Origin of the sequence: Pseudomonas sp. NPDC089758, assembly GCF_044748705.1 — a bacterium.
In the GTDB taxonomy this organism is placed as follows: Bacteria; Pseudomonadota; Gammaproteobacteria; order Pseudomonadales; family Pseudomonadaceae; genus Aquipseudomonas; species Aquipseudomonas putida_X.
The window spans coordinates 1-57,671 of record NZ_JBIVGN010000002.1; the positions used below are offsets into that span (position 1 = coordinate 1).

The 57,671-nt window shown below is 63.2% G+C and carries 46 protein-coding genes and 11 tRNA genes (1 of these 57 running past the window's edge); 13 read left to right on the top strand and 44 right to left on the bottom strand.

Annotation, left to right across the window (positions count from 1 at the left end; translation table 11 throughout):
* Positions 1-247: 247 nt before the first annotated feature.
* The 6 genes from pepN to ACIPZH_RS02745 are packed head-to-tail and all read right to left on the bottom strand — an operon-like array spanning position 248 to position 6,756.
* Entirely contained in the window at positions 248-2,905 is a 2,658-nt protein-coding gene (gene pepN, locus ACIPZH_RS02720) for an aminopeptidase N (protein ID WP_400635011.1), read from the bottom strand.
* 13 nt (positions 2,906-2,918) lie between these two features.
* The gene (locus ACIPZH_RS02725) at positions 2,919-3,749 is read right to left on the bottom strand and encodes a DUF2797 domain-containing protein (RefSeq protein ID WP_400627004.1); all 831 of its coding nucleotides are present in this window, start codon (positions 3,747-3,749) and stop codon (positions 2,919-2,921) included.
* A complete protein-coding gene (locus ACIPZH_RS02730) occupies positions 3,746-4,006 on the bottom strand; it encodes a YeaC family protein (RefSeq protein ID WP_241803082.1) in 261 nt (86 codons plus the stop codon). The genes ACIPZH_RS02725 and ACIPZH_RS02730 overlap by 4 nt, the downstream gene beginning before the upstream one ends.
* Positions 4,007-4,019: 13 nt before the next feature.
* Positions 4,020-4,898 (bottom strand): rhomboid family intramembrane serine protease, encoded by an 879-nt coding sequence (locus ACIPZH_RS02735; RefSeq protein ID WP_400635013.1) that lies wholly within the window; start codon positions 4,896-4,898, stop codon positions 4,020-4,022.
* Positions 4,895-5,869, bottom strand: a complete 975-nt coding sequence (locus ACIPZH_RS02740) for a metallophosphoesterase (protein WP_241803398.1) — start codon at positions 5,867-5,869, stop codon at positions 4,895-4,897. Before ACIPZH_RS02740 ends, ACIPZH_RS02735 begins: the two co-directional genes overlap by 4 nt.
* A complete protein-coding gene (locus ACIPZH_RS02745; protein WP_241803080.1) occupies positions 5,866-6,756 on the bottom strand; it encodes an NAD(+) kinase in 891 nt (296 codons plus the stop codon). The genes ACIPZH_RS02740 and ACIPZH_RS02745 overlap by 4 nt, the downstream gene beginning before the upstream one ends.
* Before the next feature lie 43 nt (positions 6,757-6,799).
* On the opposite strand from ACIPZH_RS02745, the gene ACIPZH_RS02750 reads away from it, so the two are divergent.
* A complete protein-coding gene (locus ACIPZH_RS02750; RefSeq protein WP_400627242.1) occupies positions 6,800-7,783 on the top strand; it encodes a DUF1853 family protein in 984 nt (327 codons plus the stop codon).
* 126 nt (positions 7,784-7,909) lie between these two features.
* A complete protein-coding gene (locus ACIPZH_RS02755) occupies positions 7,910-8,455 on the top strand; it encodes a cytochrome b (protein WP_241803079.1) in 546 nt (181 codons plus the stop codon).
* Here ACIPZH_RS02755 and ACIPZH_RS02760 read toward each other — a convergent pair.
* Together ACIPZH_RS02760 and ACIPZH_RS02765 are read right to left on the bottom strand one after the other, a co-directional pair.
* Complete coding sequence (locus tag ACIPZH_RS02760; RefSeq protein ID WP_400635014.1) at positions 8,446-9,345, bottom strand: 1-aminocyclopropane-1-carboxylate deaminase/D-cysteine desulfhydrase; 900 nt, start codon at positions 9,343-9,345, stop codon at positions 8,446-8,448. The two genes, ACIPZH_RS02755 and ACIPZH_RS02760, sit on opposite strands and share 10 nt — an antisense overlap.
* Before the next feature lie 71 nt (positions 9,346-9,416).
* Positions 9,417-11,453 carry an FAD-dependent oxidoreductase gene (locus ACIPZH_RS02765; protein ID WP_400635016.1) on the bottom strand — a complete coding sequence of 679 codons (2,037 nt, stop codon included), beginning with the start codon at positions 11,451-11,453 and terminating at the stop codon, positions 9,417-9,419.
* A gap of 262 nt (positions 11,454-11,715) precedes the next feature.
* On the opposite strand from ACIPZH_RS02765, the gene ACIPZH_RS02770 reads away from it, so the two are divergent.
* From ACIPZH_RS02770 to ACIPZH_RS02785, 4 genes are all read left to right on the top strand, one after another.
* Positions 11,716-13,170, top strand: a complete 1,455-nt coding sequence (locus ACIPZH_RS02770; protein WP_241803076.1) for a TrkH family potassium uptake protein — start codon at positions 11,716-11,718, stop codon at positions 13,168-13,170.
* A gap of 102 nt (positions 13,171-13,272) precedes the next feature.
* A complete protein-coding gene (locus ACIPZH_RS02775; RefSeq protein ID WP_400635018.1) occupies positions 13,273-14,223 on the top strand; it encodes a TAXI family TRAP transporter solute-binding subunit in 951 nt (316 codons plus the stop codon).
* 30 nt (positions 14,224-14,253) lie between these two features.
* On the top strand, positions 14,254-16,281 hold the full coding sequence (locus ACIPZH_RS02780) for a TRAP transporter permease (protein ID WP_400635019.1): 2,028 nt from the start codon (positions 14,254-14,256) through the stop codon (positions 16,279-16,281).
* Entirely contained in the window at positions 16,278-16,694 is a 417-nt protein-coding gene (locus tag ACIPZH_RS02785) for a DUF1850 domain-containing protein (protein WP_241803073.1), read from the top strand. The genes ACIPZH_RS02780 and ACIPZH_RS02785 overlap by 4 nt, the downstream gene beginning before the upstream one ends.
* Positions 16,695-16,723: 29 nt before the next feature.
* On the opposite strand, the gene ACIPZH_RS02790 is transcribed toward ACIPZH_RS02785, so the two are convergent.
* Positions 16,724-18,697 carry a choline BCCT transporter BetT gene (locus ACIPZH_RS02790; RefSeq protein WP_241803072.1) on the bottom strand — a complete coding sequence of 658 codons (1,974 nt, stop codon included), beginning with the start codon at positions 18,695-18,697 and terminating at the stop codon, positions 16,724-16,726.
* 299 nt (positions 18,698-18,996) lie between these two features.
* Between ACIPZH_RS02790 and ACIPZH_RS02795 the strand changes: the two genes are divergently transcribed.
* The 3 genes from ACIPZH_RS02795 to ACIPZH_RS02805 all read left to right on the top strand — a co-directional run bounded on the left by ACIPZH_RS02795 (position 18,997) and on the right by ACIPZH_RS02805 (position 22,628).
* A complete protein-coding gene (locus ACIPZH_RS02795) occupies positions 18,997-20,313 on the top strand; it encodes a chloride channel protein (protein ID WP_400635021.1) in 1,317 nt (438 codons plus the stop codon).
* A 106-nt stretch (positions 20,314-20,419) separates the two neighbouring features.
* Entirely contained in the window at positions 20,420-21,538 is a 1,119-nt protein-coding gene (locus ACIPZH_RS02800; protein ID WP_267822138.1) for a nitrilase-related carbon-nitrogen hydrolase, read from the top strand.
* 4 nt (positions 21,539-21,542) lie between these two features.
* Positions 21,543-22,628, top strand: coding sequence for an AraC family transcriptional regulator (locus tag ACIPZH_RS02805; protein WP_241803069.1), 1,086 nt, complete (start codon positions 21,543-21,545; stop codon positions 22,626-22,628).
* A 219-nt stretch (positions 22,629-22,847) separates the two neighbouring features.
* On the opposite strand, the gene ACIPZH_RS02810 is transcribed toward ACIPZH_RS02805, so the two are convergent.
* The 21 genes from ACIPZH_RS02810 to leuC all read right to left on the bottom strand — a co-directional run bounded on the left by ACIPZH_RS02810 (position 22,848) and on the right by leuC (position 42,973).
* On the bottom strand, positions 22,848-23,735 hold the full coding sequence (locus ACIPZH_RS02810; protein ID WP_400635023.1) for a DUF2242 domain-containing protein: 888 nt from the start codon (positions 23,733-23,735) through the stop codon (positions 22,848-22,850).
* Between the two features lie 189 nt (positions 23,736-23,924).
* Positions 23,925-24,001, bottom strand: a tRNA-Asp gene (locus ACIPZH_RS02815).
* A gap of 137 nt (positions 24,002-24,138) precedes the next feature.
* Positions 24,139-24,215 (bottom strand) — tRNA-Asp (locus tag ACIPZH_RS02820).
* 99 nt (positions 24,216-24,314) lie between these two features.
* A tRNA-Asp gene (locus ACIPZH_RS02825) sits at positions 24,315-24,391 on the bottom strand.
* An 80-nt stretch (positions 24,392-24,471) separates the two neighbouring features.
* A tRNA-Val gene (locus tag ACIPZH_RS02830) sits at positions 24,472-24,547 on the bottom strand.
* Positions 24,548-24,884: 337 nt separating this feature from the next.
* The gene (locus ACIPZH_RS02835) at positions 24,885-25,658 is read right to left on the bottom strand and encodes an SDR family oxidoreductase (protein ID WP_241803067.1); all 774 of its coding nucleotides are present in this window, start codon (positions 25,656-25,658) and stop codon (positions 24,885-24,887) included.
* Positions 25,655-26,866 carry an O-succinylhomoserine sulfhydrylase gene (locus tag ACIPZH_RS02840; RefSeq protein ID WP_241803066.1) on the bottom strand — a complete coding sequence of 404 codons (1,212 nt, stop codon included), beginning with the start codon at positions 26,864-26,866 and terminating at the stop codon, positions 25,655-25,657. Before ACIPZH_RS02840 ends, ACIPZH_RS02835 begins: the two co-directional genes overlap by 4 nt.
* A 16-nt stretch (positions 26,867-26,882) precedes the next feature.
* Positions 26,883-28,388 (bottom strand): amidophosphoribosyltransferase, encoded by a 1,506-nt coding sequence (gene purF, locus ACIPZH_RS02845; protein WP_012313469.1) that lies wholly within the window; start codon positions 28,386-28,388, stop codon positions 26,883-26,885.
* Between the two features lie 42 nt (positions 28,389-28,430).
* Positions 28,431-28,988 (bottom strand): CvpA family protein, encoded by a 558-nt coding sequence (locus ACIPZH_RS02850; RefSeq protein WP_012313468.1) that lies wholly within the window; start codon positions 28,986-28,988, stop codon positions 28,431-28,433.
* Positions 28,989-29,104: 116 nt separating this feature from the next.
* Positions 29,105-29,764: an SPOR domain-containing protein gene (locus tag ACIPZH_RS02855; RefSeq protein WP_400626983.1), complete on the bottom strand. Its 660-nt coding sequence runs from the start codon at positions 29,762-29,764 to the stop codon at positions 29,105-29,107.
* A gap of 4 nt (positions 29,765-29,768) precedes the next feature.
* The gene (gene folC / locus ACIPZH_RS02860; RefSeq protein WP_400635025.1) at positions 29,769-31,055 is read right to left on the bottom strand and encodes a bifunctional tetrahydrofolate synthase/dihydrofolate synthase; all 1,287 of its coding nucleotides are present in this window, start codon (positions 31,053-31,055) and stop codon (positions 29,769-29,771) included.
* Complete coding sequence (gene accD, locus ACIPZH_RS02865) at positions 31,055-31,948, bottom strand: acetyl-CoA carboxylase, carboxyltransferase subunit beta (RefSeq protein WP_241803063.1); 894 nt, start codon at positions 31,946-31,948, stop codon at positions 31,055-31,057. The genes folC and accD overlap by 1 nt, the downstream gene beginning before the upstream one ends.
* Positions 31,949-32,171: 223 nt before the next feature.
* Positions 32,172-32,792 (bottom strand): phosphoribosylanthranilate isomerase, encoded by a 621-nt coding sequence (locus ACIPZH_RS02870; RefSeq protein ID WP_400635027.1) that lies wholly within the window; start codon positions 32,790-32,792, stop codon positions 32,172-32,174.
* Positions 32,793-32,852: 60 nt separating this feature from the next.
* Positions 32,853-33,707, bottom strand: coding sequence for a tRNA pseudouridine(38-40) synthase TruA (gene truA / locus ACIPZH_RS02875; protein WP_400635029.1), 855 nt, complete (start codon positions 33,705-33,707; stop codon positions 32,853-32,855).
* 98 nt (positions 33,708-33,805) lie between these two features.
* The gene (locus ACIPZH_RS02880; protein WP_400635031.1) at positions 33,806-36,451 is read right to left on the bottom strand and encodes a FimV/HubP family polar landmark protein; all 2,646 of its coding nucleotides are present in this window, start codon (positions 36,449-36,451) and stop codon (positions 33,806-33,808) included.
* Positions 36,452-36,521: 70 nt separating this feature from the next.
* Positions 36,522-37,526: an aspartate-semialdehyde dehydrogenase gene (locus ACIPZH_RS02885; RefSeq protein ID WP_400635033.1), complete on the bottom strand. Its 1,005-nt coding sequence runs from the start codon at positions 37,524-37,526 to the stop codon at positions 36,522-36,524.
* Between the two features lie 146 nt (positions 37,527-37,672).
* A complete protein-coding gene (asd, locus tag ACIPZH_RS02890) occupies positions 37,673-38,785 on the bottom strand; it encodes an aspartate-semialdehyde dehydrogenase (RefSeq protein ID WP_241803058.1) in 1,113 nt (370 codons plus the stop codon).
* Between the two features lie 63 nt (positions 38,786-38,848).
* Complete coding sequence (leuB, locus tag ACIPZH_RS02895) at positions 38,849-39,931, bottom strand: 3-isopropylmalate dehydrogenase (RefSeq protein ID WP_241803057.1); 1,083 nt, start codon at positions 39,929-39,931, stop codon at positions 38,849-38,851.
* A gap of 54 nt (positions 39,932-39,985) precedes the next feature.
* A complete protein-coding gene (locus tag ACIPZH_RS02900) occupies positions 39,986-40,750 on the bottom strand; it encodes a class I SAM-dependent methyltransferase (protein ID WP_400635035.1) in 765 nt (254 codons plus the stop codon).
* 148 nt (positions 40,751-40,898) lie between these two features.
* Positions 40,899-41,543 carry a 3-isopropylmalate dehydratase small subunit gene (leuD, locus tag ACIPZH_RS02905; RefSeq protein ID WP_241803055.1) on the bottom strand — a complete coding sequence of 215 codons (645 nt, stop codon included), beginning with the start codon at positions 41,541-41,543 and terminating at the stop codon, positions 40,899-40,901.
* Positions 41,540-42,973 (bottom strand): 3-isopropylmalate dehydratase large subunit, encoded by a 1,434-nt coding sequence (leuC, locus tag ACIPZH_RS02910; RefSeq protein ID WP_400635037.1) that lies wholly within the window; start codon positions 42,971-42,973, stop codon positions 41,540-41,542. Before leuC ends, leuD begins: the two co-directional genes overlap by 4 nt.
* A gap of 130 nt (positions 42,974-43,103) precedes the next feature.
* Between leuC and ACIPZH_RS02915 the strand changes: the two genes are divergently transcribed.
* Together ACIPZH_RS02915 and ACIPZH_RS02920 are read left to right on the top strand one after the other, a co-directional pair.
* Positions 43,104-43,982, top strand: a complete 879-nt coding sequence (locus tag ACIPZH_RS02915; protein ID WP_267822112.1) for a LysR family transcriptional regulator — start codon at positions 43,104-43,106, stop codon at positions 43,980-43,982.
* A gap of 61 nt (positions 43,983-44,043) precedes the next feature.
* Positions 44,044-47,340, top strand: a complete 3,297-nt coding sequence (locus ACIPZH_RS02920) for a PAS domain S-box protein (RefSeq protein ID WP_400635039.1) — start codon at positions 44,044-44,046, stop codon at positions 47,338-47,340.
* 125 nt (positions 47,341-47,465) lie between these two features.
* Here the strand turns inward: ACIPZH_RS02920 and ACIPZH_RS02925 are convergent, their stop codons facing one another.
* The 13 genes from ACIPZH_RS02925 to uvrB form a co-directional block, all read right to left on the bottom strand.
* Positions 47,466-47,909, bottom strand: a complete 444-nt coding sequence (locus ACIPZH_RS02925) for an Hsp20 family protein (protein WP_241803051.1) — start codon at positions 47,907-47,909, stop codon at positions 47,466-47,468.
* Between the two features lie 150 nt (positions 47,910-48,059).
* Positions 48,060-49,031: a tRNA dihydrouridine synthase gene (locus ACIPZH_RS02930; protein WP_400635041.1), complete on the bottom strand. Its 972-nt coding sequence runs from the start codon at positions 49,029-49,031 to the stop codon at positions 48,060-48,062.
* Between the two features lie 50 nt (positions 49,032-49,081).
* On the bottom strand, positions 49,082-49,516 hold the full coding sequence (locus tag ACIPZH_RS02935) for a thioesterase family protein (RefSeq protein ID WP_241803049.1): 435 nt from the start codon (positions 49,514-49,516) through the stop codon (positions 49,082-49,084).
* 43 nt (positions 49,517-49,559) lie between these two features.
* Positions 49,560-50,393, bottom strand: coding sequence for an alpha/beta fold hydrolase (locus ACIPZH_RS02940; RefSeq protein WP_241803048.1), 834 nt, complete (start codon positions 50,391-50,393; stop codon positions 49,560-49,562).
* 23 nt (positions 50,394-50,416) lie between these two features.
* The gene (locus ACIPZH_RS02945) at positions 50,417-50,956 is read right to left on the bottom strand and encodes a TetR/AcrR family transcriptional regulator (protein ID WP_400635044.1); all 540 of its coding nucleotides are present in this window, start codon (positions 50,954-50,956) and stop codon (positions 50,417-50,419) included.
* A 169-nt stretch (positions 50,957-51,125) separates the two neighbouring features.
* Positions 51,126-51,201, bottom strand: a tRNA-Glu gene (locus tag ACIPZH_RS02950).
* A gap of 42 nt (positions 51,202-51,243) precedes the next feature.
* Positions 51,244-51,319 (bottom strand) — tRNA-Ala (locus ACIPZH_RS02955).
* 64 nt (positions 51,320-51,383) lie between these two features.
* Positions 51,384-51,459, bottom strand: a tRNA-Glu gene (locus ACIPZH_RS02960).
* Between the two features lie 42 nt (positions 51,460-51,501).
* Positions 51,502-51,577 (bottom strand) — tRNA-Ala (locus ACIPZH_RS02965).
* 51 nt (positions 51,578-51,628) lie between these two features.
* A tRNA-Glu gene (locus ACIPZH_RS02970) sits at positions 51,629-51,704 on the bottom strand.
* Between the two features lie 72 nt (positions 51,705-51,776).
* Positions 51,777-51,852 (bottom strand) — tRNA-Ala (locus tag ACIPZH_RS02975).
* A 246-nt stretch (positions 51,853-52,098) separates the two neighbouring features.
* Positions 52,099-53,580: a glutamate--tRNA ligase gene (gltX, locus tag ACIPZH_RS02980; protein WP_400635046.1), complete on the bottom strand. Its 1,482-nt coding sequence runs from the start codon at positions 53,578-53,580 to the stop codon at positions 52,099-52,101.
* 145 nt (positions 53,581-53,725) lie between these two features.
* Positions 53,726-55,741, bottom strand: coding sequence for an excinuclease ABC subunit UvrB (uvrB, locus tag ACIPZH_RS02985; RefSeq protein WP_241803045.1), 2,016 nt, complete (start codon positions 55,739-55,741; stop codon positions 53,726-53,728).
* 287 nt (positions 55,742-56,028) lie between these two features.
* On the opposite strand from uvrB, the gene ACIPZH_RS02990 reads away from it, so the two are divergent.
* Both ACIPZH_RS02990 and ACIPZH_RS02995 read left to right on the top strand, forming a co-directional pair.
* Positions 56,029-57,225: an amino acid aminotransferase gene (locus ACIPZH_RS02990; RefSeq protein WP_400635048.1), complete on the top strand. Its 1,197-nt coding sequence runs from the start codon at positions 56,029-56,031 to the stop codon at positions 57,223-57,225.
* A 74-nt stretch (positions 57,226-57,299) separates the two neighbouring features.
* Positions 57,300-57,375 (top strand) — tRNA-Asn (locus ACIPZH_RS02995).
* A 61-nt stretch (positions 57,376-57,436) separates the two neighbouring features.
* On the opposite strand, the gene ACIPZH_RS03000 is transcribed toward ACIPZH_RS02995, so the two are convergent.
* On the bottom strand, positions 57,437-57,671 hold the 3' end of the coding sequence (locus tag ACIPZH_RS03000; protein WP_267822096.1) for a DUF1285 domain-containing protein. 326 nt of this gene lie beyond the right edge of the window; only the last 235 of its 561 coding nucleotides appear in the window; its start codon lies beyond the right edge, outside the window — the gene reads right to left on this strand; its stop codon occupies positions 57,437-57,439.

Here is a 57,671-nt window from a genome sequence, read left to right on the forward strand (position 1 = left end):
GGGGTGGGGCGATGTCTCCCACAGTCTGTACTGCGTCAACAGTCAGAATCCGGCATTTAGTCCCACCACCCCTTCAAGTCTAACCATACAAGCCGAGCCGGTCCAAATCCCTGTGGCCGGCTTGCCGGCGATCACCGGTGAAGCCGGTGCCATTCACCGCTGCACTGGATCGCCGGCAAGACAGTCGCACCCACGAGTAATGCACCGCACTGAAGCCATGTGCATTACTTGTGGGGCAGCCAAGGCTTCACGCCAAGCTCTTGCTCACCACCTCATAGACATCGCTGGACAGCGCCCCGGAAGCGAGAATCCGCTCCAGTTCGCCCTTCATCAACGCCTGACGCGCGTCGTCATACTTGCGCCAGCGGGTCAGCGGCGCCAGTTGACGCGAAGCGATCTGCGGGTTCAGCGCATTGAGCTCGATCACCAGGTCCGCCAGGAAGCGATAACCCGAGCCATCGGCGGCATGGAAGTTGACCAGGTTCTGCCCGGCAAAGGCACCGATCAGCGCCCGCACCTTGTTCGGGTTCTTCAAGGTGAACGCAGGGTGCTGCATCAGCGCCTTGACCCGCGCCAGCCCGCCGGGCAGCGTGCTGGCGGCCTGCACGCTGAACCACTGGTCCATGACCAGTGGGTTGTCCTTGAAGTGCTCGGCAAAGGTTTCCAGCGCCTTGGCGCGCTCCGCCTCGAACGGCGAGTTGACCAGCACGGCCAGCGCGGTCAGGCGCTCGGTCATGTTGTCGCAGTGCTCGAACTGCTCCAGGGTCGCTTCCAGCACCTGCGCCTTACCGCTGAGCATCAGGTACGACAGGGCGATGTTCTGCAGGCTGCGACGGGCGAAGTGCTCGGCCGCGGCGACGTAGGCGGTGGTGCGCGACACCTCGCGGTGCGCCTGGTAGCGCGCCCACAGGCCATCGAACAGCTGCTCGGCGATCTGCCGGCGGGCGAACTCGCGTGCCGCGTGGATCGCGTCGACATCGGCCACCTGGCTGATCTCGGTCAGGTAGGCTTCGCCTGGCAGCGACAGCATCTCGGAAACCATCGCGGCGTCCAGGGATTCGTTGCCCAGCACCGTGCCCAGTGCCGTGATCAGGCGTTGGTCAAGCTGCAGCGCTTCACCACGCTGATGCTGGCCGATCAGCTCCTGCAGCACCTGTACAGCCAACTGCTGGCCCGCCTCCCAGCGGTTGAAGCCATCGCTGTCGTGCTGCATCAGGAACATCAGCTGGTCCCGGTCATACGGGAAGCTCAGCTTCACCGGCGCACTGAAGCCGCGCAGCAGCGATGGCAGCGGCTTGGCCTGGATACCTTCGAATGTGAAGGTCTGCTCAGCCTCGGTCACCGACAGCACGCGGGCAGTGCCCACAGCGGCGGCCTCACCGGCCAGGCGCAGAGGCAGGTCGTTGCCCTCGGCATCGAGCAGGCCCAGCTCGACCGGGATCACGAACGGCAGCTTCTCGGCCTTGTCCGGCGTCTGCGGGCAGCTCTGGCGGAAGGTCAGGCTGTAGGTGTGTGCCGTGGCGTCGTAGACCTCGCTGACCTCCAGACGCGGGGTGCCCGCCTGGCTGTACCAGCGCTTGAACTGGGTGAAGTCGACGCCGTTGGCGTCTTCCATGGCCTTGATGAAATCGTCGGTGGTCACCGCCTGGCCATCATGGCGTTCGAAGTACAGGTCGCTGCCCTTGCGGAAACCCTCGGCGCCCAGCAGGGTACGGACCATGCGCACCACTTCGGCGCCCTTCTCGTACACGGTCAGGGTATAGAAGTTGGAAATCTCGATGAAGCTGTCCGGGCGCACCGGGTGGGCCATGGGCCCTGCGTCTTCGGCGAACTGGTGGGTCCGCAGGTAGGCGACGTCCTCGATGCGCTTGACCGTGCGCGAGTTCATGTCCGCGCTGAATTCGGCATCGCGGAACACCGTGAAGCCTTCCTTGAGCGACAGCTGGAACCAGTCGCGGCAGGTCACGCGGTTGCCCGACCAGTTGTGGAAATACTCGTGGGCAACCACACCCTCGACCCGCTGGTGGGCAGCATCGGTGGCGGTTTCGGCGCGGGCCAGTACGCAGCTGGAGTTGAAGATGTTCAGGCCCTTGTTTTCCATGGCGCCCATGTTGAAGTCGTTGACCGCGACGATCATGAAGATGTCCAGGTCGTATTCACGGCCATAGACTTCCTCATCCCAGCGCATGGACTTCTTCAGGCTGACCATGGCGTGGTCGCACTTGTCGATGTTCTCGGGCTCGACATAGATGCGCAGGGTGACATCGCGCCCGGACTGGCGCACGAAGGTGTCCTCGACGCACCACAGGTCACCGGCCACCAGCGCGAACAGGTAGGCCGGTTTCATGAACGGGTCTTCCCAGGTCGCCCAGTGACGGCCATCTTCAGCCGGGCCACTGCCGATCGGGTTGCCGTTGGACAGCAGCACCGGGTAGCGATGCTGCTCGGCGATCACCGTGGTGGTGAAGGTGCTCATCACGTCCGGGCGGTCGAGGTAGTAGGTGATCTTGCGGAAACCCTCGGCCTCACACTGCGTGCAGAACATCTTGCCGGACTTGTACAGGCCTTCCAGCGCGGTGTTGCTCTCGGGGTGGGTCTTGACGCTGGTGTCCAGGGTGAAACGCTCGGCCTTGGGGTGCAGCGTCAGGCTGTCGGCTTCGAGCTGGTAGTCGCTGGCCTGCAGTTGCTGATCGTCCAGCGAGGCGCGCAGCAGTTCGAGCTGCTGGCCGTCGAGCACCAGTGGCGGCAGGCCGGCACCGCGTGCCGGGTTGCGGCGCATGACCAGTTGCGCATGGACCAGCGTGTGGTCCTCGAACAGCTCGAAGGTCAGGTGCGTCTCGTCGATCAGGTAATCGGGCGCCTGGTAGTCCTTGAGGTAGATCACTTGCGGTTGTTCGGTACGCATGTGCAGGTCCTTTTTACTGGAGCACGGCCATCTGGTAGGCCGTGTACTTGCGAATATTGATCACGCCGGTATCGAAGATCAGGTACTGCCCCTTGATGCCCAGCAGCGTGCCTTCCACCACCGGGTCCTTGTCGAGGTTGAAACTGACGATCTTTTTCGGGTAGGCATGGACCGGGTATTTCATGTGCACCACTTCGGCATCGGGCAGCGGCTGGATCGCCTGCAGGCCGAAGCGCGCCTGCAGGTCGCGCAGGCCATCGGCGCAGGCATCGAAGAGCTGCTCGCGAATGGCCACCAGGTCGAGCACCTCGGCGTCGCCCTTGAGCAGCGCGCGCCAGTTGGTGCGGTCCGGCACCTGGCTGCGCAATACGTCTTCGACCAGGCCCGATTGCTGGCGGGTCGCCACACGCATGATCGGCAGCGCCTGGCTCGCCCCCTGGTCAAGCCAGCGGGTGGGCAACTGCGTAGCGCGAGTGATGCCAACCTTGACCCCGGACGAGTTGGCCAGGTAGACCACGTGATCGGTCATGCAGAACTGCTCGCCCCAGGACGGCTCGCGGCAGGTGCCGGCGTCGTAGTGGCAGCGTTCCGGCGCCATGATGCACATGTCGCACTGGGCCAGCTTGGTCATGCAGGGGTAGCAGTAACCCTGGCTGAAGCTGGTCTTGGTGCGTTTGCCGCAATGGCTGCAGTGAATGGCGCCGAGGTAGTGCAGGCGCAGGGTCTGGCCGATCAGCGGGTTGACCGGCACCTGGGTGTCATCCAGGCGAAAACTGTACTGCACCACGGGTGCTTCCAGGCTTACCGCCATCTTGCTCAATGAGCCACGAGCGAGTTCGATCAATGTACCGAGTCCGACTTGAACAGAATGTTAGGGATCGGCGCAGACTTCGATGCGCACTCCTGAGGCCCCATGTAGCCGGTACGCTGGTCTTCTGGCAGGTTCTTCATCTCCCAGGCGATCACCGCCTGCAGCGACAGCTCCTTCTGCTCGGGGGTGAGCTTGCGGCCATCGGACCATTTGCCGATCTCCACGGCCGTTTTCAGGCTTTCGTAGATTTCCGGCGTGATGTTTTCGATCATTTGCGCGAACGTGGACATAGCGTCTCCTAAATCAAGCGGACAGTTTACGCCGCGCCAGCGCACCACCCAAGAGGCCCGTCAGGCATCCGATGAGCAGCCCGCCGACGTGCGCGGCGTTGGCGATCTGGCCAAAACCGAGTTGGCCGACCACACCGGTCAGGCAAATGACCAGCCAGATGAGCATCATCACCAGCACGCCCTTGGGCAGGCTGAAGTGTGGGTTGGGCGCCAGCCACTGGTACAGCCAGACATGCCCGAGCAAGCCGTACAGCACCCCGGACAGGCCGCCGAACAGGCTCGGGCCACTGGTGTAGTGCTGGGCAAGGTTGGATACCAGGCTGAACAGCAAGGTCAGGCCAGCCAGCGACCAAGGGCCCTGGCGCAGTTCGATGCGCTTGCCCAGTTCCCAGTACCACATGCCGTTCATGGCCAGGTGCAAGACGCCGAAGTGCAGCAGCATCGGCGACACCAGGCGCCACCATTGGCCTTCGGCGAGGCCTTGGGCCAGCGGGGTGAAGTGCAGGTAGTCACCTTGGACGCGGTAGTCGAGGAAGGTGAACCAGCTGATGGTGGTGAGGTTATCGCCCAGGCCGGTCAGGCCGGCGACGATCAGGCACAGGAAAAGGACGGCAGCGGTTACCTTGCAGGCTTTCGCCTGCTCGGCCAGGGTCGGCCCTTTCGCCGGCGAGCCAGCGCCCACAGGCGGCTGCGCAAGCTCGACATCAGCGTTGCCGTCAGGGTAGCGCTGGTACAGTTGAAGAACATCTTCAGCCATGGTTTCCGGGGCCCAGAGCACCTGCACCTCGCCTTCTTCGCTGACCCGGTGCGGCACCTGCAGGCGCTGCAACAAGTGGACGAAGCCGCTGAGGTCGACCGACAGCGGCAGGCGTATCACTTCGACGATATTCATTGATTGGCCTGCGGTCGATCGACGTCGACCCAGACGAACTTGTGCGGGTCGATCCGGGTTTCATCATCCAGCCGATAGGCCGCCAGCTTGCCGTACAGCACCGCACTGTAGTCCAGGCAGGCCAGGTTGGGGCGGATCGGTGCCGGGCGGCCGCTGCGCCAGTAATGGCCGACGAACAGCAGCGGCTCCTCTTCGCCATAGCGTAGCAAGGCATTCTTCTCGGTGTGGCTGAGCGGCGTGCGGGCGACCTCATCGGGCAGCGCGTCAGGTTGAAAGACGATATCGCCGTAGGTCTTGGGGTCTTCTTCCCAGAACTTGGTCCGGAAGAAGGCGCGGGTCAGGCCATCGCCGCCGGTCAGTGTCAGGCCGTCCGGCAGGCGCATGTCGGTGCCGCGCAACAGACGGTTGCAGACCGTGGAGGCGAAGCTGCCGGGCACGGCCGAGGCCTGGATGAAGTGCTCGTCGATGCGCCCGTCCGGGTATTGCTGGCGCAACGGGTCGATCAGCCGCGGGTCCCAGCAGGCATGCACCAGGCGGAACCGCCCGGCGTCGAGGAACAGCGGCATGTCGTAGAACCACTGCAGAAAATCGTGCCAGTCACCGGGGTGGTGGGCGAACTGGGTCAGGGTCTCGTCGATCAGGCGGGCGTGGCGTGGGGTGTGCTCGCGCACATAGGCCTTGCCGCTGCCGGGCAGCGCCGGGGTTACCCAGCCCAGGGCGTTGTACTCATGGTTGCCCATGATGCAGAAGGCCTGGCCGGCCTCGACCATGTCGTGGACGATGTGCAGCGCCTCGCGGATACGCGGGCCGCGGTCGACGATGTCGCCGAGGAACAGCGCCTGACGCCGCGGGTGGCACCAGACGCCGCCGACACGCTTGTAGCCGAGGGTGTCGAGCAGGCGTTCGAGGGTCAGCGCACAGCCATGCACGTCACCGATGATGTCGAAACTTCGCGCCGGATCGAACATCAGTCGTCCCTGCCCCCCAAGCGGCTGCCCCAACCGAGCTTGGTGCGGCAGACCTCGTAGTAGTTGTGGCCCAGCGGGTGGATCAGGCGCAGTTTCTGCGGTTTCTTGCTCACGGTGATGGTATCGCCGGGGGCACAGGTGAAGTGGTTCTGGCCGTCACAGGATACCTGCGGGTAGATCTGCAGGTCCTTGGACACCACGATCTTCAGCTCGCTGTTGCCGTCGACCACGATCGGGCGGCCGGACAGGGTGTGCGGGTACATGGGCACGATGACGATGGCGTCGAGCTTGGGGTGCATGATCGGGCCGCCAGCCGACAGCGCGTAGGCGGTCGAGCCGGTCGGGGTGGCGACGATCAGGCCGTCGGCCTTCTGGCTGCAGACGAACTGGCCGTCGATGTAGATCTCGAACTCGATCATCCGCGTCGACTTGCCCGGGTGCAGCACCACATCATTGAGGGCATCGCCCTGGCCGATGGCCTCGTGGTGGCGACGCACCTCGGCTTGAAGCAGGAAGCGGTTTTCCACCAGGTAGTGGCCGTCGAGCACTGCGGCGACCTTTTCTTCCAGCTCGTCCGGGCGGATATCGGTGAGAAAGCCCAGGTTGCCGCGGTTGATCCCCAGGACCGGGATGTTGTGCCGGGCCAAAGCACGGGCGGCGCCGAGCAGGCTACCGTCACCGCCGACGACGATGACCAGGTCACAGACTTCGCCCAACAGCTTGCGCGTGGAGGTCTGCAGGCCGTGGCCAGGCAGCACTTCGGCAATGGTGTCCTCGAGGATCACGTGCAGGTGGCGCTCGATGAGGAATTTTTTCAGTCGGCGAATGGTGTCGAGCACCTGCGAGCTGCCAAGGCGGCCGATGATACCGATATTGCGAAATTGCTCCATGGGGCTCCTGCAAGGCTCTGCGGCGGGTGACTATGCCGCGATTATGGGCGAAACGACCGGGCAGCGGCAAACCGGCTATGCTCGCAGCATGATGCCTTTCGCTGAACTCCATGACCTGCCTCGCCAATTGCGCCGCCCCGCCGTGCGCGACCTGGCCTGGACGCTGCTGTCGCCACCGCTGCTGAGCACACCGCCCTGCCCTCAGCGCCATCCGCTGGCAGGCAGCGCCTGGGCGGCAGACCCGCAGCGCCTCAAAGACTGGCTACAGGCGCTGGATGCCGACGACCAGCCCCTGCGTGAGTGGCTGGCAAACAGCACCAGCCGGCGCCTGGGCCTTTATTACGAAGGCCTGTGGCAGTTCGCCCTGGGCCAGGCGCCCGGTGTCGAGCTGCTGGCGGCCAACCTGGCGATCCGCAGCAGTGGGCGCACGCTGGGCGAGCTGGACATTGTGCTGCGCGACGCCGACGGTACCCACCACCTGGAGCTGGCCATAAAGCTTTACCTGGGGCCCACGGACGGCCCAGGCCATGACCCGGCGCAGTGGCTCGGGCCGGGTTGCCATGACCGGCTGGGCACCAAGCTGGCGCACCTGGCCGGGCACCAGTTGCCCATGTCGGGCGACGCGCAAAGCCGTGAGGCGCTGGCCGGGCTGGGCATTGGCCAAGTCCAGGCCCACCTGTGGCTGGCAGGGTATCTATTCTATCCGTGGCCCGGGCACGCCGAATCGCCTGAGGGGGCCAACCCGCTGCACCTGCGTGGGCGGTGGTTGCGCCGGCGGGATTGGGCAATGGCCGAGGCGCAGCGCTGGCAGCCCCTGCCCCGCCATGCCTGGCTGGCGCCGGCAAGGTTCGAGGCCGATCAAGTCTGGACCCTGCCACAGTTCGCGCAATGGCTTGAGCTGCTTGACCCGCAGGCACCGGCACAGATGCTGGTCAGGCTCGAACCCGGCCCGCATGGCGATTGGCAGGAAGTGGCTCGGGTGTTTCTGGTGGCAGACAGCTGGCCGCACCTAGCCCTGCGCGGGTAACTCGCCGGCCCAGGCCGCAAACACGATTTCATCGACCCAGCGCAACGATTTTATTCCAGCAACGATTACAGTTACCTCTGAGCGCCGCCAAGAGCGCCACTTTCGACCTGATGACGAGGACCACCCATGGCTTCATCCAGCCCCGCGCCCCACTACGCACGCCTGTCCATCGCCCTGCACTGGCTGATGCTGGTGCTGCTGGCTGCTGTCTACGCCTGCATCGAGTTGCGTGGCCTGTTCCCCAAGGACAGCGCCGAGCGCAACCTGATGAAGGACCTGCACTTCATGCTCGGCCTGACGGTGTTCATGCTGGTCTGGCTGCGCCTGGCCGTGCGCCTGGTGCGCCCTGCGCCGCCCATTGTGCCCAAGCCTCCCGCCTGGCAGACCGGGCTTGCCCACCTGATGCACCTGGCGCTGTACCTGTTGATGATCGGCTTGCCGCTGGCCGGCTGGCTGATCCTCAGCGCCGCCGACAAGCCGGTGCCCTTCTATGGCCTGGAGCTGCCACATCTGATCGGCGCGAACCCGGACCTGGCCAAGTTCATCAAGGGCTGGCATGAACGCGTAGGCAGCTGGGGGTATTGGCTGATCGGCCTGCACGCGCTGGCCGGGCTTTATCACCACTACGTCGTGCGCGATAACACGCTGCTGCGCATGCTGCCCTACAAGTAACCGCGTCGGCCCTGCAGGCCACCGGTGTGCACGAAGATCAGGCGAGTGCCAGGCTCGAACAGCCCGGCCTCGGCCTGCGCACGCAGGGCCATCAATGCCTTGCCGGTGTAGAGCGCCTCGAAAGGTATCCCCGTGCTGCCTTCCGTGTTCTCGATGAATGCCAGCAGCTCATCATCGAGCCTGGCAAACCCCTTTCGGCAAGCCTCGTGCAACTGGTAGCCGCGCGTACCGGCCAGCGCCGTTATGGTCTCGGGCACACCATGGTCCAAGGGCACTGCCAGGGCGCCATGCACCCTGTGCGCGCCGCCTTCGGCCAGCACTAGGCCGGCCAGGGTGGTTCCGGTGCCAGCGGCCAGCCACCAGGCGTCATAGTCCGACCACCCTAATGTGCCCAACTGGGCCTTGGCCTGCTCGACGATCAACGCACACCCCTGCGCACCGGCCTGCCCGCCACCGCCTTCGGGGATGCAGTGCCAGCCCGGGTACCGTGCTTGCCAGGGTGCCCAGAAGCCGGCGTCATGCCGGGCACGGTAGCCTGCGTAGCCAAGCCAGTGCAATTGCATCCCCAACGCCTGCAGATCAAGCACCGTGGGGGTGTCCTGGGGATGGCCGCGCAACAGGCCGACGGTGGCGAAACCGAAGCGCTTGCCGGCAGCGGCCAGGGCATGGAGGTGGTTGGAATGGCTGCCGCCCAGGCTGATCAGCCCGGCGGCGCCCGACGCGTGAGCGTGCAGCAGGTGGTGGCGCAGCTTGAACCACTTGTTGCCGCTGACCAAAGGGTCGATCAGATCCAGGCGCAGGATGGCGGCATCGATGCCGGCGCTTTTCAGCCAAGAAAGCTCGAAGGGCTGTAATGGCGCCTGGGGAAGGTCATGGAAGCGGGTAGACATGTTTCAGTGCCTGGTGCGAGGCCGCCAGTCTACCAGTGAAAACCTGGGGCCGCTTTGCGGCCCCGGCTGGCTTACAGCTCTGCCGCCAAACGCGAGCCCTGGTTGATCGCCCGTTTGGCATCCAGCTCCGCCGCCACATCCGCGCCACCGATCAGGTGCACCGACTGCCCCGCAGCCAGCAGACCTTCGTGCAGCTCCCGCAGCGGCTCCTGCCCGGCGCAGATCACCACGTTGTCCACCGCCAGTACCTGCGGCTCCCCTTCAGCGACACGAATGTGCAGGCCCGCATCGTCGATCTTCAGGTACTCCACGCCGTTGAGCATCTGTACCTGCTTGTTTTTCAGGCCCGTGCGATGGATCCAGCCGGTGGTCTTGCCCAGGCCATCGCCCACCTTGGACGTCTTGCGCTGCAGCAGGTACACCTGCCGTGCCGATGCATGCGGCTCGGGCTTGATGCCTGCCACGCCGCCGCGCGCCTGCAGGTCGCGGTCGATGCCCCACTCCTTCCAGAACGCCTCCCGGTCCTGGCTGCTGGCCACGCCCTGGTGCACCAGGTATTCGCTGACGTCAAAACCGATGCCGCCAGCGCCGATCACTGCCACCGCCTCACCCACTGGCTTGCGCTGGAGCAGTACGTCCAGGTAGCTGAGCACCTTGGCATGCTCGACACCGGGAATGGCCGGTGTACGCGGCGCGATGCCGGTGGCCAGGATGATCTCGTCGAATTTGCCATCGAGCAGGGCCGGCACATCGACCCGGGTGTTCAAACGCAGCTCGACCCCGGTGTTCTTCACCTTGTTGCCGAAATAGCGCAGGGTCTCGAAGAACTCCTCCTTGCCCGGCACTCGCTTGGCCACGTTGAACTGCCCGCCAATTTCGCTGGCTGCATCGAACAGCGTCACCTGGTGGCCACGCTCTGCAGCCACGGTGGCAGCCGCAAGGCCAGCCGGGCCGGCACCCACTACGGCAATGCGCTTGACCGTGTTCACTGGCAGGTAATTGAGTTCGGTTTCGTGGCAGGCCCGCGGGTTGACCAGGCAACTGGTCAGCTTGCCGCCGAAGGTATGATCCAGGCACGCCTGATTGCAGCCGATACAGGTGTTGATTTCATCGCCGCGCCCCTGCGCCGCCTTGTTGACGAACTCCGGGTCGGCCAGGAACGGCCGGGCCATCGAGACCATGTCGGCATCGCCCTCGGCCAGCACTGCTTCAGCCACTTCGGGGGTATTGATGCGGTTGGTGGTGATCAACGGAATGTTCACCGCCCCGCGCAGCTTGGCGGTGACTTTGCTGAACGCGGCGCGCGGCACCTTGGTGGCGATGGTCGGGATGCGCGCCTCGTGCCAGCCGATACCCGTGTTGATCAGGGTCGCGCCAGCCCGCTCGATGGCTTTGGCCAGCAACTCGATCTCGTCCCAGGTGCTGCCACCTTCTACCAGATCGAGCATCGACAGGCGGAAGATGATGATGAAATTAGGGCCCACGGCGTCGCGCACCCGGCTGACGATCTCGACCGCCAGACGCATACGGTTTTCATAGCTGCCACCCCAGCGGTCAGTACGGTGGTTGGTATGGGCAGCCAGGAACTGATTGATGAAGTAGCCTTCAGAGCCCATGATTTCGACGCCGTCGTAACCGGCGCGCTGTGCCAGCACGGCGCAATTGACGAAATCAGCGATCTGCTTCTCGATCCCGGCCTCATCCAGCTCTTTCGGCTTGAACGGGTTGATCGGCGCCTGGATAGCACTCGGCGCCACCTGCCGAGGGCTGTAGGCATAGCGCCCGGCATGCAGGATCTGCAGGCAGATCTTGCCGCCAGCGGCATGCACGGCCTCGGTGACGATGCGGTGCTTGTCAGCCTCCTCCTCGGTGCTCAGCTTGGCTGCGCCGGAATACACGCCACCTTCATCGTTGGGCGCGATACCGCCGGTGACCATCAGCCCAACGCCGCCACGGGCTCGCTCTGCAAAATACGCAGCCATGCGCTCGAAGCCACCGGGGCGCTCCTCAAGGCCTGTGTGCATCGACCCCATCAGGGTGCGGTTGGCCAAGGTGGTGAAGCCCAGGTCGAGCGGGGCCAGCAAGTGCGGATAGCGGTCGGCAGCCATGGAACGGTTCCCCATGTGGCGTGATCACGGAATGCGGGTGCCTCGGCGGGCCCCGTCGTTTATCTGCCCACGACATTAAACAGCCGTTTGAATGCGCTCAATGATCGAAACTTACAAATTACTGATCATAGTGCACAGCCAGGGCTGCGACGTGACTCACGTTGCCTGCCTGTAACATGGCTCAGCTTTTTTACGTCATTTTTACTCGACATCCTGCCCTTACAGACGATACTGCCCGTCATTGCCCCTATGAGCTTGCTCAATGCCTCTCCCCGCTTTGCGCTTCATCGCCTTCATCGTCGGCGTATTCCTGATTACCCTTGCGGTCAGCATGGTCATCCCCATGGCCACGCTGCTGTGGTATGGCCTTAGCCAGGACCTCGGTGCCTTCCTTTGGTCAAGCCTGATCGCCCTGTGCGCAGGCCTAGCCCTGGTGGCTCGTGGCATACCCGATGCGCCGCAACTCAGGGCCCGAGACATGTACATGCTGACCACAGCCAGCTGGGTCATCGTCTGTGCGTTCGCAGCCCTGCCCATGGTGTTCATCCGGCATATCAGCTACACCGATGCGTTCTTCGAGACCATGTCGGGCATCACCACCACAGGCTCGACGGTGCTAACCGGCCTGGACAGCGCATCGCCCGGCCTGCTGATGTGGCGATCGCTGTTGCACTGGCTGGGGGGCATCGGCTTCATCGGTATGGCCGTCGCAATCCTGCCGTTACTGCGTGTGGGTGGCATGCGCCTGTTCCAGACCGAGTCGTCGGACTGGTCGGACAAAGTGACACCCCGCTCGCACGTCGCGGCAAAGATGATTCTGCTGATCTACCTGGGGCTGACCGCGCTCGGTACCTTGGCCCTGTGGGCCGCCGGCATGACCCCTTTCGAAGCCATCAATCATTCGATGTCGCTGATCTCCACGGGTGGGTTCTCGACGTCCGATGCATCGCTTGGCCACTGGACTCAGCCAGCCGTGCATTGGGTCGCGGTGCTGATCATGATTCTGGGAAGCCTGCCCTTTACCTTGTATGTGGCGACCTTGCGTGGCCACCGGCGCGTCCTGTTCAAGGACCATCAGGTGCGTGGCTTTCTCGGCTTTCTTCTGTTCGTCTGGGTCACCGTGGGCACCTGGCTCTGCTGGCACAGTGACTTTTCGTGGTGGGATGCGTTGCGCATCGTGGCGGTCAATGTGACTTCGATCGTGACGACCACCGGCGTTGCGGTAGGGGACTACACGCTCTGGGGCAGCTTCGCCATGCTGTTGTTCTTCTATCTGACTTTTGTCGGTGGATGTTCGGGCTCCACAGCCGGCGGACTGAAAATATTCCGCTTTCAAGTCGCCGCGTCACTGCTGGTCAGCAGTTTGAAACAGCTGATTCATCCGCGGGCGATGATCTCGAAAAAATACAATGGTCACCCCATCGATGAAGAAATCGTGCGCTCACTGCTGACGTTTTCCTTCTTCTTTTCCGTGACCATTGCGGTGATCGCATTGGCCCTGACCCTCATAGGCCTTGACTGGACCACTGCCCTGAGTGGCGCGGCGACAGCCGTGTGCAACGTTGGGCCAGGCCTGGGCAGCGTAATCGGGCCTGCGGGCAACTTCAGTTCGCTACCGGACGCTGCGAAGTGGCTGCTGACCATCGGCATGCTGCTGGGCCGGCTCGAGATTCTCACCGTGCTGGTGCTCGTCGCGCCTGCCTTCTGGCGGTTCTGATTGCAGGCCAGCCAATCGAGCTACCAATAAATCCGGGCAGGATCCGTTTATTCGTTCTAGGTTTACTGACGCAGGGAACTAGAACAATAAGCGGAGAATGTCATGAACCGAGCCCTTCGCCTGGCCTTGGCCAGCACCCTACTGGCAGCTTGTGCAACAGCCCAGGCCGCGCCAACCTTCATCAACATCCTCACAGGCGGCACCAGCGGCGTCTACTACCCCATCGGCGTGGGGATATCCCAGATCTACAGCCATGGCATCGAGGGCAGCAAGACCTCAGTGCAAGCCACCAAGGCCTCGGTGGAAAACCTCAATCTGCTGCAAGCCGGCCGGGGCGAACTGGCGTTCGCGCTGGGAGATTCGGTGGCCGATGCCTGGAAGGGGGACGCCGAAGCCGGCTTCAAAGCACCGCTGAAGAAACTGCGCGCCATCGCCGGCACCTACCCTAACTACATCCAGATCGTCGCCAGCAAGGAGTCGGGCATCACCTCGCTGGAAGACCTCAAAGGCAAACGTATCTCGGTCGGTGCGCCGAAGTCCGGCACCGAGCTCAACGCCCGTGCCATCTTCAAGGCCGCGGGGCTCAGCTATCAAGACCTGGGCAAGGTCGAGTACCTGCCGTATGCCGAATCCGTAGAGCTGATCAAGAACCGTCAGCTGGACGCCACGCTGCAATCTTCCGGGCTCGGCCAGGCGGCCATCCGTGACCTGGCCGCTACCCTGCCGGTAGTGTTCGTACCTGTGCCAGCCGCCATCGTGAGCAAAATCGGCAACAGTGCCTATCAACCCGCGAGCATTCCCGCCAACACATACGATGGCCAGGACGCTGAAGTGCCAACCGTAGCCATCACCAATATCCTGGTCACACGCGCCGATATCAGCGATGACCTGGCCTATGACATGACCCGGCTGATCTTCGACAACCTGCCGCGCCTGGTCACTGCCCATTCGGCAGCAAGCGATATCCAACCGCAGAATGCTGCCAAGAACCTGCCCATTCCACTGCACCCTGGCGCAGAACGGTATTTCAAGGAGAAAAACCTGCTCCCCTGACTATTGACTCGACCCCTGAGGGAGCGGCACATGAGTGATACCGGGCAAGGTCTGCAAGCCAGTACCGACCGTTGGCCTGCCACGCTTTTTGCCGTGGCCTTGGCATTTTCGACCTTTCAGATCGCCACGGCGGCCTTCCCGCTGGTTTCCAGTCAGGTACTGCGGGCAGTACACGTAGGGTTCTTGCTGCTGGTGGTGTACCTGAGCTACCCGTGGGCAGGTCATCGCAGGCCGTGGCAACCGCTTGGCTGGCTGCTGGGCCTGGCAGGCATGGCCACTGCTGCCTACCAGTGGCATTTCGAGGGCGAGCTGATTCAACGCTCCGGGGAACTGACCACCAGTGACCTGGTGTTCGGCCTGCTGCTGATCGGCCTGGTTTTCGAGGCAGCGCGCCGGGTGATGGGTATCGCCCTGCCCATCATTTGCGCTCTTTTTCTGGCCTACGGGCTGCTCGGCCAGTACCTGCCCGGTGACCTTGCCCATCGCGGCTACGGCCTCGATCAGATCGTCAACCAACTGGCCTTCGGCACCGAGGGGCTGTATGGCACGCCCACCTATGTCTCGGCGACCTATATCTACCTGTTCATCCTGTTCGGCGCGTTCCTTGAACAGGCCGGCATGATCCGGCTGTTCACTGACTTTGCCATGGGCCTGTTCGGCCATCGCAGCGGGGGGCCGGCAAAAGTCTCGGTATTCTCCTCGGCGCTGATGGGGACCATCACCGGTTCAGGGGTGGCAAACGTGGTCACCACCGGGCAGTTCACCATCCCGCTGATGAAGCGCTTCGGCTACAAGCCGGCATTTGCCGGGGGCGTTGAGTCGACCGCAAGCATGGGCAGCCAGCTGATGCCACCGGTCATGGGCGCGGTGGCGTTCATCATGGCCGAAACGATCAACGTCCCCTATGCCGAAGTGGCGAAGGCCGCGCTCATTCCGGCCTTGCTGTATTTCGGCTCGGTGTACTGGATGGTGCACCTGGAAGCCCGGCGCAGCCAGCTGCATGGTCTACCCCGCGAGCAATGCCCGAGTGCCTGGAAGGCAGTGCGTCAACGCTGGTTCCTGCTGATCCCCCTGGTAGTACTGGTCGGCCTTCTGTTCTCCGGCCGCACACCCCTGTATTCGGGTATGGTCGGCCTGGCCCTGACAGCCATTGTCATCCTTGGTTCGGCAATCATCCTGCGGGCGCAAAAGACATGGTTGCGGGCGGCCTTCTGGGTGGCGCTGGGGATCCTCTGCTCAGGGTTCTTCCGCATGGGCATTGGTGTCATTCTGCTGGTGATCGCCGCGCTCGCTATCGCCTGCGCGTTCATACAGGGTGGACGTGCCACCCTCCGTGCCTGCGTCATGGCCCTGGTCGAAGGTGCGCGCCATGCGGTGCCGGTAGGTATCGCGTGCGCCTTGGTCGGGGTAATCATCGGGGTGATCTCGTTGACCGGCCTGGCGACGACATTCGCCGGGTACATTCTCGACCTGGGCCGGGAAAACCTATTCCTGTCGCTGCTTTTGACCATGTTGACCTGCCTGGTCCTGGGCATGGGTATCCCGACCATTCCCAATTACATCATCACCAGCTCCATCGCCGCGCCGGCCTTGCTGGAGCTCGGGGTGCCGCTGATCGTCTCACACATGTTCGTGTTTTATTTCGGCATCCTTGCCGACCTGACGCCGCCGGTAGCGTTGGCCTGCTTTGCCGCCGCCCCCATTGCCAAAGAGAAAGGGCTATTGATCAGCTTCTGGGCGGTACGCATTGCAATGGCCGGTTTCGTCGTGCCGTTCATGGCGGTATATGACCCGGCGTTGATGATGCAGGGCGACAGCGTCGGCGCGACCTTGTACATGCTGATCAAGGCCATGTTTGCAGTGGCTCTCTGGGGGTGCGCGTCCACCGGTCACTGGCGCATGCCCATGCCATGGTGGGAACGGCTGTTGGCGTTCATGGCAGGTGTATCGCTGATTCTTGCCTTGCCCATCAGCGACGAGGTCGGCTTCGCCTTGGGCATTGCCGTCATGGGCTGGCATTACTGGCGCAGCCGGCCCGCGCCCGGGCAACCTGCATGACCAGCCTTTGCATCGGGCTTGCCGGTGTGGTCTGGGCAAGCCTGCCGTTGCAGGAGGTTACCCTGGCCTGGCAGCACAGTGTGGAGAAGGTCCGCTGGGAGGAAGATTATCAGGTGACACCGGCAGGCCTGGTGCTGCAGGAGGCTCGGGTGCGAGGCAGCGGCGCCGGCATGGAGATCCCGGATGACGCTCGCCTGCGTGATGGGGCATGGCACTACCACCGCCATCTGCCCCCGCTGCAACCTCTGCATGCCGGGCGCACGCCCGAGGCCGGCGACTATCAATTGTGCGTCGAGGGCAGGTGCCAGCCCCTCTCCTACTGGGTGGGACCGCCGACCTCTAGCATTGCTGCCGTGGATTTCTGGGCATGCGAAGGCGGTGCAGCCGCGGATCGGCGCAAAGCACTGCCCTGAGCGCGCGTACAGGGCAGTGCGAGGGCTGATCAGCTGACGACGTGCAGGTAGTGCAAGTGGCGCTCGTACTGATCGAGAATGTCGCCGATCACATCGTCCCGGCTCCATCCCATGATGTCGTAATCCTGGCCCCCTTCACGCAGATGCACTTCAGCACGGAAGTACTTGCGGGTATCGGAACCCTCGTCGGTATCCTGCATGACGAAACTCGGAGTGTTGAATGCGCGCGGGCGTACCTCATACAGGAAACGCCCTTCCCCAGCATGGGAAAGCTCAAGCGTCACGCGCCCATCATCGCGCTCGTTCACCGCAACGTCATAGCCCTGCTTGCGCAATTCCGAGGCGACTTCTTCACAGGCAGGCTTCACCACTTCGGCGATGAAGCGGGTCACATGGGCACGCCGCGGCATCATGGCGATATTGCGCAAGCGCCGCTGCCACCCCCCGTGGGGAACGCGCGTATGCCGTGGGCCGGGCAAGGCCTGATTGCGCAACCCGCGGCGGGTGGCATCGAGGCTCAGCGCCTTGAACAAGCCCCAGATGGCGATCAGCAAAATGGCGGCGAAGGGCAAGGCACTGGCGATGGTCGCCGTCTGCAGAGCCTTGAGACCGTTGGCCAGCAACAGCGCAATGGCGACAGCGCCAATGCTGACCGACCAGAAGATGCGTTGCCACAAGGGCGAATGGCCTTGCCCGGACGAGGCGAGCATATCGACCACCAGCGCACCGGAGTCCGCCGAAGTGACGAAGAACACCACCACCATGAGCACCGCTATCAGCGAAATGACACTGGAGAACGGGAAGTGCTCGAGAAACGCGAACAAGGCCAGTGAACTGTCCTGATCGACCACCGCAGCCAGGTCCCTGACGCCTTCGTTGAGGATCATGTGTATCGCGGAGTCCCCGAACACCGTCATCCAGAGCAAGGTGAAGCCTGCGGGTACGAACAGCACACCGCACACGAACTCACGAATGGTCCGCCCGCGGGAAATGCGTGCGATGAACAGGCCTACGAAAGGCGACCAGGACAACCACCAGCCCCAGTACAAAAGAGTCCAGCCGCCAATCCAATCAGTGGGTTCATAGGCGTAGAGATTGAAGGTCTTGTTGACGATATCGGAAAGGTAGGCACCGGTATTCTGCACGTAGGCCTGCAGCAGAAACACAGTGGGCCCGAGCAACAACACGAACAGCATCAGGATGACAGCCAGGCTCAGGTTGAGCTCGGAGAGGATGCGGATACCCTTGTCCAGGCCGCTGGCCACGGACAGTGTCGCCAACGCGCAGGTGGCAGCGATGAGAATGACTTGAACCGTGGGGTTTACCGGCAGACCGAACAAATGGTGGAAACCGCTGTTGATCTGCAATACCCCATAACCCAGCGAGGTCGCCACACCGAACACCGTGCCGAGGATGGCGAAGATATCCACGGCGTGCCCGATAGGCCCGTAAATCCGTTCACCGATCAGCGGATAGAGCGCTGAGCGCAACGTCAGTGGCAAACCATTGCGGAAGCTGAAGTAGGCCAGGATGAGCGCGACGATGGCATAGATCGCCCAGGCATGCAGGCCCCAATGGAAGAAGGTGATCTTCATGGCTTCGCGAGCCGCTGCCACTGTACCAGGGTCGCCCACAGGCGGAGTGGTGAAATGCATCACCGGCTCGGCCACGCCGAAGAACATCAGGCCGATCCCCATGCCTGCGGAGAACAGCATGGCGAACCAGCTGCTTTTCCGGTAATCAGGCTCGCTGTGATCAGGCCCCAGCTTGATGTCGCCGTAGCGGCTCACGGCCAGAAACACCACGCTGATCAACACCAGCGCTACGGTGAGGATGTAGAACCAGCTGGCGTTGGTGATGATCCATTGCTGAACCTGTTCGAACAGCGCCTGGGCGTGCGTCTGAAAAGCCGTGGCGTACAAGACCAGCAGAAAGATGAGTATTGCGCTGGTGTAAAAAACGGGTGGGTTGAGTGTGCTCCTGGGTTTATCGGCTGCTGTCATTACGGCAGTTCTCCTTGTAAAGCGATGAGCACAGGGTGCCCCGGCACCACGATATCTGCCCAGATTAGCAGCCTGGAAGATCTTCGTTTGCCGAGCCTGTGCGCTTGAACAGCCATGAACCGTAACCTCCGAGGATAAAAATCTCAAATCGATACACATTTCGAGCCAGCCTGGCGCGACCGCACTGGCCGAAACTACCAGGCGCCTGTCCGCCCTGCCTGAATACCACCTCTGTCGGGTTTGCCACCCCGCTCATACACGTCATACTCGTGGCTTTATTCGCCGATACTGCATAGACGATGCCCGACCGTACCAGCCTCCCTTCCCGCCCTCTCGCCCGTGCACGCTGGCGAGAATGGCGTCAGCGTCTGGCGTTCTGGATCGGGGCCCTGCTGGTGGGGCTTGTCGCATTGGCATTCGCCTGGCTGGCCGAAGCCGCATTCGCTTCGTTCAAGCGCCTGCTGGAATGGCTGCCCTGGTCACCCCTGCTCATCACTCCCCTGGGCTTCGCCCTTCTGACCTATTTGACACAGCGCTGGTTCGAAAATGCCAGAGGTAGTGGCATACCTCAGGTGATCGCCGCCTTGGAAATGCCATCCCGGCGCCTGCGGGCCCGACTGCTTTCGATACCCGTTGCCGCCGCGCGCATGAGCCTGACGTTGGGCGCCCTGCTGGTAGGGGGGTCGGTCGGGCGCGAGGGGCCGACCGTTCACATCGGCGCTGCCGTGCTCTATTCCTTCGGCCGGCGATTGGGCCTGCACGGGCGCCGCACCATTGCCGGCCTGATCCTCGCAGGCGGCGCAGCCGGCATAGCCGCTGCGTTCAACACCCCGCTGGCCGGTGTCGTCTTTGCCATTGAAGAACTGAGCCGCACGTTTGAACAACGCTTCAGCGGCCTGGTGCTGACGGCGGTGCTGATCGGCGGCGTTGTCACCCTGGGGCTGACGGGGCACAACGCCTACTTCGGCGAAATAAGCGGGCGGATGCCCGTAGGCTGGGGTTGGAGTGTGGTGCCTGCCTGCGCGCTGCTGGGCGGGGTGCTGGGTGGCTGCTACGCCAGGCTGGTGCTGCCTACCGACAAGGGCCTGCTTGGCCGTCTCTGCGCACTGCGCGGGCGCTATCCGGTGCGCTTCGCGGCGAGCTGCGGGCTGGTGCTGGCAGTGCTGGGGCTGGTGTCCGGCAACCATGTGTTCGGCACCGGCTACGAAGAGACCCGGGCCTTGCTGGAGGGCCGACCGATCACCGACGCCAGTTTCCTGCTCTGGAAGTTTCTGGCCAATGTCGTCTCTTACCTCTCGGGCATACCGGGGGGCCTGTTCTCACCTTCGCTGAGCATCGGTGCGGCATTCGAGCCGCTGTTGCGCGTGATACCCAATGTCGATCCCCAGGCATGCGCACTGCTGGGAATGGGGGCCTACCTGGCTGGGGTGACGCGTTCGCCGTTGACTGCATCGGTGATCGTTCTGGAGCTTACCCACAGCCCGGACCTGGCCATCCCGATGCTGGCAGTGACATTGATGGCGGCCGGCATCTCTGGTTGCATTTCGCCCGTTTCCCTCTACCACGCATTGGCAAAGCAGATCATCGACAAAGTCGCACCTGCCAAACCCAGTTGAAATCGACGGCTGCGCGAGGCACGCTCAAGACCGCGACTGTGACACAATGCTTAGCGAATTCTTGGTTTACCGCCGCGTCACTGCGAGTATCAACGACATCAAAGGCATGCGAAAACTATTGGCAAGCGCCTTGGCGCTGGTGATGATCGCCGCCCTGTGCGGCTATGGCTTCTGGACCCAGCAGCGCCCGGAAGGCCACTACCTCTCCGACCTGCGCATCGAACTGGCGCTGGACCACGGCGTGCCCGGCGAGCAGGGCAACCTGCTGGGCGTCGAGCCCCTGCTTTATCCAAGCGACTATCAAAACCTGCAACGCCTGCACCGCAAGCTGTCGGCCTACTTGCAACAAGCCCGCGCCAAAGGCCTGATCGGCCCGCGCACGGTGGTGGTACTGCCAGAGCACATCGGTACCTGGCTGTGGGCTCGCGGTGAAAAGAACGAACTCTACCAGGTCACTCGTAGCCGCGAAGCGGAGCAATGGCTGGAGCTGAGCAACCCGCTGCGCTATGGCCTGGCGATATTGCGCGCCAGCGGCGACGACCGCCGGGCCGATGCGCACTTGCGCATGAAGGCTCAGCAGATGGCCAGCGACTACCAGCAACTGTTCGGCAGCTTGGCCAAGGAGTTCGGCGTGACCTTGGTAGCCGGCTCGATCGTGCTGCCTGACCCGTATGTGGAACAAGGCGTGCTGCATGCCGGCGGCGGCCCATTGTTCAACAGCAGCCTGGTGTTCGCCGGCGACGGTTCCCCCTTGGGCCAGCCGCAACGCCAGCAATTCCCCGACAGCCAGGTACGGCGGTATATCCATGATGGCCGCAAACAACCACTGCAAGTCGTGCAAACCCCGGCCGGGCGTCTGGGCGTGCTGATCGGCAGCGACAGTTGGTACCCGGAGAACCACCAGCAGCTGCAGAGCCAGCAGGTACAACTGGTCGCCAATCCGGTTTTCCTGAGCGGCAAGGACAGCTGGCAAGCGCCATGGCGCGGCAACCGGCACCAGGATGCGGCGGCCGAGCTTGCCCTGCAACGCGGTGAAGTGAGTGAGAAGACCGCCTGGCAACGCCTGACCGAGGCTGCCGGCCAGGGGGTCAGCAGCATGAGTGTATTCATGCGTGGGCAGTTCTGGGACCAGGGCAGCGACGGCCAAGGCTTCGCCCATCAAAGTGGCGAATTGCTCACAGGCCCTCCCAGCCAGGGCGCACGCCTGCTGAACGTGTGGCTGTAGGGGTATGCCCCGCCCCCGCGTTCGCCTGGGCGACCTTTCGGTAGGTTTCGTTCAGCCGCTGGCTGAGGCTCTGCAAGGCCTCGGTCATGATCCTCAGCCGCTGCTGCGCCGTTACGGGCTGGATGAGACACGCTTGGCCGAAGCCGGTGCGCGGCTGTCGATCCCCCGCTACATGCACTTGGGGCATGCTGCAATCGCGCTGTGCGGGGAGCCTGCTCTGGGCCTGCACATGGGGCGCCTGAGCCGGCTGGCCCAGGCGGGTCTCGCGGGCGTGACAGCCGCGCAGGCGCCTACCTTGGGCGAAGCCGCCCGTACCCTGCTGCGTTTCGAGCCGCTGTATGCCGCCAACTACCGCGGGCATTCGAGTTATCAGGAAGATGCCCAGGGGGCATGGTTGAGCTTCTACTCGATCAGCCCTTATAACGCCTACAACCGTTTCGTGGTGGATTCCCTGCTGACCGGCTGGCTGGCCCAGCTTGCGGCACTGACCGAAACGCCTGTACTGGCCGAGCGCCTGGAAATCGAATTCGAAGCCCCCGGCTACGCCGCCCAGTATCAACCGTTATGCAGTACAGCCGTGCAGTTTGCCGCCAGCGGTAACCGATTGCGCCTGGGCCGAGCCACGCTGGAGCTGGCCAACCCCCAGCATTGCCCGAGCACCTGGCAGCACCTGCTGCAACTGTGTGAAACGCACATGCTGCAGCGCACCCGCGTACGCAGCCTGGGCGAGCGCATCACCCACCTGCTCGGCCCCCTGCTCAACGGGGGCCGTGAGCCCGGCCTGGAAGAAGTTGCACTGCGTCTGCAACTGCCCGCCTGGACCTTGCGGCGCAAACTGGCAGAGGAAGGCACGCGCTTTCGTGACTTGCTCAATGACACACGGCGTGACCTCGCCGAAGCCTATATCCGCGATACGGAATTGACCTTCGGTGAGATTGCCTATCTGTTGGGTTTTGCATCGGCTGAAGCCTTCCAGCGCGCGTTCAAGCGCTGGACGGGCCTCACACCGGGGGGGGTGCGCCGCAGTCAGCGGCAGGTGGGTCAAAGCTCGGTGGCGTCGTCGGCCGGTTCCGGGGTGTCCAGCTCGTAGGCTTGGTACTCGAGCAGCTCTTCCTGATATTCATCCATACCCTGCGTCCTCTTAACTCTTTTATCTTCGTTGGTCATGGTCTCCAGCCTAAGCAGGCTGGATGAAGAACTGATTACAAGCCTATGAGTGGTAAACGTAGCAGGTGTTCAGAAAGTTATCGTCTGAGTATCTGTAACAGCGCATGAAACGCCGTGTTGACGGCTCCTCAGGGCAGATCGGTCAGAGAGCCGGTGCTTCAGCCTCGGCAGGCTGTGCCTCCTGCTGCACTTCAATCGGCGCCGGCGCGGCCGGGGGTGCGACGGGTTGCGATCCCTGGCTGTCGTCAACTACCGGCGCAGCTGGCGCCTCGCTTGCCGGGAGCACCGCCTCAGCTGGAGCTGGAGCTGGAGCTGGAGCTGGTGTTGGTTCTGGTGCCGGTGCTGGTGCTGGTGCTGGTGCTGATGCCGAAGCCGACTCTGCTAAAGGAGCAGCGCTCACAGGCGCTGGCGAAACCTGCTCAGGCAGCCCCAACGCAGGCGCTGTGTTCTCGACCTTGGGTGCCGGCGCTTCAACCTTGGCCTTGCTGACCTTCTTCGCTTTGGGTTTCGGCAAATAGCTTTCGACCAGCGCAAAGTAACGCTCGTAGAACTGCGGCGCGGTCACGGTCTCGCTGGCGACCTTGACCATGGAATCGTCACTGGAGCCGATGGGCATCGACACCGAACCCAACACACCGACGCCGAGGCTGGCGGACGTATTGGACTTCTTGAGGGCGTAGCGGTCCTGCAGCGCGTTGGCGAACATGGTCGAACGCTGTTCGTCACCGCTGTCGGGCGCGCAGGTCACGCTGAAGCTGATCTGCAGGTGGTTTTCGCTGTTCTGCTGGAAGCTTTTGTTACCGGCTATCTGGTTGGCACCGCTGCTGGTGATGATGTAACCCTGGCTCAGCAGCGCACGCCGGGCAGCCTCGCACGAGCCGGCTTCGCTGACCGGGAAGCTGCGCGAGAAGGTGCCTGAGTCATCGAAGTTCTCATGCTCATAGATGGCGGTTTTTTTCGAGGAGCAACCGGTCACGCCCGCCAGCACCAGGGCCAGCCCGAGCGCACCAAAGACGGATGATCTGGTCATTGCGAATTCCGGGTAAGTCGAGAGGTGCCTATTGTGCATCACAGCGCCCTTGCACTGAAACCGTTCGACGGTGAAGAGTCTGTCAGCATCGTGTAAATGTTGACTTTGCGGCCGCATGAACGAAAAAAGCGACCCTAAGGTCGCTTTCTCGTTTTGCTTCGAAGCGTTCAAGGGGCTTCGAGGCGAAGATGGCGCAGCGGACGGGACTCGAACCCGCGACCCCCGGCGTGACAGGCCGGTATTCTAACCGACTGAACTACCGCTGCGTATCGCTTGGGCTTTCGCCCGGTTGAAACTGTGCTTCCCCTCGCGGTGAACACCACTCAGGTCAGGCACAAAAAAAGCGACACGTAGATCGCTCTTTTTGTTGCTTCGAAGCGTTCAAGGGGCTTCGAAACGAAGATGGCGCAGCGGACGGGACTCGAACCCGCGACCCCCGGCGTGACAGGCCGGTATTCTAACCGACTGAACTACCGCTGCGTATCGTTCAGGCTTGCGCCTGATTGAACTGGGATCAGCCTGAGGCAATTTTGCCTTCGGCTTCAGACCGGTGCCAGGCACCCATCTGTTACTGAAAAATGGCGCAGCGGACGGGACTCGAACCCGCGACCCCCGGCGTGACAGGCCGGTATTCTAACCGACTGAACTACCGCTGCGCATGGTGGCTTATCAGGCCTTGTTCCTCTCCAGCAATTTGCTTCTGTCGAAGCACCCTGCATCAGGAACGCTCAGGAAGTGGTGGGTGATGACGGGATCGAACCGCCGACCCTCTGCTTGTAAGGCAGATGCTCTCCCGGCTGAGCTAATCACCCTCGCGATGTTGCTTGTTGCGTTTGCTTCGCTGAGGCCGCGAAATTTACGCAGGTGCCGACGCTAAGTCAATACCCCCGTTGGATTTTTTTTGAAGGCAGCGGTAAGCGGCAAGCTGCAAGCTGCAAGAAAAAGCCAGGTGTCGCCCATACGATTTCCGCTCCCCACAAATGACTAAGGGACCTTACGACCGCTCTCGCGACTTGCAGCTCCAAGCTCCAAGCTCCAAGCCGCAAGCCGCAAGAAAAAGCCAGGTGTCGCCCATACGATTCCCGCTCCCCACAAATGACTAAGGGACCTCACGGTCCCTCTTGCAGCTTGAAGCTTGAAGCTTGCAGCTCAGGTGTAGATCATCTTGCGGGTCATGCCGCCATCGACCACAAACTCCTGGCCAGTGACGAACGCTGCCTGGCGCGACAACAGCCAGGCCACCATGGCCGCGACGTCTTCCACCGTCCCTACCCTGCCCGTCGGGTGCTGGGCATGGTCGGCTTCGCTCAACGGTTCGGCACGGCGTTGCGCAGGGTCACGCGTATCGATCCAGCCCGGGCTCACTGCATTGACGCGGATTTCCGGGCCCAGGCTCATGGCCAAGGCATGGGTCAACGCCACCAGGCCGCCCTTGCTCGCGGCGTAAGCCTCGGTATCTGGCTCCGACTGCCGGGCACGGGTCGAGGTCAGGTTGACTATCGCACCATTGTGCGCACGCAGGTACGGCGCGCAGTGCTTGGCCAGCAGCATCGGGCCGTTGAGGTTGACTGCCAGCACACGATTCCATTGCGCCAGGCTCAAGCTCTCCAAGGTCTGGTTATGCGGGTTGGCGATGGCCGCGTTGCACACCAGCGCGTCCAGCCGCCCGAACTGCCCCAACACCTCGGAAACCCCGGCACTCACCTGGGCTTCATCGGCCACGTCCATGGTGATGAACCAGGCGTTTTCACCCAAGGCCTTGGCAACCTTGGCGCCGCGAGGGCGGTCCAGGTCGCTCAGCACCACCTGCCAGCCTTCGCAGATCAACCAGGCAGCAATGCCCAGGCCGATGCCGCGTGCGGCACCGGTTACCAGTGCTACCCGGCCGTTATGGCCCGGCGAGCCGCCCTTCCAGTCGATCACAGTGCTGCCAGCCCACGCGCAAGGTCGGCTTGCAGGTCGGCGACGTCTTCCAGGCCGACAGCCACGCGGATCAGGCTGTCGCGAATACCTGCAGCCTCACGCTCCTGCGGGGTCAGGCGGCCGTGAGAGGTGGTGGCCGGGTGGGCGATGGTGGTCTTGCTGTCACCCAGGTTGGTGGTGATCGAGATCACCCGCGTGGCATCGATGAAGCGCCAGGCGCCCTCCTTGCCCCCCTTGACCTCGAAACTCACCACCGCGCCGAAGCCAGTCATCTGGCGCTTGGCCAGTTCGTGCTGCGGATGGCTTGGCAAGCCGGCGTAATGCACCTTCTCGACACCCTCCTGCTGCTCCAGCCACTCTGCCAGTTGCTGAGCGCTCTGGCAGTGCGCACGCATGCGCAGCTTGAGCGTTTCCAGGCCTTTGGTGAAGATCCAGGCATTGAACGGGCTGAGGGTCGGACCGGCAGTGCGCAAAAAGCCCACCACCTCTTTCATCTGCTCGCTGCGCCCGGCCACGACGCCACCCATGCAACGGCCCTGGCCGTCGATGAACTTGGTAGCGGAATGGAACACGATGTCAGCGCCAAGCTTGAGCGGCTGCTGCAGCGCCGGGGTGCTGAAGCAGTTGTCCACCACCAGCATGGCACCACGGGCATGGGCAATTTCGGCCAGCGCGGCAATGTCCACCAGTTCGGCCAACGGGTTGGAAGGCGACTCGAGGATCAGCAGCTTGGTATTGGCCTTGATGGCCTTGTCCCAACCCGCCAGATCGACCAGTGGCACGTAGTCCACCTGCACGCCGAAGCGCTTGAAGTACTTCTCGAACAGGCTGATCGTCGAGCCGAACACGCTCTGCGAAACCAGCACATGGTCGCCGGCGCTGCACAGGGACATCACCACAGCGAGGATCGCCGCCATACCGGTCGAGGTGGCCACGGCCTGCTCGGCACCTTCCATCGCCGCCAGGCGCTCTTCGAAGGCACGCACGGTGGGGTTGGTGTAGCGCGAATAGACGTTGCCAGGGGTTTCACCGGCAAAGCGCGCAGCCGCATCAGCGGCCGTGCGGAAGACATAGCTGGAGGTCAGGAACAGCGCTTCGCTGTGCTCCGCCTCCGGTGTACGGTTCTGACCGGCACGCACCGCCAGGGTGTCGAAGCCGACACCCTCGAGGTCACTGTCCAGTCGCCCGGCATCCCATTGATCCGTCATGCCGTCGCTCTCCAAATCAGTTGTTGTAGAGGTCGATGATCGCGCTGACCGCCTGGTTCTTCACCTTGGCCAGGTCATTGCGCGCCTGCTCGATGCGGTCGAGGTAGGCTTCGTCGATGTCGCCGGTGACGTATTCACCGTTGAACACCGCGCAATCGAAGTGCTCGATCTTTATCTTGCCGCCACCGACCGATTCGATCAGGTCCGGCAGGTCCTGGTAGACCAGCCAGTCGGCGCCGATCAACTCGGCCACCTGGTCGGTGGTGCGGTTGTGGGCGATCAGTTCGTGAGCGCTCGGCATGTCGATGCCGTAGACGTTGGGGTAACGCACCGCAGGGGCCGCGGAACAGAAGTAGACGTTTTTAGCGCCGGCTTCGCGGGCCATCTGGATGATCTGCTTGCAGGTGGTGCCGCGCACGATGGAGTCGTCGACCAGCATCACGTTCTTGCCGCGGAACTCCAGCTCGATGGCATTGAGCTTCTGGCGCACCGACTTCTTGCGGGCAGCCTGGCCGGGCATGATGAAGGTACGGCCGATGTAACGGTTCTTGACGAAACCTTCGCGGAACTTGACGCCCAGGTGGTTGGCCAGCTCCAGGGCGGCGGTGCGGCTGGTGTCAGGGATCGGGATGACCACGTCGATGTCGTGGTCCGGGCGTTCGCGCTGGATCTTCTCGGCCAGCTTCTCGCCCATGCGCAGGCGCGCCTTGTACACCGAAACACCATCCATGATCGAGTCCGGACGGGCCAGGTAGACGTGCTCGAAGATGCACGGCTGCAGTTTCGGGCTTTCAGCGCACTGCTTGGTGTACAGCTGGCCTTCCTCGGTGATGTACACCGCCTCGCCCGGCGCCAGGTCGCGGATCAGGGTGAAGCCGAGCACGTCCAGGGCAACGCTTTCCGAGGCGATCATGTACTCGACGCCTTCGTCGGTATGGCGCTGACCGAACACCACCGGGCGAATGCCGTTGGGGTCACGGAAGCCGACGATGCCGTAGCCGGTCACCATCGCCACCACCGCGTAACCACCGACGCAGCGGCTGTGCACGTGGGAAACGGCGGCGAACACGTCTTCTTCGGTAGGCTGCAGCTTGCCACGCACCGCCAGTTCATGGGCGAACACGTTCAGCAGCACTTCCGAGTCGGAGTTGGTGTTGACGTGGCGCAGGTCGGACTCGTAGATCTCCTTGGCCAACTGCTCGACGTTGGTCAGGTTGCCGTTGTGCGCCAGGGTGATGCCATACGGCGAGTTGACATAGAACGGCTGGGCTTCGGCCGAGGTCGAGCTGCCCGCAGTCGGGTAACGGACGTGGCCGATACCCATATGGCCTACCAGGCGCTGCATGTGGCGCTGCTGGAAGACATCGCGCACCAGGCCATTATCCTTGCGCAGGAACAACCGGCCGTCGTGGCTGGTCACGATACCTGCAGCGTCCTGGCCGCGGTGCTGGAGGACCGTAAGCGCGTCATACAGCGCCTGATTGACGTTCGACTTACCGACGATACCGACGATGCCACACATGCGACGCAACCCCTACTTTGATGAAACTTGAGTGAATAGCGCTCAAGGCTTTGCAGGCCCGAGCAACTGTTCCTTGAACGGGAGATCAGCCGGAGTGCTGATCACCCCACTGGACATCCACTGGCTGGTGAAACCCAGAATCAGGTTCTTCGACCAGTCAGCGACCAATAGAAATTGTGGTATCAGGCGAGATTCCTGCCACCAGGTATCCTGTTGCACCGGCCCCAGGCTGAGCAGGCCGATGGCAACCACCACCAGCAAGGCCCCGCGCGCCGCGCCGAAGGCCATGCCGAGAAAACGATCGGTACCGGACAGCCCGGTCACGCGGATCAGCTCACCGACCAGGAAATTGACCATCGCGCCCACCAGCAGGGTGGCGACGAAGAGAATGGCGCAGCCAGCGATGATGCGCATCGATGGGGTCTGGATGTAGCTTTCAAGATACACCGAGAGCGACCCACCGAACATCCAGGCGACTGCACCGGCAATGATCCAGATGAGCAGGGACAAGGCTTCCTTGACGAAGCCGCGCTTGAGACTGATCAGTGTGGAAACGGCGATGATCGCGATGATCGCCCAATCAACCCAGGTAAATGCCACGGTGCTGCCTGCAGACGTTTGAGGCGGCGCATTTTACCAGAGCAAAGGGCCGGGAGTAAGCGGAATGTCAGGCCGATTGGCTTGGCCACGGATGGGCTGCAGAGCAGCCCCTGGAATCAACCGCGTTCTGGCTGGAAACGAACCACGAAGCCCTTGAGCTTCTGCTGCCGATTGATCGCATCGCGCAGGCGCTCGGCCTCGGCACGTTCGATCAGCGGCCCCACATAGACCCGATTCATGCCACCGGCCGAACGGATGTAGGCGTTGTAACCCTGGCTGCGCAGGGTTTTCTGCAGGCTCTCGGCCCCGGCGCGATTGGACAGGCTGGCCAGCTGGATCGACCAGCTCACCGGCAAGCCGTTGGCGTCGATTTTCGACGCTGGGCTGGCGCTTGCCGCCGGCGCAGGGGTAGCGGCCGCTTGCGCCTGGGGCTTGGCCGCCGGCTCCGGCGCCTGCGGCTTGGGCTGGACCTGCGCCTGGGTTTGCGGCGACGGCGTGATCGGCTGGCTCGGCGTGGCCACCGGGGCCGAGGACTCATTGACCACCACTGGCGCCTGCTGCGGCTCTTGCGGCAGCGGTTGCGGCTCGGGCACTGCAACCGGCTCTACCTTGACTTCAGGCAAGCTCGGCATCGCCGGTGCCTGCGGGGCTTCGACGCGCACCTGACGCATTTCGTCCTCGCGGGTGAACAGCATCGGCAGGAAAATAACCGCCAGCGCCACCAGCACCAACGCACCCACCATGCGCTGTTTCATCCCTTTATCCAGCACTGCCATCTACTCACCCCTCCAGGGCCTGCTGCCCAAGCCATTCCAGGGCCTCGGCAACACAGAAAAACGAACCGAACAGCAGGATCTGGTCACCCGCCATCGCCTGAGCGCATTGCCCATCAAGGGCGGCGCCGACGCTGGCATAAGACTTCACCGACGCACCGAGGTTCGTCAAGGCGCCGACAAGCTCGGCGGCCGGGCGGCTGCGCGGTGACTGCAAAGGCGCCACCGCCCAGTCATCGACCAAGCCATGCAAAGGCGCCAACACGCCCGCCAGGTCTTTGTCCGCCAGCAGGCCGAACACGGCCAAACGCCTGCCCTCGACCGGCCGCACTGACAAGCGACGCGCCAGATACGCTGCTGCATGGGGGTTATGCCCCACATCCAGCAACAGCTCTACGCGTTTGCCTTGCCAATTGAGCGTACGACGGTCCAGCCGCCCGGTAATACGGGTATCGAGCAGTGCCTGACGGATTTGCCCGGCATCCCAAGCAAGCCCCATCAGCAGGTACGCCTGCAGCGCCAGGGTGGCGTTTTCCATCGGCAGGTCGAGCAGCGGCAGGCCTGACAGCTCCACCGCGGCGCCATCTGCTGCCGTACCACGCCAGTGCCAGGTGGTATCGGCGCTGGCAAGGTCGAAGTCGCGCCCACGCAGGAACAACGGCGCCGCCAGTTCACGGGCCTTGTCCAACAGTGGCTGAGGGGGATCCAGGTCACCGCACAGCGCTGGTTTGCCCGGGCGGAAGATGCCAGCCTTCTCGAAGGCGACCAACTCGCGGGTATCGCCCAGGTAATCGACATGGTCGACGCCGATACTGGTCACCAGAGCCAGGTCGGCATCGATGACGTTCACGGTATCCAGACGCCCCCCCAACCCCACTTCAAGCACCACGGCATCCAGCCCGGACTGGTAGAACAGCCAGAATGCCGCCAGGGTGCCCATCTCGAAATAGGTGAGGGAAATCTCGCCTCGGGCGGCCTCGACGGCAGCGAAGGCTTCGCACAGGCGCTCATCACTGGCCTCCTGGCCGTCGATCAGCACCCGTTCGTTGTAACGCAACAGGTGTGGCGAGCTGTACACGCCAACCTTCAACCCCTGGGCACGCAGCAACGACGCCAGGAAGGCACAGGTCGAGCCTTTGCCGTTGGTGCCGGTGACCGTCACCACACGAGGCGCCAGCTTGCCCAGGGCCAACCGTGCAAGCACCTTTTGCGAACGCTCCAGCCCCATGTCGATGGCCGAGGGGTGCAACTGCTCGAGGTAGGCGAGCCATTCGCCCAGGGTTCTGTCTTTCATCAGGCGACCGCAGCGGCCTCGCGTGCCTGCTCGGGAGTTTCCTGGCCGGTCATCTGCGCCAGCAGGCGAGCCAGGCGTGGACGCAGATCGCCACGCGAGATGATCAGGTCGATGGCGCCGTGCTCCAGCAGGAACTCGCTGCGCTGGAAGCCTTCAGGCAGCTTTTCCCGCACGGTTTGCTCGATCACGCGCGGGCCGGCAAAGCCGATCAGCGCCTTTGGCTCACCGACAATGACATCGCCAAGCATCGCCAGACTGGCGGAAACACCGCCGTAGACCGGGTCGGTCAATACGGAGATGAACGGTATGCCCTCTTCGCGCAGGCGGGCCAGCACAGCCGAAGTCTTGGCCATCTGCATCAGCGAGATCAGCGCTTCCTGCATGCGCGCACCACCGGAGGCCGAGAAGCAGATCATCGGGCAGCGGTTTTCCAGGGCATAGTTGGCAGCGCGGACGAAGCGCTCACCGACGACGGCGCCCATGGAGCCACCCATGAAGGAAAACTCGAAAGCACTGACCACGATCGGCATGCCCATCAGGGTGCCGCTCATGGAGATCAGCGCGTCCTTCTCGCCGGTCTGTTTCTGGGCACCGACCAGACGGTCCTTGTACTTCTTGCCATCGCGGAATTTCAGGCGGTCGACCGGCTCCAGCTCGGCACCCAGCTCGGCACGGCCTTCAGCATCGAGGAAGATGTCGATGCGCTGACGGGCGCCGATGCGCATGTGGTGGTTGCACTTGGGGCAGACATCAAGGGTCTTTTCCAGCTCCGGACGATACAGCACGGCCTCACAGGCTGGGCACTTGTGCCACAGGCCTTCTGGCACCGAGCTCTTCTTCACCTCGGAACGCATGATCGAAGGGATCAGTTTGTCGACTAACCAGTTGCTCATGCTTTATTTCTCCAGTATTGGCGGGCGGGGACCAGTCTGGCCGGCCATGCCCTGCCCTTTGAGCTCAAATTCTTCTGTCAAACGATGACGGACCGGCCACAGGGGCTGCCTGTGTACCGCACCGTCGTCAACGTATTCTTTGGCCAACCGGCATGCCGGCAGCCGCCCCGCAGGGCTGCGATAGTTATGGACGATGGCCCGCCGCCAGCCGTCACATCTGGCATCACGCCTGTTTCACCGCGCGCATGAACGCTTCGATCTTCGCCGCGTCCTTGATGCCCTTGGCCTGCTCCACACCACCACTCACATCCACCGCATACGGCCGCACCTGGGCGATGGCCTGACCGACGGTGCTGGCAGACAAGCCCCCGGCGAGTATGATCGGCTTGCTCAGCCGTGCAGGCACCAGCGACCAGTCGAACGCCTCGCCGGTACCACCGGGCACTCCGGCGACATAGGTGTCGAGCAGGATGCCACGCGCGCCGGCATAGTACCGGCAGGCAGCCTCCAGATCGTCACCCGGGCGTACGCGCAGCGCCTTGATCCAAGGGCGGTGATAGCCTTCGCAATCAGCCGGGGTTTCGTCGCCGTGGAACTGTAGCAGGTCCAGCGGCACAGCCTCGAGGATCTCGTTGAGTTCGCAGCGCGAGGCGTTGACGAACAGGCCGACCGTGGTCACGAAGGGCGGCAGTTCGGCCATGATTGCCCGCGCCTGGCGCACATCGACGGCGCGCGGGCTTTTGCCATAGAAAACCAAACCAATGGCATCGGCCCCTGCCTCGACGGCGGCCAGCGCGTCCTCTATGCGGGTAATCCCGCAGATCTTGCTGCGAACATTGCTCATGGACTGCAAACCCTGAGAAACCACTGAAAGGCCCGATGGTAGCAAAAGCGTTTTCGGCCGTCAGTCGGACAACGCCTCGTAGCCGGTCAGAAAGTGTGGGCCGATGTAACGCTGTGGCAGCTGGAATTCCTCCGGATACTCCACCTGAACCAGGTACAGGCCGTAGGGATGGGCCGTTACCCCGCCTTCGCGCCGGTTGCGCCCTTCCAGCACTTCCCGAGCCCAGCCCGCAGGGCGCTCGCCTGCACCGATGGTCATCAGCACACCGGCGATATTGCGCACCATGTGGTGCAGGAAAGCAGTGGCCCGCACATCCAGCACGATCATCTGCCCATGACGGGTGACCCGCAGGTGATGGATATGCTTGATCGGCGACTTGGCCTGGCACTGGCTGGCGCGAAAGGCACTGAAGTCGTGAGTCCCCAGCAGGAACTGTGCAGCATCGGCCATGCGCTCCACATCGAGCGGGCGATGATTCCACGTCACTTCCTCGGCCAGGTGTGCCGGGCGGATCGGGTCGTTGTAGATGACATAACGGTAGCGCCGGGCGGTGGCCTTGAAGCGCGCATGGAAATCCGCAGGCATCGGCCGCGACCAGACCACACTGATGTCGTGGGGCAGGTTGAAGTTGGTGCCCAGGGTCCAGGCGCGTTCGTCACGATTGGCGCGGGTATCGAAATGCACGATCTGCCCACAACCATGCACACCGGCGTCGGTACGCCCGGCGCAGACCACCGTGATGGGCTCGTTGGCCACTTTCGACAGCGCCTGCTCCAGCGCCTGCTGGACACTGGGCACACCACTGGCCTGGCGTTGCCAGCCGCGGTAGCGCGAACCCTTGTATTCCACCCCCAGGGCGATGCGGGTGAAGCCTTCGGCGGCCGATTCGGTGGCAGCGGTGTCGATGATGTCCAAGAGCGTGAAACCTGTGGGGCAATACGGAGTGCCGGGGATTATAACGACAACGGCAGCCTTGTTGGGCTGCCGTTGGTTTCAAGCTGCGGGTGAGGCCTTCAGACCAGCCGGGACAGCATGTCTTCGGCTTCCAGGCGCTGTGTATCGTCGCCATCCTTGACCACTTCATCGAGGATGTCACGCGCCCCCTGATGGTCGCCCATATCGATATAGGCACGCGCCAGGTCGAGCTTGGTAGCCACTTCGTCGCTGCCGGAGAAGAAATCGAAGTCCAGATCGTCCAGGGGTTCCGGCTCCTGGGCAGCGTCCTCAGCGGTGAAGTGCGGTTCCAGCGACGGCGACTCGAGGTTCTGCGACAGCTTGTCCAGTTCGGCGTTGACGTCGCTCAGCTCGGAAGCGAAGCTCTTGGCGGCCGGCGACTGGTCATCCAGCGACAGCGACAGATCGAAGTCTTCTGGCAGCTCCAGCTCGGAAATCGGGTCGAACTCCGGGATGGAATCGAAAGCGGCCAATTCGGCAGCGACGTCGACCGGCTCTTCCTCAACCGGCTCGGCACCGCTCGGCTCACCCACGTCCAGGTCGAAGTCCGCCAGGTCATCGACGCTCTGCGGTTCAGCCTGAGCCTGCGCCAGCAAGGCTTCGAAATCGGCGTCGGCGTCGGCTTCCTGCGCGGCAGGCTCGGCGACGGCGGGCGGCTCATCATTTGCCTGCACATCCGTCAACGCAGCTTCATCGAGCATTGGCGGTTCAAGGTCGCTCAGGGGCAGATCGTCACTCAGCTCAAGGTCGAAGGCACTGTCCGGGCCGTTGTCATCGAGGGCAGGCGCTTGAGCGCCGGCCTCGGTTTGCGGTTCAGCTTCAGGCTCGGCATCGACCGCTGCCGGCGATTGCGGCTGATCCTGCAACAGCTCCTGCACGTACTGCTCATCGAGCTCGGCAGCCAGCGCCGCAGCCCCCACCCCCGCCGCGGCAAGGCCGAGCATGGCTGGGTAGTGCTCCTTGAGCTGACTGACCTGCGCGATATTCTCTTCGCTGGCCGGCAGCTTGCGTTCCTGCTCCACGAATGCGCTGTGGTCACCCTGGCGCGCATAGACCTCCATCAGCTTCAACCGCAGGCCATCATGCTCCGGTTGCGCAGCGACGGCTGTTTCCAACAGGTCGGCCGCATGGTTCAGACGACCGCGGGCCAGGCTCTGCTCGACCTCGGCCAACAGCTCGGCATTCGGGTCCTGCTCCGGTAATGGCGCGGCAACGGGTGCCGGGGCAACCGGTTTTTCCGCGGCAACGGCTGCAGCAGCCGAGGCCGCCACCACCGCCGGCGACAGGGTTACCGCAGGCGCAGACACCTGCAGCTCATCGAAGCTGCTCGCAGGCAGGTCGAGGTCGGGATTACGCTCGCCTTCCTCAGCCAGCGCCCGCGCCATACGCAGGTGCTTTTCGGCCTCCTGCTGGGCTTTACGTCGACGCGCCAGCAGCACCAGCAGCAACAGCACGAGGAATGCGGAGCCTGCGATCAGGGCCAGTAGCAGCGGGTTCCCCAGGATGCCATCCAGCGCGCCCGGCTGCTGGGCGGCAGGGGCATCCTCGCCCGCCGTGGCAGCGCCAGGCGCGGTATCGACGGCCGCCGGCGCCGGTGCCACGACGGGCTCGGCAGGCGGTACCTGGGCGTTGTCGGCAGGTTGCAGCGGGGCCGACTCACCCGGCAAGGTGGCGGCAGGTGCGGGCTGCCCGGCGGCACCTTGTGCCTCCAGGCGAGCGAGCTGGTCATTCTTGAGCTGAATCAGGCGCTGCAGCTTGTCCAACTGGCTCTGCAGGTCGCTCATCCGGCTTTTGAGTTCTTCGTTGTCACGACGGCTGGTGTCCAGGCTCTCCTGGGCCACGGCCAGCTTGTCGTTGAGCGCCTTGGCATCGCCAGCGTCAGGCTGGTTGCCAGGGCTGACCAGGCGCAGGTTGTCACCCTGGGCGATACGCTCGGGCGCCGCATCGGCAGCGCCGCGGCGGGTAGCGTCAAGCTGCCGGGCGCGCGGACCAAGGCGCCGGCCCTCACGCCATGCAGCATACTGTTCGGCCACTTCGCGATTGGCTTCGGCCTGGGGGATGCTCTGGATCTGCTGCTGATCGGGCAGGCGCAATACCTGGCCAACTTTCAACTGGTTGATGTTGTTGCCGATGAAGGCATCCGGGTTCAGCGCCTGAATGGCGATCATGGTCTGCTGCACCGACCCACCGTTCTGGGTATTGCGTGCAGCAATCTGCCAAAGGGTATCGCGGCGCTTGGTGGTGTAGCTGCCGGCGCTGCTGGTTGCCGGGGTGACATTGGCCGCGGCAGGCTGCTCGCCCTGGGCCTTGGCCTGGTCGAGCAGCACACTGTAGTCACGCAGCAGACGGCCCTGGGGCCACATCACCTGCACCAGAAACTTGACCACCGAGCCCGGCAGCGGCTGGCTGGAGGTAACCCGCAGCACGCTCTTGCCATTGGGGTTGATCACCGGGGTGAAGGTCAGGTCCTCGAGGTAGCCCGGGTATTCCACCCCGGCCTTGCTGAACTCTTCCGGGGGCGCCAGGCTTGGTGCCACTTCGGCAGCGGTGAGGTCGCGCACATCGAGCAATTCGATCTCGGCGTCCAGCGGCTGGTTCTGCGCCGATTTGAGCGTCAGTTCACCCAACCCCAAGGCATTCGCCATGCCAGATGACAGCGCCGACGCTGCCGCCATGGCCAGAACCAGTTTGCGAATTCGAAGCATGACCTCATCCCTTGTATGAATCGTCCCGAAACCGCGCGCGGTGCGGGACAAAAGTGCTCGCCAGTATCTTTTACGCTATGTGTTTAATCAACAATTGCGCCACCTGCACGGCGTTGAGCGCAGCGCCCTTGCGCAGGTTGTCGGTGGTCAGCCACAGGTTGAGCTGCTGGTCTTGCTCAACACCATGGCGTACACGACCAACATAGACCACGTCTTGCCCTACTGCGTCCCCTACCGGGGTCGGATAATCATCTCGCTCGACCAGCTCGACACTGTCGGCACCCTCCAGGGCAGCATTGACTGCAACCAGGTCCACAGGTTTACGGCTCTGTACCGCCACACTGAAGCTATCGCCAAAAAACACCGGGACTTGAACGCAGGTCACGGAAATCTTCAGTTCAGGCTGCCCCAGCAACACCGGCAGCTCAGCGACCAGCCGGCGCTCGAGTGCCGTGTGGCCCTGCTCGTCTGCCGCACCGACCTGGGCCAGCACGTTGAACGCTACCTGGCGGTCGAAGAAGCGTGGCTCCAGTGGGCGGGCGTTGAGCAGCTCGGCGGTCTGCCGGGCCAGTTCATTGACAGCCTCCCGGCCTTGGGCAGACACCGCCAGCGCCGCCATGACCTGCACACGCTCGATGTCCAGCAGCCCCTTGAGTGGCGCCAGCGCGACGGCCAAGGCAACGGCTGCGGCACTCGGGCTGGCGATGCACGCCGGCAGCGCCAGGCCGGCGATGCACTCGGCGTTTGCTTCAGGCACGACCGCAAGGGCGTCATCCAGGCCGCCAGACAGGTCGATGACCGTGCAGCCAGCCGCATGGGCCTTGCTGGCAAAGCTACGGCTGACGGCCGGGCTGGCAGCGAAGAAGGCCAGTTTGACCTGGGTGAAATCGAAACTGTCGACTTCACGCACCTTGATCTTCTTGCCGGCGAACATCACGCTGCTGCCCGCCGATTCCATGCTGGCCAGCAGGTGCAGCGTGCCGACCGGGAAGTGCAGTTCTTCGAGAATCTGTACCAAGGTTTCACCGACGCTACCGGTGGCGCCGACGACGGCGATGTCCAGGGGTTGAGTCATGGAGAGGATCCTTTTGCTGTAACGGCGGGGGGCGGCACTTTACTCGGATTGTAACGTTTTGTCTGTGCTGGCCCTACCGGGGCCGGCGCAGGCACAAAAAAACCCGCGCTGTCACCAGGGCGGGTTTTCGGTGCAACGCAGAACGATCAACGCTCCAGCAGAATCCGCAGCATGCGGCGCAGCGGCTCGGCAGCGCCCCACAGCAGCTGATCGCCGACGGTGAACGCGCCCAGGTACTGCGAGCCCATGTTCAGCTTGCGCAAACGGCCCACCGGAATGTTGAGGGTACCGGTGACGTTGGTCGGGGTCAGTTCCTGCATGCTGATCTCGCGCTGGTTCGGCACCAGCTTCACCCATGGGTTGTGCTGGCTGATCATGCCTTCGATATCGGCCAGTGGCACGTCCTTGTTCAGCTTGATGGTCAGCGCCTGGCTGTGGCAGCGCATGGCGCCGATGCGCACGCAGATGCCATCGACCGGGATCGGGCTCTTGAAGCGGCCGAGGATCTTGTTGGTCTCGGCCTGGGCCTTCCACTCTTCACGGCTCTGGCCGTTGGGCAGCTCCTTGTCGATCCATGGGATCAGGCTGCCGGCCAGGGGCACGCCGAAGTTTTCGGCCGGGTAGGCGTCGCTGCGCATGGCCTCGGCCACCTTGCGGTCGATGTCGAGGATGGCGCTGGCCGGGTTGGCCAGGTCATCGGCCACCGCCGCGTGGGTAGCGCCCATCTGCTTGATCAGCTCGCGCATGTTCTGCGCACCGGCACCGGACGCCGCCTGGTAGGTCATGGCGCTCATCCACTCGACCAGGCCCGCTTCGAACAGGCCGCCAAGGCCCATCAGCATCAGGCTGACGGTGCAGTTGCCGCCGATGTAGTTCTTGGTGCCGGCATCGAGCTGCTGGTCGATCACCTTGCGGTTGACCGGATCGAGCACGATGACGGCGTCGTCCTGCATGCGCAGCGACGAGGCAGCATCGATCCAGTAACCCTGCCAGCCAGCTTCACGCAGCTTTGGGAACACCTCGTTGGTGTAGTCGCCGCCCTGACAGGTCAGGATCACGTCGAGGGTCTTGAGTTCTTCAATCGAATAAGCGTCCTTGAGCGGAGCAATATCCTTGCCCACGCTCGGGCCCTGGCCACCGACATTGGAGGTAGTGAAGAACACCGGCTCGATAAGGTCGAAATCCTGCTCCTCCAGCATCCGCTGCATGAGCACGGAACCGACCATACCGCGCCAACCGATCAGACCTACACGTTTCATCGCAACTACACCTTTGCTAAAAGTGGGCCGCCACCGACCAAAAACGGTGGCGGGCCAGAGAGATTACAGATTCCGCAGCGCTGCGACTACTGCGTCGCCCATTTCCTGCGTACCTACCTTGCTGCAACCGGCCGACCAGATGTCGCCGGTACGCAGGCCCTGGTCCAGAACCTGGCTTACCGCCTGCTCGATGGCCTCGGCTGCGGCCTGCTGGTTGAAGCTGTAACGCAGCATCATCGACACCGACAGGATGGTCGCCAGCGGGTTGGCAATGCCCTGGCCGGCGATGTCCGGCGCCGAGCCGTGGCAAGGCTCGTACATGCCCTTGTTGTTGGCATCGAGCGACGCCGAAGGCAGCATGCCGATCGAACCGGTCAGCATGGAAGCTTCATCCGACAGGATGTCACCGAACATGTTGTCGGTCACCATCACGTCGAACTGCTTGGGCGCGCGCACCAGCTGCATGGCGGCGTTGTCGACATACATGTGGCTCAGTTCCACGTCCGGGTAGTCCTTGGCAACGTCCTCGACCACTTCACGCCACAGCTGGCTGGAGGCCAGGACGTTGGCCTTGTCCACCGAGCACAGCTTCTTGCCACGCACGCGGGCCATGTCGAAGCCGACGCGGGCGATACGGCGCACTTCGCTCTCGCTGTACGGGAGGGTGTCATAGGCCTGCCGTTCGCCGCCTTCGAGCTCACGCTGCCCACGCGGGGCACCGAAGTAGATGCCGCCAGTCAGCTCCCGGACGATCAGGATGTCCAGACCCGAAACGATTTCCGGCTTGAGCGACGAGGCATCAGCCAGTTGCGGGTAGAGGATGGCCGGGCGCAGGTTGGCGAACAGGCCCAGCTGCGAGCGGATTTTCAGCAGGCCGCGCTCAGGGCGGATGTCACGTTCGATCTTGTCCCACTTCGGCCCGCCCACCGCGCCCAACAGCACGGCATCGGCCTGGCGCGCACGCTCCAGGGTCGAGTCGGCCAGCGGCACGCCATGTTGGTCGATGGCAGCACCGCCGATCACGTCATGCGCAAGGCTCAAGCCAAGCTGGAACTTGTCGTTGGCCAGCTCCAGCACCTTGACCGCCTCGGCCATGATTTCCGGACCGATACCATCACCTGGGAGAATCAGAATCTGCTTGCTCATGCTTTCCTCTATCCATTCAAGCGGCGCGGCCAGCCCGGCCGCACCGTAAAAAACTCAGCGCTCGGCCCACAACACGATGACATCGGTGCTGAACGAGCCATCGGCTTCAATCTGGTAATACTGCCGCACTTCCTCGCCCATGGCTTGCTGCAACTGGCGTATGGCCACGCGCAGCGGTTCGGGCGTGCGCATGCGCTCAACCCACGAGCTCCATTCCAGGCGCAGGCGCTGGCGCGTGTGGCTGCGGGTATGCAGGCCGGCTTCGCTGACCTGGCGCTGCCACTCGGCGGCAGAATAATCGCGTACGTGGCTGGTGTCGCGCAGCACTTCAACCGTTTGCAAATAGGTATCGAGCAACGGGCTGCCCGGCGACATCACGTCGATGAACGCCGCCACCCCGCCCGGCTTCAGCACGCGGCGCACTTCACGCAGGGCCACGCCCACGTCGCTCCAGTGGTGCGCCGAATAGCGGCTGAAGACGTAATCGAACGCGGCATCGGCGAACGGCAGGCGTTCGGCGGCACCGCACTGGGTGCTGATATTGCCCAGGCCGCGCTCGGCAGCGGCACTGGCAACCACGTCGAGCATCGACTGCGACAGGTCGTAGGCGACCACCTCTGCCACCAGAGGCGCCACATGGAAACTGACATGGCCGGCACCACAGCCCAGGTCCAGCACGCGGGCCGCACCCTGCCCGGCCAGCTCGGCTTGCAGCAGGGCAAATTCACTGCCCTGGGCATGCACGGCGCTGCTCAAATAGGCACTGGCCTGTTCGCCAAACTGGCGTTGGACCACATCGGTGTGGGTGGTGCTGGTCATGGGCGCGTTCCTTTTGATTTTGGGTTGTTTCTACGGCCGCTATCGCCGGCAAGCCGGCCCCACACAGCCCCCACAAGCGTCAACACCTGTGCAGTACGTGTGGCAGCCGGCTTGCCGGCGCTGAGGCCAGCAAACCCGGTTACATCATTCAGGCATCACGGAACAGCCAAGGCTGTGCGGCGCGGTGTTTGCCCTCGAAGGCCTTGATCGCCTCGCCGTCCTGCAAGGTCAGGCCGATATCGTCCAGACCGTTGAGCAGGCAGTGCTTGCGGAACGCGTCGATCTCGAAGTGCAGCACCTTGCCGTCCGGGCGGGTCACCGCCTGTGCCTGCAGATCGATGGTCAGCTGGTAGCCGGGGTTGGCTTCGACCTGCTTGAACAGCTCATCGACTTCCTCATCGCTCAGAATGATCGGCAACAGGCCGTTCTTGAAGCTGTTGTTGAAGAAGATGTCGGCGAAGCTCGGCGCGATCACGCTACGGAAGCCGTATTCGTCCAGCGCCCAAGGCGCGTGCTCGCGGCTCGACCCGCAGCCGAAGTTCTCCCGTGCCAGCAACACGCTGGCGCCCTGGTAGCGTTCGTGATTAAGCACGAACTCTTTGTTTACCGGGCGCTTGCTGTTGTCCTGGTAAGGCTGGCCAACGTCCAGGTAACGCCACTCATCGAACAGGTTGGGGCCAAAGCCGGTACGCTTGATCGACTTGAGGAACTGCTTGGGAATGATCTGATCGGTGTCGACGTTGGCACGGTCCAACGGCGCGACGAGACCGGTGTGCTGGGTAAAGGCTTTCATGCTGCGCTCCCTTGGATCAACTCGCGAACATCGATGAAGTGACCAGTCACCGCCGCAGCGGCAGCCATGGCCGGGCTGACCAGGTGAGTACGGCCACCTGCGCCCTGACGCCCTTCGAAGTTGCGGTTGGACGTGGACGCGCAGTGCTCGCCGCTTTCCAGGCGGTCCGGGTTCATGGCCAGGCACATCGAGCAGCCCGGCTCACGCCACTCGAAACCGGCCTCGAGGAAGATCTTGTCCAGGCCTTCACGCTCGGCCTGGGCCTTGACCAGGCCCGAACCCGGCACGACGATGGCTTGCTTGACAGTGGCAGCCACCTTGCGGCCTTTGGCGATTTCAGCCGCGGCGCGCAGGTCTTCGATCCGCGAGTTGGTGCACGAGCCTATGAATACGCGGTCCAGCTGGATATCGGTGATCGCCTGGTTGGCGCTCAGGCCCATGTACTTCAGGGCGCGCTCGATCGAGCCACGCTTGACCAGGTCGGTTTCGGCGGCAGGGTCCGGCACACGCTGGTCGACGGCCAGGACCATCTCGGGCGAGGTGCCCCAGCTGACCTGCGGCTTGATTTGCGCCGCATCGAGCTCGACCACGGTGTCGAACACCGCATCGTCATCGGATACCAGGTCTTTCCACGCCTCGACTGCACGCTCCCACTGCTCGCCTGCAGGCGCATAGGGGCGGCCTTTGACGTAGGCAATGGTGGTGGCATCGGTGGCAACCAGGCCAACCCGCGCACCGGCCTCGATCGACATGTTGCAGATGGTCATGCGGCCTTCCATGGACAGGGCGCGGATGGCGCTGCCAGCGAATTCCATGGCGTGGCCGTTGCCACCAGCGGTGCCGATCTTGCCGATCACGGCAAGCACGATGTCCTTGGCCGTGACGCCGACAGGCAATGTGCCCTCGACGCGCACCAGCATGTTCTTCATTTTTTTGGCGACCAGGCACTGGGTGGCGAGCACGTGCTCGACCTCGGAGGTGCCGATACCATGGGCCAAGGCACCGAAGGCGCCGTGGGTGGAGGTGTGCGAGTCGCCGCAGACCACGGTCATGCCAGGCAAGGTGGCGCCCTGCTCGGGGCTGATGACGTGGACGATGCCCTGGCGAACGTCATTCATCTTGAATTCGACGATGCCGTATTCGTCACAGTTCTCATCGAGGGTCTGCACCTGCAGGCGCGACACCTGGTCGACGATGGCCTCGATCCCACCCTTGCGTTCCGGGGTAGTCGGCACGTTGTGGTCAGGGGTAGCGATGTTGGCATCGATGCGCCACGGCTTGCGGTTGGCCAGGCGCAGGCCCTCAAAGGCCTGGGGCGAGGTCACTTCGTGGATGATATGGCGGTCGATGTAGATCAAGGACGAGCCGTCATCACGGCGCTTGACCTCATGGGCTTCCCAGAGTTTGTCGTAGAGCGTTTTGCCAGCCATCAGACTGTTCCTCATCAGCGTCTTTCTATGCCAAAGACCCCTTGGCTTGTACGGACGATGCTATGGCGATAGATTGAATAACTCAAATTCATAATTTTCATGCTTTGCATAACCATCAGGAATTCGAACAATGGACCTGGCCAACCTGAGCGCCTTCATTGCCATTGCCGAGACCGGCAGCTTCTCCGGGGCCGGCGAGCGCCTGCATCTGACCCAACCGGCCGTGAGCAAGCGCATTGCCGGGCTGGAGCAACAGCTGGACGTGCGCCTGTTCGATCGCCTGGGCCGTGAGGTGACCTTGACCGAAGCCGGCCGCGCCCTGCTGCCGCGCGCCTATCAGATCCTCAACGTCCTCGATGATACCCGACGTGCGCTGACCAACCTGACCGGGCAGGTGAGTGGTCGCCTGACCCTCGCCACCAGCCATCACATTGGCCTGCACCGCCTGCCCCCGCTATTACGGGCATTCACTCGCCAGCACCCGGCCGTGGCGCTGGATATTCAGTTCCTCGATTCGGAAGCGGCCTACGACGAGGTGCTGCACGGCCGCGCCGAGATAGCGGTCATCACCCTGGCACCCGAGCCCCATCACCTGATCAAGGCCATCCCCGTCTGGGACGACGCCCTGGACTTCGTCGCTGCCCCCGAGCACCCGCTGGCCAGCAATACCCAGGTCAGCCTGGCGGACGTTGCCCGCCACCCGGCGGTATTCCCAGGCGGCAATACCTTCACCCACCACATCGTCCAGCGCCTCTTCGAAAGCCAGGGGCTGACCCCGAACATCGCCATGAGCACCAACTACCTGGAAACCATCAAGATGATGGTCTCGATCGGCCTGGCCTGGAGCGTGCTACCGCGCACCATGCTCGATGATCAGGTTGCACCCATCGCATTACCCGGCATACAGCTGTCACGCCAGCTAGGCTACATATTGCATACCGAGCGAACGCTATCGAACGCCGCCAGGGCCTTCATGGCCTTGCTCGACAGCCACGCAGGGCCCGCCTGACCGGTCGTCAGGCCTGCACTTCCAACCCAGGGACGCCTCAAACGCCAAAGGTCTGGTACCCATGCCCAAATCAGCAAACCGCTTTCCGCGCCTGCCGCGCATCCCTGCGGCCAATCCCAAGGAGTCGGAGCAGGCCTGGCAGAACGCCCCGCAACTGCTGGCTGCGCTCAATGGTGCACGCCTGGGCGCCTGGCTGTGGGACATCGACAGTGGCCGGGTGAGCTGGTCGCGCGGCACCCAGGCACTGTTCGGCTTCGATCCGCAGCGCCCTCTGCCCAACGATATCGATTACCTCGACCTGCTGCCGGAAGAAGATCGCGCCCGCACGCGCCAACTGTTCCAGGCAGTGGTCAACGGTGAGCCGGCCGAGAAAGCCATGCGCCATCGCATCCGCTGGCCGGACGGGAGCCTGCATTGGCTGGAAATCAACGGCAGCCTGACCCACGACCCCCAAGGCCGGCCCCAGATGATCGGGGTGATCCGCGAGATAACCCGCCAGCGCGAGCGGGAAACCGCCCTGATCAATTCGGAGAAGCGTTTTGCCACCCTGTTTCACCTGAGCCCCAACGCGATTCTTCTTACCCGCCGCCACGACGGCATGATTTTCGAAGTCAATCAGCATTTCGAAGACATGTTCGGCTGGCCCGGTGACCAGGTGATCGGCAAGACCAGCCTGGAGCTCGGCATCTGGATGAACCCGGAGCAGCGTCACCAGGTGCTGGAGGCGACCCGTGCCAGCGGCAGCCCGGCCATCATGGAGGTGCAGTTGCGCGCCAGCAGCGGCAAGATTCACGACGGCATTCTGTGCACCCAGGGCATCGAGCTTGAAGGGGTGACGTTCCTGCTCAGCACCTTCGTCGACACATCCGAGCGCAAACGCGCCGAGCAAGCACTCAAGGATAGCCAGGAACGCCTTGACCTGGCCCTGGACTCGGCGCAACTGGGCACCTGGGACTGGCACATCCCCAGCGGCATGCTCTATGGCTCGGCCCGTGCCGCGCAATTGCACGGGCTGGACCCGATACCCTTTCACGAATCGTTCGACGCGTTTTTCGAAGGCGTGCCCCAGGACGAGCGCGATGGCATGCGCCAGGCTTACCGCAGCCTGCGCGAAGGCCCGGCGGGCAACTACCAGATCACCTACCGTGTGCAACTGGAAGACGGCGCGTCACGCTACATCGAAAGCCGGGCACGGCTGTACCGCGACGAGCACGGTAACCCGTTGCGCATGGCTGGCACCCTGCTGGACATCACCGAGCAGGTCGAGCGCGAACTGCGCCTGAGCGCCTCGGAAGAGAAATTCGCCAGCCTGTTCCAGGTCAGCCCCGACCCGATCTGCGTAACCCGCCAGGACACCGGCCAGTTCATCGAGATCAACCCGGCCTTCACCCAGACCTTCGGCTGGGGCAGCGAACAGGTGATCGGCCGTACCGCTGAACAGATCGGCCTCTGGGCCGAGTCGATCGAACGCGCGCAACGCATCGAACGGGTCATCCGCGAACAGGCCCTGAGCAACGTGGCCGTGGTGGTCAACCACCGCAACGGCTCACCCCTGACCTGTGTGATTTCCAGCCGGCTGATCAGCGTCGACAACCAGCCCTGCAGTGTCACAACCCTGCGCGACATCACCCAACAGCAACGGGCCGAAGCAGCGCTCAAGTCCAGCGAAGAGAAGTTCGCCAAGGCGTTTCATTCCAGCCCGGACGCCATCACCATCACCGAGCGCCACAGCGGCCGCTATGTGGAGGTCAACGATGGGTTCTGCCGGCTCACGGGCTACAGCACCGCCGAAGTGATCGGCCGCAGCGTCTACGAGCTGGGTATCTGGGCCGACGACAAGCAGCGTAGCGCTTTGCTGATTGAGCTGAAGGAGCGTGGCCGGGTGCACCACCGGGAGATGCTCGGGCGCACCAAACGTGGCGACATCCTCACCGTAGAGGTCTCGGTGGAGCCGATCAGCCTCAACGAGACCGATTGCCTGCTACTCACCGCCCGCGATGTCAGCCAGCTGAAGAATGCCCAGGCGCAGATCCGCCACCTGGCCTACCACGACCCGCTGACCAACCTGCCCAACCGCGCGTTGCTGATGGACCGCCTGAGCCAGCAGATCGCCCTGCTGCGCCGGCACAACCTGCGCGGCGCCTTGCTGTTTCTCGACCTCGACCATTTCAAGCACATCAACGACTCCCTCGGCCACCCGGTCGGCGACACGGTGCTGAAGATCATCACCGCCCGGCTGGAAGCCAGTGTGCGCCTGGAAGATACGGTGGCACGCCTGGGTGGCGACGAATTCGTGGTATTGCTCAGTGGCCTGGAAGGCAGCCGCGAGGCCGTGGAGAACAAGGTTCGCGAGCTGGCCGATACCCTGCGCGAACTGCTGGCCGAACCCATGTCGCTGGATGGCCAGCGCCTGCAGGTAACACCGAGCATCGGCGTGGCCTTGATCCCGGACCACGGCACCACCCCTGCCGACCTGCTCAAACGCGCCGACATCGCCCTTTACCGTGCCAAGGACTCAGGGCGCAACACGACCCAGTTGTTCCATACCACCATGCAAAAGGCGGCCAGCGAGCGCCTGCGCATGGAAAGCGACCTGCGCCTGGCACTGGCACGGGGTGAGCTGGCCTTGCACTTTCAGCCCCAGGTGGACGCCCGCGACAACCGTATCGTCGGGGCCGAGGTACTGTTGCGCTGGCACCACCCGCAACTGGGCCAGCAACCGCCGGCTCAGTTCATCCAAGTGTTGGAGGAAAGCGGCCTGATCCTGGAAGTGGGCAGCTGGATACTCGACGAAGCCTGCGACGCTTGCTCGCGGATGCTGGCAGACGGATTGATCGATGCTGATGATTTCAGCCTGTGCGTGAACATCAGCCCCAGGCAGTTCCGCCAGAACGACTTCGTCGAACGGGTGCTGCGCAGCCTGGACGACTACCGTCTGCCACGGCACATGCTAAAGCTTGAGATCACCGAAGGCATCGTGATCCAGAACCTGGAAGACACCATCAGCAAGATGCGCGAGCTCAAACGCCATGGGGTGAGTTTCGCCATGGACGATTTTGGCACGGGCTACTCCTCGCTGACGTACCTCAAGCGCTTGCCGGTGGACGCACTGAAGATCGACCAGACCTTCGTGCGCGACGCTCCACTGGACGCCAACGACGCCGAGATAGTCCGCGCCATCGTCGCCATGGCGCGCAGCCTGGACCTTGCGGTGATCGCCGAAGGCGTGGAACTGACCGAGCAACTGGAGTTTCTTGAACGGCTGGGGTGTCACCTGTACCAGGGTTACCTGCACAGCCGGCCGCTGCCGCTGCCGGAGTTCCGGCAAATGCTGCTGGAAGCCCCCGCCGATTTCTAAGTGAGGAAAAGCGATGGGGTGCCGGCCAAGCGCAAAAAAGCCGGCCCCCACAGGTACGGCGCGATCCTGTGGGGGCCGGCTTGCCGGCGATGGGCTGCTTAGCAGCCCTGATACAGCCGCCAGCCTCAGTTGAGTGCTGGTTTGTCACCATTGATCGGAATGCGCTTGGCCTTGGCTTCTTCCGGCACGAGGCGCAGCAGGTCAATGCTGAGCAGCCCATTGGCAAGGCCGGCTGATTTGACCTCGATATGGTCCGCCAGGCGGAACGACAGCTTGAATGCGCGCTGGGCAATGCCCTGGTGCAGATAGGTCACTTCATCAGCGCTGTTATCGCGTTTGCCACCGATCACGGTCAGGACGCCTTTCTCGACCTGAAGGTCGAGGTCCTGCTCCTGGAAACCGGCTGCGGCAACGACGATGCGATAGTGGTCATCGCCATGTTTTTCAACGTTGTAGGGAGGGTAGCTGCTACCCGCCTCGTTACGTGCCGCAGACTCGAACAGGTCGTTGAAACGGTCGAAGCCAACGGAATGGCGGAACAGGGGTGCAAGAGAGAAAGCGGTAGTCATGGTCATAAACTCCTGAGATTCAGCAAGTAAAGTCACTACGCGACCCGACTTCGGCATCGCGTACTGAATAAATAAGGCTCAGGAAAGGGCTTTCAAGGGGTAAAAACAAAAAATTTTTCGGTGAATTTTACCGGCCCCGGGCACCACGGATCACGCGACACAGGCTTCGAATGCCTGCACCTCAGCGCCCAGCAGCCGAGTGATCCGCTGGCAATCATCTTCCCTGCGCAGCTCGGCAAACAGCAGCACCGCTTCGGGATAACTGCGCGTCAGCATCGCCAACCACTGCTTCATCCGCCCCGGCGCATACCGCGGCGACAACTTGGCCTGGGCCTGGCGCCAGAACTCACGCAGCAAGGGCAACAACGCCTCCCAGCTCATCGGCTGGTACTCACGCCCGTCACGCGCTGCCGCAATCTGCAAGGCCAGGTCCGGCCGCGACACCAGGCCCCGGCCGAGCATGATGTCCTCGGCCCCGCTCACCTCGCGGCAACGCCGCCAGTCGTCCACGGTCCAGATCTCACCGTTGGCGAACACCGGCACCTTGACCACATCCTGCACCCGCGCCACCCACTCCCAGTGCGCGGGCGGTTTATAACCCTCGACTTTGGTACGCGCATGCACCACCAGGTGCGCCGAGCCGCCCTCGGCCAGGGCGCTGGCGCACTCGAGGGCACCGTCCGGGCTGTCAAAGCCAAGGCGCATCTTGGAGGTGACCGGGATGTGCGCCGGCACTGCGCGCCGCACTTCCCGCACGATGGCGTGCAGCAGTTCGGGCTCCTTGAGCAGCACGGCGCCGCCGCGTGACTTGTTCACGGTCTTGGCCGGGCAACCGAAATTAAGGTCGATGACCGGCGCACCCAGCTCACAGGCCAACGCCGCGTTTTCGGCCAGGCAGACGGGATCCGAGCCCAGCAACTGCACCCGCATGGGCACGCCGGCGGCCGTGCGCGCGCCCTGGCGTAGCTCAGGTGCAAGCTTGTCGAATGAAGACGCAGGCAGCAGGCGGTCGCACACGCGGATGAACTCGGTGACGCACCAATCGATGCCGCCCACTCGGGTCAGGACGTCGCGCAGGATGTTGTCGACCAGCCCCTCCATGGGGGCCAGGGCAATTTGCATTTCGAGGTCTCGCCGGGAAAAGCCGGCAGTCTAACAAAAATGCCGGGGATTCAGGCGCCGGTCAGCGCCGGACCGTAGCCGTCGATGAACTCCGCCGGCATGCGCCTGGGCTTGCCGCTGGACAATTCGATACAGGCGAAGGTGGTCTGCGCGCGCAGCAGGGTCACACCGTCACGCGGGCGCTTGAGCTGGAAACGCCGGGTCATGCGCAGGCGCTGGTCCCAATCGATGATCCAGGTTGCCAGTTGCAACTCATCATCTTCGTAGGCGGCAGCGAGGTAGTCGATTTCATGGCGCACCACCGCCATGGCCCGGTCAAGGCGCCGGTACTCGGCCAGGTCCAGCCCCAGGCGCTGGGAGTGGCGCCAGGCGCAACGCTCCAGCCAGGTGACGTAGACCGCGTTGTTGGCGTGCCCGAGGCCGTCGATGTCCTCGCCGCCGACACGCAGGTCAATGATGAATGGCGTTGCCAGGTCCCAACTCATGCCCGCTCCCAATGTCAGTGAACGGGCAGAGTGTATCGGATGTTCAAGCGCTTTGCCGGGCGGGCGCACCGGCACGCGACAGTAGTTCGAGCACCGCCTCGCTCACGCGCGGGTCGGCGAGTACGCGCTGGTGGCCACCCTCTTCCAGCCGCAGCAGGCGGCTGTCGAACCAGGCCTTGTGGATGACCTCGGCCTCGCTGGCGGGCACCAGGGCATCATCGGCGGCATGCACGACCAGCCCTGGCAACTCCAGCTGGTAACCGCTGACGTCCAGGCGGTTGATCTGCATGCCGACGTCCTGTTCGACCTTGCGGATGAACGCCGCCCTGGCGCGCGCCGGCAGGCCAAGGTGGCGGGCGAAGCCGCGCAGCACACCCAGCAGCTGGGCCGGCGCTGCAATACTCACCGCAGCCTCGGCCCGAAGCCCCATCTGCAGGGCCAGCAAGACACTGGCACCGCCCATGGAATGGCCGATCACGGCACGCAATGGCGGCAGTTCCGCGGCAGCCTCCAGCAGCGCACGGGCAAACAGCACCACGTGCGCTTGCTGCCCAGGCGAACAGCCATGGGCCGGCCCCTCCAGAGAGACCACGGTATGCCCGGCCTTTACCAGGGTTTCGATCAACGCGGCAAACTGGGTCGCACGCCCTTCCCATCCGTGCATCAGCAACACGGTCGGGCCTTGCCCCCAACGCAATGCCGACAGCCCGAAGCGCAGGGTGATACGCTCGGCGCTCGCCAGCAATGGCAGCTCCCACTGCCTTGGCGGCAGGTTACGCGGGGTCATGAAGGCCCGGTGCATCTTGCCGGCTACATGTTCCGGGGCCAGACGCCCCAGGGTGCCATTCACACCGCGAATCCAGCTCAGGGTAGTCATCGCCTTGCTCCAGGGTCGGAAACTTAGATAACCGCCGATTTGGCGGCACGCAGGATGCGGTCAGACAGCTCACCGATACCCAGGGCGCGCGCCAGGGCCAGGCCACCTATCATCAGCGCCAGATCAGCCAGCGCCTTGTCGGCGTCTTCAGGGCGGTCAACCATGGCGGCCGTCATCAATTCGATGTGCTCGGCCAGCACCTCGCGAAACACGTCTGGCAGGCGCTGCATCTCGCCGATCGAGTTGGGCAGAGGACAGGCATGCACCTCGGCATCGCGGTGCTTGCGCGACAGGTAGAAGGCACTCACCAGTGCCCGCCGCCCTTCCCCGTCCAGGCTCGGATCAACCTGAGCCAGCAGCTCCCTGCGCTCGCTGAGCAATTGGCGGAATGCCTCCAGCATGAGCTCATCCTTGCTGTCGAAGTGCGCATAGAAGCCTCCTACGGTCAGCCCCGCAGCACCCATGACCTGGCTGACGCTGGGCTCGGCGGGACCGTGCTGGATCAACGCGCTGCGAGCAGCTTCGAGGATGCGCTCCCGGGTCTTGGTCTTCTTGTCGCTCATGGCCGGCTCACGATCAGAATATGATGATCGAAATATTATTCTCATAATATTTTTTGGCAAGCAGAATCGACCACCGCCTGTCGGCACACATTTTCAAGGAGGGAGAAAAACAAAAGGCCCATTCAATAATCGAATGAGCCTCTAAAGTCCCGCAAAACGCGGGTAAAAATGGCGTCCCCTAGGGGACTCGAACCCCTGTTACCGCCGTGAAAGGGCGGTGTCCTAGGCCACTAGACGAAGGGGACATAACCTTCGCGAAGGTCCGCAACTGCGAACCCTGGCTAAATTGGTGGAGCTAAGCGGGATCGAACCGCTGACCTCCTGCATGCCATGCAGGCGCTCTCCCAGCTGAGCTATAGCCCCGAAAACAAAAGGCTCATCCAATAGGCGAATGAGCCTCTTTAAGCCCCGCAAAACGCGGGTAAAGTGGCGTCCCCTAGGGGACTCGAACCCCTGTTACCGCCGTGAAAGGGCGGTGTCCTAGGCCACTAGACGAAGGGGACGTAACCTTCGCGAAGATCCGCACATGCGAACCCTGGCTAAATTGGTGGAGCTAAGCGGGATCGAACCGCTGACCTCCTGCATGCCATGCAGGCGCTCTCCCAGCTGAGCTATAGCCCCGGATTTCTAGCCTCTCGGCCCAGCGACAGTGAACCATCGCTTGTGCAAAACTGGCGTCCCCTAGGGGACTCGAACCCCTGTTACCGCCGTGAAAGGGCGGTGTCCTAGGCCACTAGACGAAGGGGACGAACCTTCTTACCTTCAAGACCCGGTTGCTGGACCCGGTCTTGCTTACCAGCCAGAGCTGTTAAGCGGAATTTGGTGGAGCTAAGCGGGATCGAACCGCTGACCTCCTGCATGCCATGCAGGCGCTCTCCCAGCTGAGCTATAGCCCCACAATGTCGCGTTGAACTGAATCACCGGCTGGGTGCCTGGCGTTTCGTTTCGTTCATCGCTGTGGACGGGGCGCATATTAAGTTCGGATTGCAGGGCTGTCAAACTAAATTTTGAAAATATTCAAAAGTTTTTTCACAGATAACAACCACTTACCGCCCTGCCCTGATTCAGGCGCCCGGCTTTTCGGCACCGGCGCCAGTGCCAGCGGCATAACCCGCTGGCACTGGCACCGCGTCAATGCCGCATCAGGCAATGTTGGCCAGCAGTTTTTCCCACTCTTTGTTTTCTTTCTTGGACACGCCACCGAGCAAGTCCAGGGCTTGGCGCAGGCGATAGCGGGTAAGGTCAGGGCCGAGGATTTCCATGGCATCGAGCACCGACACCGAGCTGGCCTGGCCGGTGATGGCGGCGAACATCAGCGGCATAGCGTCACGCAGCTTCAGCTCCAGCGCTTCGACCACGGCCTGGATGCAGCCGGTGATGCGCTCTTTTTCCCACTGACGAAGGCTTTCCAGTTTCCACAGGATCAACTGCATCACCTGGCGCACCTGGTCGGCGGAAAGTTTCTTGCTTTCGAACAGCCTGGCGTCGAGCTTGAGCGCGCCCTCGAAGAAGAAACCACCCAACGGGGCAACCTGGCTGAAGGTTTCGACCCGCCCCTGTACGTGCGGGGCGATCTTCATCATGTAGTCGCTGTTGAACGCCCACTTCTGCAGACGCGCGGCGAATTCTTCCACCGGCAGTTCGCGCAGCCACTGGCCGTTGAGCCAGGACAGCTTCTCGATGTCGAAGATCGGCCCGCCCAGAGAGATACGCGACAGGTCGAAGTGCTCGACCATTTCGGCCAGGGAGAACTTCTCGCGCTCATCCGGCATCGACCAGCCCATGCGGCCGAGGTAGTTGAGCATGGCCTCAGGCATGAAGCCCATGCGCTCGTAGAAGGTCACCGAGGTCGGGTTCTTGCGCTTGGAGAGCTTGCTCTTGTCCGGGTTGCGCAGCAGCGGCATGTAGCACAGCTTGGGCTGCTCCCAGCCGAAGTATTCGTACAGCTTGATCAGCTTGGGTGCCGACGGCAGCCACTCTTCACCGCGCAACACGTGGGTGATGCCCATCAGGTGGTCGTCGACCACGTTGGCCAGGAAGTAGGTCGGCAGGCCGTCGTTCTTCATCAGCACCTGCATGTCCATGCGGTCCCATGGGATCTCGACATCGCCACGGAGCATGTCCGGGACCACGCAGATACCTTCGCTCGGTACCTTCATGCGGATCACATGGGGCTCGCCAGCGGCCAGGCGGCGCTGCACTTCCTCATCGCTCAGCAGCAACGCGCGGCCGTCGTAGCGCGGGGTTTCACCGCGGGCCATCTGCTCGGCGCGCATCTGCTCCAGCTCTTCGGCAGTGCAGAAGCAGTAGAACGCATGGCCGGCATCGACCAGCTCCTTGGCGTAGCGGGCGTAGATCTCGCCACGCTCGCTCTGCCGGTAAGGGCCGTGCGGGCCACCTACATCCGGGCCTTCGTTCCATTCGATGCCAAGCCAGCGCAGGGCATCGAAGATCTGCTGCTCCGACTCGCGGGTCGAGCGGAGCTGGTCGGTGTCTTCGATGCGCAGGATGAACTCACCGCCATGCTGCTTGGCGAAGCAGTAGTTGAACAGGGCGATGTAGGCAGTGCCGACATGGGGGTCGCCCGTGGGCGATGGCGCGATACGCGTGCGAACGGTGGTCATGGAGGGTCTCGAACGAAAGATGAAACAAAGGCACGATGTTAGCAGGGTGCGGGCACCGCGCTCCAGCGCGGGAGGTGGGTTATTGGGCGACGGCCGGCATGGACACCGCCCAAGACCATGCCGCCGTCACAGGCCCAACCAGCCTTCAACTGGTGATCAACCGCTCGCGCAGCTTGGTAATCTCGTCGCGCAACTGCGCCGCTGCCTCGAATTCCAGGTCGCGGGCAAACTGCATCATTTTCTCTTCCAGTTGCTTGATGCGTTTGGTGATCTCGCCCGGCGTACGCAGTTCGGCTTCGTAACGAGCGCTCTCCTCTGCGGCCTTGGCCATGCCCTTGCGCTTCTTGCTGCGCGCCCCCGGCACGGTGGCGCCTTCCATGATATCGGCAATGTCCTTGACCACGCCCTTGGGCACGATGCCATTGGCCTGGTTGAAGGCGACCTGCTTCTCCCGGCGGCGCTCGGTTTCATCGATGGCACGCTGCATGGAGCCGGTTATCTGATCGGCATAGAGAATCGCGCGACCATTGAGGTTACGCGCCGCACGCCCGATGGTCTGGATGAGCGAGCGCTCGGAGCGCAGGAAGCCTTCCTTGTCGGCATCGAGGATCGCCACCAGCGACACCTCAGGCATGTCCAGGCCCTCGCGCAGCAGGTTGATGCCCACAAGGACGTCGAAGGTGCCCAGGCGCAGGTCACGGATGATCTCTACCCGTTCCACGGTGTCGATGTCCGAGTGCAGGTAGCGCACCCGCACATCGTGATCGGCCAGATAATCGGAAAGGTCCTCTGCCATGCGCTTGGTCAACGTGGTGGCCAGCACCCGCTCGCCCTGCTCCACGCGCTTGCGGATTTCCGATAGCAGGTCGTCGACCTGAGTCAGCGCCGGACGCACCTCGACCTGCGGGTCGACCAGCCCGGTCGGGCGCACCACCTGCTCGACCACTCGCCCGGCGTGCTCGGCCTCATACGGCCCGGGCGTTGCCGAAACGAAGATGGTCTGCGGGCTGACCGACTCCCACTCATCGAAGCGCATCGGCCGGTTGTCCAGCGCCGACGGCAGCCGAAAACCGTACTCGACCAGGGTTTCCTTGCGCGAGCGGTCGCCCTTGTACATCGCCCCGACCTGCGGAACGCTGACGTGGGATTCGTCGATCACCAGCAGCGCATCGGCCGGCAGGTAGTCGTAGAGGGTGGGCGGCGGCGCACCCGCCGGGCGCCCGGACAGGTAGCGCGAGTAGTTCTCGATGCCATTGCAGTAACCCAGCTCGAGGATCATCTCCAGGTCGAAACGGGTACGCTGCTCCAGGCGCTGGGCCTCGACCAGCTTGTTGGCCTTGTGCAAGTACTCGAGGCGGTCCTTGAGCTCGTCCTTGATCCCTTCTACCGCCTCCAACAGGGTTTCCCGAGGGGTGACGTAGTGGCTCTTGGGGTAGAAGGTGAAGCGCGGCAGCTTGCGAAAGACTTCGCCGGTGAGCGGGTCGAACGCAGCGATGTTCTCTACCTCGTCGTCGAACAGCTCGATGCGGATGGCTTCAAGGTCCGATTCGGCCGGGAAGATATCGACGACATCGCCGCGCACCCGGAAGGTGGCGCGGGCGAAATCCATCTCGTTGCGCGTGTACTGCAGATCGGCCAGGCGGCGCAGCAGCGCGCGCTGGTCAAGCTTGTCGCCGCGGTCGACGTGCAGGACCATCTTCAGGTAGGTCTCGGGGCTGCCCAGGCCGTAGATGCACGAAACCGTGGTGACGATGATCGCATCGCGGCGCTCCAACAGCGCCTTGGTCGCAGACAGCCGCATCTGCTCGATGTGATCGTTGATCGAAGCATCCTTCTCGATGAAGGTGTCCGACGACGGCACGTAGGCTTCGGGCTGGTAATAGTCGTAATAAGAAACGAAATACTCGACGGCGTTGTTCGGGAAGAACGCCTTGAACTCGCCATACAACTGCGCGGCCAGCGTTTTGTTGGGCGCCAGCACCAAGGTCGGGCGCTGCACCTGCGCGATGACGTTGGCAATGCTGAAGGTCTTGCCCGAACCGGTTACACCGAGCAGGGTCTGGTGCGACAGGCCCGCCTCGATGCCCTCTACCATCTGGCGGATGGCCTCGGGCTGGTCGCCGGCCGGCTGAAAACGGGTGACGAGCTGGAACTCGGACATGTCGGACCTCGCGGTAACGCAGTAACTGTAAATTTAGCCAGTAGTCTATACCCAAATGCGCCCGCCAGGGGTCGCATTCAAGGCGGCCCAGTGATCGCTCCCTGCGGTGGACCCGGCAAATCGACCAATGGTTGAAAAAAATTTGCGCAAATCGCCGTAAAAGCTGCGCCGCACTGTCGCAGTGACCGGTCGGTATCACTATACTGACTCCCCGTTTGTGCACCGCTTCAGTGCATTCGGCTGGAGCGTGTACGCCCTATCACTCTCCATTCAGAGCCAAGGTAACAATGAGCCTGTTTTCCGCTGTCGAGCTGGCACCCCGCGACCCCATTCTGGGCCTCAACGAAGCATTCAACGCCGACCCCCGTACCGACAAGGTCAACCTGGGTGTGGGCGTGTATTGCAATGAGGAAGGCCGCATTCCGCTGCTGCGCGCCGTGATCGAAGCCGAAACCCAGCGTGCTGCCCAGCATGCTTCGCGCGGCTACCTGCCGATCGACGGCATCGCCACCTACGACCAGGCCGTGCAGAAGCTGATTTTCGGCGCCGAATCGCCACTGCTGGCCGCCGGCCGCGTGGTGACCGTACAGGCCGTTGGCGGCACCGGTGCATTGAAGATCGGCGCCGACTTCCTCAAGCGCCTGTCGCCCAATGCCGTGGTCGCCATCAGCGACCCGAGCTGGGAAAACCACCGCGCCCTGTTTGAAACCGCCGGCTTCCCGGTACAGAACTACCGCTACTACGACGCCCCGAGCAACGACGTCAACCGCGCCGGCATGCTCGAAGACCTGAACAGCCTGCCGTCCGGCTCGATCATTGTCCTGCACGCCTGCTGCCACAACCCGACAGGCGTCGACCTGAGCCTGGACGACTGGAAAAACGTGCTGGAAGTGGTCAAGGCCAAGGGCCACGTGCCGTTCCTGGACATGGCCTACCAAGGCTTTGGCGAGGGCATCGGCGAAGACGCCTTTGCCGTGCGCCTGTTCGCCGAGTCGGGCCTGGAGTTCTTCGTTTCCAGCTCGTTCTCCAAGTCGTTCTCGCTGTACGGCGAACGCGTTGGCGCACTGTCGATCGTTACCGGCAACAAAGACGAGAGCACCCGCGTGCTGTCGCAAGTCAAGCGCGTGATCCGTACCACCTACTCCAACCCGCCGACCCATGGCGCAACCATCGTCGCCACCGTGCTCAACAGCGCCGAACTGCGTCAGATGTGGGAAGCCGAACTGGGTGAAATGCGCCAGCGCATCCACGGCATGCGCAAGCAGATGGTCGAACTGCTGGCCCAATACGGCGCCAAGCGCGACTTCAGCTTCGTCGGCCGTCAAGCGGGCATGTTCTCCTACTCGGGCCTGACCGTAGAGCAAGTGGCACGGCTGAAGAACGAGTTCGGCATCTATGCACTGGACACCGGCCGTATCGCTGTGGCCGCACTCAACCAGAGCAATATCCACGTGGTGACCAAGGCCATCGTAGAAGTACTGTAACTGCTTGATTTGGCTGCCTGATTTGCTGGGGGCGGGTTGACTTGCCCCTGGCAATCAGTAAGATAGGCGCAGATTCCGCGATAGCTCAGTCGGTAGAGCAAATGACTGTTAATCATTGGGTCCCTGGTTCGAGTCCAGGTCGCGGAGCCAAATACCAAAAACCTCCAGATGCGCAAGCACTGGAGGTTTTTTCATGGCTACGCAAAAGTAATCAGCAGTCGCGCCCGATGGGGTAGAACTGCCCATGGCTCCAGACGCCCAGCCATGGCTCGCCATCGATCTCACCAGGCACCGCCAGCTCGACCAGCTGGTAGAACACATTGCGATGGATCAATGCCTCCAGGTTGCTGCGCATCAGCACATAAGGCGAAGGCTCCTGAGTGACAGGGTCGACCTCCACCCGCAGCGGATTGCCCGGCCCGGCCTCAACCTGGTCCTCGACGTTG

Bases quoted from the DNA above. Each gene is read 5' to 3' on its own strand.
- ACIPZH_RS02750 (WP_400627242.1), top strand. From the start codon at position 6,800: ATGGGCGAAACGACCGGGCAGCGGCAAACCGGCTATGCTCGCAGCATG.
- ACIPZH_RS02745 (WP_241803080.1), bottom strand. From the start codon at position 6,756: ATGGAGCAATTTCGCAATATCGGTATCATCGGCCGCCTTGGCAGCTCG.
- ACIPZH_RS02885 (WP_400635033.1), bottom strand. From the start codon at position 37,526: ATGACTCAACCCCTGGACATCGCCGTCGTCGGCGCCACCGGTAGCGTC.
- ACIPZH_RS02770 (WP_241803076.1), top strand. From the start codon at position 11,716: ATGCCTCTCCCCGCTTTGCGCTTCATCGCCTTCATCGTCGGCGTATTC.
- ACIPZH_RS02775 (WP_400635018.1), top strand. From the start codon at position 13,273: ATGAACCGAGCCCTTCGCCTGGCCTTGGCCAGCACCCTACTGGCAGCT.
- ACIPZH_RS02880 (WP_400635031.1), bottom strand. From the start codon at position 36,451: ATGCTTCGAATTCGCAAACTGGTTCTGGCCATGGCGGCAGCGTCGGCG.
- ACIPZH_RS02925 (WP_241803051.1), bottom strand. From the start codon at position 47,909: ATGACTACCGCTTTCTCTCTTGCACCCCTGTTCCGCCATTCCGTTGGC.
- ACIPZH_RS02760 (WP_400635014.1), bottom strand. From the start codon at position 9,345: ATGTCTACCCGCTTCCATGACCTTCCCCAGGCGCCATTACAGCCCTTC.
- ACIPZH_RS02800 (WP_267822138.1), top strand. From the start codon at position 20,420: ATGCGAAAACTATTGGCAAGCGCCTTGGCGCTGGTGATGATCGCCGCC.
- ACIPZH_RS02900 (WP_400635035.1), bottom strand. From the start codon at position 40,750: ATGACCAGCACCACCCACACCGATGTGGTCCAACGCCAGTTTGGCGAA.
- ACIPZH_RS02920 (WP_400635039.1), top strand. From the start codon at position 44,044: ATGCCCAAATCAGCAAACCGCTTTCCGCGCCTGCCGCGCATCCCTGCG.
- gltX (WP_400635046.1), bottom strand. From the start codon at position 53,580: ATGACCACCGTTCGCACGCGTATCGCGCCATCGCCCACGGGCGACCCC.
- leuD (WP_241803055.1), bottom strand. From the start codon at position 41,543: ATGAAAGCCTTTACCCAGCACACCGGTCTCGTCGCGCCGTTGGACCGT.
- leuB (WP_241803057.1), bottom strand. From the start codon at position 39,931: ATGAGCAAGCAGATTCTGATTCTCCCAGGTGATGGTATCGGTCCGGAA.
- ACIPZH_RS02915 (WP_267822112.1), top strand. From the start codon at position 43,104: ATGGACCTGGCCAACCTGAGCGCCTTCATTGCCATTGCCGAGACCGGC.
- asd (WP_241803058.1), bottom strand. From the start codon at position 38,785: ATGAAACGTGTAGGTCTGATCGGTTGGCGCGGTATGGTCGGTTCCGTG.
- ACIPZH_RS02945 (WP_400635044.1), bottom strand. From the start codon at position 50,956: ATGAGCGACAAGAAGACCAAGACCCGGGAGCGCATCCTCGAAGCTGCT.
- ACIPZH_RS02990 (WP_400635048.1), top strand. From the start codon at position 56,029: ATGAGCCTGTTTTCCGCTGTCGAGCTGGCACCCCGCGACCCCATTCTG.
- ACIPZH_RS02795 (WP_400635021.1), top strand. From the start codon at position 18,997: ATGCCCGACCGTACCAGCCTCCCTTCCCGCCCTCTCGCCCGTGCACGC.
- ACIPZH_RS02930 (WP_400635041.1), bottom strand. From the start codon at position 49,031: ATGCAAATTGCCCTGGCCCCCATGGAGGGGCTGGTCGACAACATCCTG.
- ACIPZH_RS02855 (WP_400626983.1), bottom strand. From the start codon at position 29,764: ATGGCAGTGCTGGATAAAGGGATGAAACAGCGCATGGTGGGTGCGTTG.
- ACIPZH_RS02735 (WP_400635013.1), bottom strand. From the start codon at position 4,898: ATGAATATCGTCGAAGTGATACGCCTGCCGCTGTCGGTCGACCTCAGC.
- ACIPZH_RS02805 (WP_241803069.1), top strand. From the start codon at position 21,543: ATGCCCCGCCCCCGCGTTCGCCTGGGCGACCTTTCGGTAGGTTTCGTT.
- ACIPZH_RS02935 (WP_241803049.1), bottom strand. From the start codon at position 49,516: ATGAGTTGGGACCTGGCAACGCCATTCATCATTGACCTGCGTGTCGGC.
- accD (WP_241803063.1), bottom strand. From the start codon at position 31,948: ATGAGCAACTGGTTAGTCGACAAACTGATCCCTTCGATCATGCGTTCC.
- ACIPZH_RS02790 (WP_241803072.1), bottom strand. From the start codon at position 18,697: ATGACAGCAGCCGATAAACCCAGGAGCACACTCAACCCACCCGTTTTT.
- ACIPZH_RS02780 (WP_400635019.1), top strand. From the start codon at position 14,254: ATGAGTGATACCGGGCAAGGTCTGCAAGCCAGTACCGACCGTTGGCCT.
- ACIPZH_RS02765 (WP_400635016.1), bottom strand. From the start codon at position 11,453: ATGGCTGCCGACCGCTATCCGCACTTGCTGGCCCCGCTCGACCTGGGC.
- ACIPZH_RS02840 (WP_241803066.1), bottom strand. From the start codon at position 26,866: ATGACGGATCAATGGGATGCCGGGCGACTGGACAGTGACCTCGAGGGT.
- uvrB (WP_241803045.1), bottom strand. From the start codon at position 55,741: ATGTCCGAGTTCCAGCTCGTCACCCGTTTTCAGCCGGCCGGCGACCAG.
- ACIPZH_RS02940 (WP_241803048.1), bottom strand. From the start codon at position 50,393: ATGACTACCCTGAGCTGGATTCGCGGTGTGAATGGCACCCTGGGGCGT.
- pepN (WP_400635011.1), bottom strand. From the start codon at position 2,905: ATGCGTACCGAACAACCGCAAGTGATCTACCTCAAGGACTACCAGGCG.
- ACIPZH_RS02785 (WP_241803073.1), top strand. From the start codon at position 16,278: ATGACCAGCCTTTGCATCGGGCTTGCCGGTGTGGTCTGGGCAAGCCTG.
- ACIPZH_RS02810 (WP_400635023.1), bottom strand. From the start codon at position 23,735: ATGACCAGATCATCCGTCTTTGGTGCGCTCGGGCTGGCCCTGGTGCTG.
- purF (WP_012313469.1), bottom strand. From the start codon at position 28,388: ATGTGTGGCATCGTCGGTATCGTCGGTAAGTCGAACGTCAATCAGGCG.
- ACIPZH_RS02730 (WP_241803082.1), bottom strand. From the start codon at position 4,006: ATGTCCACGTTCGCGCAAATGATCGAAAACATCACGCCGGAAATCTAC.
- leuC (WP_400635037.1), bottom strand. From the start codon at position 42,973: ATGGCTGGCAAAACGCTCTACGACAAACTCTGGGAAGCCCATGAGGTC.
- folC (WP_400635025.1), bottom strand. From the start codon at position 31,055: ATGAAAGACAGAACCCTGGGCGAATGGCTCGCCTACCTCGAGCAGTTG.
- ACIPZH_RS02755 (WP_241803079.1), top strand. From the start codon at position 7,910: ATGGCTTCATCCAGCCCCGCGCCCCACTACGCACGCCTGTCCATCGCC.
- ACIPZH_RS02870 (WP_400635027.1), bottom strand. From the start codon at position 32,792: ATGAGCAATGTTCGCAGCAAGATCTGCGGGATTACCCGCATAGAGGAC.